The 57671-nt window shown below is 43.9% G+C and carries 53 protein-coding genes (2 of these 53 cut by a window edge); 26 read left to right on the top strand and 27 right to left on the bottom strand.

The window, feature by feature from the left end:
* Both FFF34_008785 and FFF34_008780 read left to right on the top strand, forming a co-directional pair.
* Window positions 1–993: the 3' portion of a PAS domain S-box protein gene (locus tag FFF34_008785; protein TSD67470.1), read on the top strand. 672 nt of this gene lie to the left of the window's left edge; 993 of the gene's 1665 nt are visible here — the last part of the coding sequence; its start codon lies beyond the left edge, outside the window; the stop codon is at window positions 991–993.
* A 176-nt stretch (window positions 994–1169) separates the two neighbouring features.
* The gene (locus FFF34_008780; protein TSD67469.1) at window positions 1170–1943 is read left to right on the top strand and encodes an enoyl-CoA hydratase/isomerase family protein; all 774 of its coding nucleotides are present in this window, start codon (window positions 1170–1172) and stop codon (window positions 1941–1943) included.
* A gap of 12 nt (window positions 1944–1955) precedes the next feature.
* On the opposite strand, the gene FFF34_008775 is transcribed toward FFF34_008780, so the two are convergent.
* From FFF34_008775 to FFF34_008760, 4 genes are all read right to left on the bottom strand, one after another.
* Window positions 1956–2345 (bottom strand): hypothetical protein, encoded by a 390-nt coding sequence (locus FFF34_008775; GenBank protein TSD67468.1) that lies wholly within the window; start codon window positions 2343–2345, stop codon window positions 1956–1958.
* 33 nt (window positions 2346–2378) lie between these two features.
* Complete coding sequence (locus tag FFF34_008770; protein TSD67467.1) at window positions 2379–3011, bottom strand: HAD family hydrolase; 633 nt, start codon at window positions 3009–3011, stop codon at window positions 2379–2381.
* 88 nt (window positions 3012–3099) lie between these two features.
* Window positions 3100–3612 carry a GNAT family N-acetyltransferase gene (locus FFF34_008765; GenBank protein TSD67466.1) on the bottom strand — a complete coding sequence of 171 codons (513 nt, stop codon included), beginning with the start codon at window positions 3610–3612 and terminating at the stop codon, window positions 3100–3102.
* A 53-nt stretch (window positions 3613–3665) separates the two neighbouring features.
* Complete coding sequence (locus tag FFF34_008760) at window positions 3666–4001, bottom strand: cupin domain-containing protein (protein ID TSD67465.1); 336 nt, start codon at window positions 3999–4001, stop codon at window positions 3666–3668.
* Window positions 4002–4114: 113 nt separating this feature from the next.
* Between FFF34_008760 and FFF34_008755 the strand changes: the two genes are divergently transcribed.
* The 3 genes from FFF34_008755 (at window position 4115) to FFF34_008745 (ending at window position 5731) form a co-directional block, all read left to right on the top strand.
* Window positions 4115–5017, top strand: a complete 903-nt coding sequence (locus tag FFF34_008755; protein TSD67464.1) for a J domain-containing protein — start codon at window positions 4115–4117, stop codon at window positions 5015–5017.
* A gap of 16 nt (window positions 5018–5033) precedes the next feature.
* Entirely contained in the window at window positions 5034–5327 is a 294-nt protein-coding gene (locus tag FFF34_008750) for a MerR family transcriptional regulator (GenBank protein TSD67463.1), read from the top strand.
* 95 nt (window positions 5328–5422) lie between these two features.
* Entirely contained in the window at window positions 5423–5731 is a 309-nt protein-coding gene (locus FFF34_008745; protein TSD67462.1) for a hypothetical protein, read from the top strand.
* Window positions 5732–5822: 91 nt separating this feature from the next.
* On the opposite strand, the gene FFF34_008740 is transcribed toward FFF34_008745, so the two are convergent.
* The 4 genes from FFF34_008740 to FFF34_008725 form a co-directional block, all read right to left on the bottom strand.
* On the bottom strand, window positions 5823–6158 hold the full coding sequence (locus tag FFF34_008740) for a hypothetical protein (GenBank protein TSD67461.1): 336 nt from the start codon (window positions 6156–6158) through the stop codon (window positions 5823–5825).
* On the bottom strand, window positions 6151–6633 hold the full coding sequence (locus FFF34_008735; protein ID TSD67460.1) for a PA2169 family four-helix-bundle protein: 483 nt from the start codon (window positions 6631–6633) through the stop codon (window positions 6151–6153). Before FFF34_008735 ends, FFF34_008740 begins: the two co-directional genes overlap by 8 nt.
* Window positions 6634–6715: 82 nt before the next feature.
* A complete protein-coding gene (locus FFF34_008730; protein TSD67459.1) occupies window positions 6716–7174 on the bottom strand; it encodes a GNAT family N-acetyltransferase in 459 nt (152 codons plus the stop codon).
* A gap of 6 nt (window positions 7175–7180) precedes the next feature.
* Window positions 7181–7957 (bottom strand): Fpg/Nei family DNA glycosylase, encoded by a 777-nt coding sequence (locus FFF34_008725; protein TSD67458.1) that lies wholly within the window; start codon window positions 7955–7957, stop codon window positions 7181–7183.
* Window positions 7958–8081: 124 nt separating this feature from the next.
* On the opposite strand from FFF34_008725, the gene FFF34_008720 reads away from it, so the two are divergent.
* From FFF34_008720 to FFF34_008710, 3 genes are read left to right on the top strand one after another with little or no spacing between them, the layout of a single operon-like run.
* Complete coding sequence (locus FFF34_008720) at window positions 8082–9140, top strand: type III polyketide synthase (GenBank protein TSD67457.1); 1059 nt, start codon at window positions 8082–8084, stop codon at window positions 9138–9140.
* Window positions 9141–9144: 4 nt separating this feature from the next.
* Window positions 9145–9636, top strand: a complete 492-nt coding sequence (locus FFF34_008715; GenBank protein ID TSD67456.1) for a hypothetical protein — start codon at window positions 9145–9147, stop codon at window positions 9634–9636.
* A 30-nt stretch (window positions 9637–9666) separates the two neighbouring features.
* Window positions 9667–10128, top strand: coding sequence for a DinB family protein (locus tag FFF34_008710; protein ID TSD67455.1), 462 nt, complete (start codon window positions 9667–9669; stop codon window positions 10126–10128).
* A 95-nt stretch (window positions 10129–10223) separates the two neighbouring features.
* On the opposite strand, the gene FFF34_008705 is transcribed toward FFF34_008710, so the two are convergent.
* The gene (locus tag FFF34_008705; protein TSD67454.1) at window positions 10224–13238 is read right to left on the bottom strand and encodes a DUF2723 domain-containing protein; all 3015 of its coding nucleotides are present in this window, start codon (window positions 13236–13238) and stop codon (window positions 10224–10226) included.
* Window positions 13239–13410: 172 nt separating this feature from the next.
* Here FFF34_008705 and FFF34_008700 point away from each other — a divergent pair, with 172 nt between their 5' ends.
* From FFF34_008700 to FFF34_008670, 7 genes are all read left to right on the top strand, one after another.
* Window positions 13411–15069, top strand: a complete 1659-nt coding sequence (locus FFF34_008700; GenBank protein ID TSD67453.1) for a capsule assembly Wzi family protein — start codon at window positions 13411–13413, stop codon at window positions 15067–15069.
* Window positions 15070–15234: 165 nt separating this feature from the next.
* Window positions 15235–16431, top strand: a complete 1197-nt coding sequence (locus tag FFF34_008695) for a DUF2130 domain-containing protein (protein ID TSD67999.1) — start codon at window positions 15235–15237, stop codon at window positions 16429–16431.
* Between the two features lie 107 nt (window positions 16432–16538).
* Window positions 16539–17603 (top strand): M20/M25/M40 family metallo-hydrolase, encoded by a 1065-nt coding sequence (locus tag FFF34_008690; GenBank protein TSD67452.1) that lies wholly within the window; start codon window positions 16539–16541, stop codon window positions 17601–17603.
* Window positions 17604–17673: 70 nt separating this feature from the next.
* Window positions 17674–18009, top strand: coding sequence for a four helix bundle protein (locus FFF34_008685; GenBank protein TSD67998.1), 336 nt, complete (start codon window positions 17674–17676; stop codon window positions 18007–18009).
* A gap of 60 nt (window positions 18010–18069) precedes the next feature.
* Window positions 18070–19404, top strand: a complete 1335-nt coding sequence (argH, locus tag FFF34_008680; GenBank protein ID TSD67451.1) for an argininosuccinate lyase — start codon at window positions 18070–18072, stop codon at window positions 19402–19404.
* Window positions 19405–19441: 37 nt separating this feature from the next.
* Window positions 19442–19642 carry a YwbE family protein gene (locus FFF34_008675; GenBank protein ID TSD67450.1) on the top strand — a complete coding sequence of 67 codons (201 nt, stop codon included), beginning with the start codon at window positions 19442–19444 and terminating at the stop codon, window positions 19640–19642.
* 88 nt (window positions 19643–19730) lie between these two features.
* A complete protein-coding gene (locus FFF34_008670) occupies window positions 19731–20417 on the top strand; it encodes a DUF1345 domain-containing protein (GenBank protein TSD67449.1) in 687 nt (228 codons plus the stop codon).
* A 41-nt stretch (window positions 20418–20458) separates the two neighbouring features.
* On the opposite strand, the gene FFF34_008665 is transcribed toward FFF34_008670, so the two are convergent.
* Entirely contained in the window at window positions 20459–21808 is a 1350-nt protein-coding gene (locus FFF34_008665) for an MFS transporter (protein TSD67448.1), read from the bottom strand.
* A 171-nt stretch (window positions 21809–21979) separates the two neighbouring features.
* On the opposite strand from FFF34_008665, the gene FFF34_008660 reads away from it, so the two are divergent.
* A complete protein-coding gene (locus FFF34_008660) occupies window positions 21980–23266 on the top strand; it encodes a DUF2851 family protein (protein TSD67447.1) in 1287 nt (428 codons plus the stop codon).
* Window position 23267: 1 nt separating this feature from the next.
* Window positions 23268–23489, top strand: a complete 222-nt coding sequence (locus FFF34_008655) for a PspC family transcriptional regulator (GenBank protein ID TSD67446.1) — start codon at window positions 23268–23270, stop codon at window positions 23487–23489.
* A 133-nt stretch (window positions 23490–23622) separates the two neighbouring features.
* Here FFF34_008655 and FFF34_008650 read toward each other — a convergent pair whose 3' ends face one another.
* The 6 genes from FFF34_008650 to FFF34_008625 all read right to left on the bottom strand — a co-directional run bounded on the left by FFF34_008650 (window position 23623) and on the right by FFF34_008625 (window position 29903).
* Window positions 23623–24540, bottom strand: coding sequence for a DUF72 domain-containing protein (locus FFF34_008650; GenBank protein TSD67445.1), 918 nt, complete (start codon window positions 24538–24540; stop codon window positions 23623–23625).
* Between the two features lie 91 nt (window positions 24541–24631).
* Window positions 24632–25396: an SDR family oxidoreductase gene (locus FFF34_008645; GenBank protein ID TSD67444.1), complete on the bottom strand. Its 765-nt coding sequence runs from the start codon at window positions 25394–25396 to the stop codon at window positions 24632–24634.
* 127 nt (window positions 25397–25523) lie between these two features.
* On the bottom strand, window positions 25524–25913 hold the full coding sequence (locus tag FFF34_008640) for a helix-turn-helix transcriptional regulator (protein ID TSD67443.1): 390 nt from the start codon (window positions 25911–25913) through the stop codon (window positions 25524–25526).
* Between the two features lie 141 nt (window positions 25914–26054).
* On the bottom strand, window positions 26055–27671 hold the full coding sequence (locus FFF34_008635) for an amidase (protein TSD67442.1): 1617 nt from the start codon (window positions 27669–27671) through the stop codon (window positions 26055–26057).
* Window positions 27672–27729: 58 nt separating this feature from the next.
* Window positions 27730–28239, bottom strand: coding sequence for a hypothetical protein (locus FFF34_008630; protein TSD67441.1), 510 nt, complete (start codon window positions 28237–28239; stop codon window positions 27730–27732).
* A 395-nt stretch (window positions 28240–28634) separates the two neighbouring features.
* Entirely contained in the window at window positions 28635–29903 is a 1269-nt protein-coding gene (locus tag FFF34_008625) for an alkaline phosphatase family protein (GenBank protein ID TSD67440.1), read from the bottom strand.
* A gap of 423 nt (window positions 29904–30326) precedes the next feature.
* On the opposite strand from FFF34_008625, the gene FFF34_008620 reads away from it, so the two are divergent.
* Window positions 30327–31307 carry a glycoside hydrolase family 5 protein gene (locus FFF34_008620; protein ID TSD67439.1) on the top strand — a complete coding sequence of 327 codons (981 nt, stop codon included), beginning with the start codon at window positions 30327–30329 and terminating at the stop codon, window positions 31305–31307.
* 56 nt (window positions 31308–31363) lie between these two features.
* Entirely contained in the window at window positions 31364–31825 is a 462-nt protein-coding gene (locus FFF34_008615; protein TSD67438.1) for a hypothetical protein, read from the top strand.
* On the opposite strand, the gene FFF34_008610 is transcribed toward FFF34_008615, so the two are convergent.
* The 3 genes from FFF34_008610 to FFF34_008600 all read right to left on the bottom strand — a co-directional run bounded on the left by FFF34_008610 (window position 31822) and on the right by FFF34_008600 (window position 33357).
* On the bottom strand, window positions 31822–32244 hold the full coding sequence (locus tag FFF34_008610) for a BLUF domain-containing protein (GenBank protein TSD67437.1): 423 nt from the start codon (window positions 32242–32244) through the stop codon (window positions 31822–31824). The two genes, FFF34_008615 and FFF34_008610, sit on opposite strands and share 4 nt — an antisense overlap.
* A gap of 82 nt (window positions 32245–32326) precedes the next feature.
* A complete protein-coding gene (locus tag FFF34_008605) occupies window positions 32327–33088 on the bottom strand; it encodes an MBL fold metallo-hydrolase (GenBank protein TSD67436.1) in 762 nt (253 codons plus the stop codon).
* Window positions 33085–33357: a hypothetical protein gene (locus tag FFF34_008600; GenBank protein ID TSD67435.1), complete on the bottom strand. Its 273-nt coding sequence runs from the start codon at window positions 33355–33357 to the stop codon at window positions 33085–33087. Before FFF34_008600 ends, FFF34_008605 begins: the two co-directional genes overlap by 4 nt.
* Window positions 33358–34080: 723 nt before the next feature.
* Between FFF34_008600 and FFF34_008595 the strand changes: the two genes are divergently transcribed.
* Both FFF34_008595 and FFF34_008590 read left to right on the top strand, forming a co-directional pair.
* Window positions 34081–35214, top strand: a complete 1134-nt coding sequence (locus FFF34_008595) for a DUF5009 domain-containing protein (GenBank protein ID TSD67434.1) — start codon at window positions 34081–34083, stop codon at window positions 35212–35214.
* 130 nt (window positions 35215–35344) lie between these two features.
* On the top strand, window positions 35345–36403 hold the full coding sequence (locus FFF34_008590) for a ChbG/HpnK family deacetylase (protein TSD67433.1): 1059 nt from the start codon (window positions 35345–35347) through the stop codon (window positions 36401–36403).
* Between the two features lie 4 nt (window positions 36404–36407).
* Here the strand turns inward: FFF34_008590 and FFF34_008585 are convergent, their stop codons facing one another.
* From FFF34_008585 to FFF34_008570, 4 genes are all read right to left on the bottom strand, one after another.
* The gene (locus tag FFF34_008585; protein TSD67432.1) at window positions 36408–37286 is read right to left on the bottom strand and encodes a diiron oxygenase; all 879 of its coding nucleotides are present in this window, start codon (window positions 37284–37286) and stop codon (window positions 36408–36410) included.
* Window positions 37287–37459: 173 nt separating this feature from the next.
* Window positions 37460–38131 carry an outer membrane lipoprotein carrier protein LolA gene (locus FFF34_008580; GenBank protein ID TSD67431.1) on the bottom strand — a complete coding sequence of 224 codons (672 nt, stop codon included), beginning with the start codon at window positions 38129–38131 and terminating at the stop codon, window positions 37460–37462.
* Window positions 38132–38215: 84 nt separating this feature from the next.
* A complete protein-coding gene (locus FFF34_008575) occupies window positions 38216–40768 on the bottom strand; it encodes a DNA translocase FtsK (GenBank protein TSD67430.1) in 2553 nt (850 codons plus the stop codon).
* 591 nt (window positions 40769–41359) lie between these two features.
* The gene (locus FFF34_008570; protein ID TSD67429.1) at window positions 41360–42145 is read right to left on the bottom strand and encodes a hypothetical protein; all 786 of its coding nucleotides are present in this window, start codon (window positions 42143–42145) and stop codon (window positions 41360–41362) included.
* Between the two features lie 627 nt (window positions 42146–42772).
* On the opposite strand from FFF34_008570, the gene FFF34_008565 reads away from it, so the two are divergent.
* On the top strand, window positions 42773–44104 hold the full coding sequence (locus FFF34_008565; protein TSD67428.1) for a beta-lactamase family protein: 1332 nt from the start codon (window positions 42773–42775) through the stop codon (window positions 44102–44104).
* A gap of 21 nt (window positions 44105–44125) precedes the next feature.
* On the opposite strand, the gene FFF34_008560 is transcribed toward FFF34_008565, so the two are convergent.
* The 4 genes from FFF34_008560 to FFF34_008545 form a co-directional block, all read right to left on the bottom strand.
* Window positions 44126–44311 (bottom strand): hypothetical protein, encoded by a 186-nt coding sequence (locus tag FFF34_008560; GenBank protein TSD67427.1) that lies wholly within the window; start codon window positions 44309–44311, stop codon window positions 44126–44128.
* A gap of 185 nt (window positions 44312–44496) precedes the next feature.
* Window positions 44497–45231 carry an endonuclease gene (locus FFF34_008555; GenBank protein ID TSD67426.1) on the bottom strand — a complete coding sequence of 245 codons (735 nt, stop codon included), beginning with the start codon at window positions 45229–45231 and terminating at the stop codon, window positions 44497–44499.
* Between the two features lie 42 nt (window positions 45232–45273).
* Window positions 45274–46134, bottom strand: a complete 861-nt coding sequence (locus FFF34_008550; protein ID TSD67425.1) for a YitT family protein — start codon at window positions 46132–46134, stop codon at window positions 45274–45276.
* 41 nt (window positions 46135–46175) lie between these two features.
* A complete protein-coding gene (locus FFF34_008545; protein ID TSD67424.1) occupies window positions 46176–46937 on the bottom strand; it encodes an NUDIX domain-containing protein in 762 nt (253 codons plus the stop codon).
* Between the two features lie 179 nt (window positions 46938–47116).
* Between FFF34_008545 and bglX the strand changes: the two genes are divergently transcribed.
* The 4 genes from bglX to FFF34_008525 all read left to right on the top strand — a co-directional run.
* On the top strand, window positions 47117–49423 hold the full coding sequence (gene bglX / locus FFF34_008540) for a beta-glucosidase BglX (GenBank protein TSD67423.1): 2307 nt from the start codon (window positions 47117–47119) through the stop codon (window positions 49421–49423).
* A gap of 889 nt (window positions 49424–50312) precedes the next feature.
* Window positions 50313–53456: a TonB-dependent receptor gene (locus FFF34_008535; protein TSD67422.1), complete on the top strand. Its 3144-nt coding sequence runs from the start codon at window positions 50313–50315 to the stop codon at window positions 53454–53456.
* A gap of 26 nt (window positions 53457–53482) precedes the next feature.
* A complete protein-coding gene (locus FFF34_008530; protein TSD67421.1) occupies window positions 53483–55297 on the top strand; it encodes a RagB/SusD family nutrient uptake outer membrane protein in 1815 nt (604 codons plus the stop codon).
* Window positions 55298–55379: 82 nt separating this feature from the next.
* Window positions 55380–57671 carry the 5' portion of an RNA-binding protein gene (locus FFF34_008525; GenBank protein TSD67420.1) on the top strand. It continues 1281 nt past the right edge of the window, so only the first 2292 of its 3573 coding nucleotides appear in the window; the start codon lies at window positions 55380–55382; its stop codon lies off the right edge, out of view.

The following is a 57671-nucleotide window of genomic DNA, read 5'->3' as shown; positions in this document are numbered from 1 at the left end:
ACAAACCTGCCCGATGGTAACTTTAACTCGTTTAACCAACGCTGGTATGATTATACCGGCCGTGATTTTGAAAGCACCGGTGGTTTTAAATGGCAGGAGCTGGTACACCCCGATGACCTGAAGGAAACCCTCGAAAAGTATAACGACGCGTTAAAAACGGGCGATCTTTTTGAAGTGGAGAACCGCTACCGCAGGCACGATGGTGTTTACCGATGGCATTTAAACCGCTCTAAACCGCTGCGTAACGAAGCGGGCGAGATCATATTTTGGGTAGGCACCGCAACCGATATTGAAGACCAAAAGCTTGAAATGGAGCGCAAGGACGAATTTATTGGTATTGCCAGCCACGAGCTTAAAACCCCACTTACCAGTTTAAAAGGCTACCTGCAATTAATTGCAGGCTACAAAAAAGAAGACTTACCAACTGTTGTTAAGCAATATGTTGCCAAAGCGGCCATATCTATAAACAAGCTGCAATCGCTTATTAACGATTTGTTGGATGTGAGCAAAATTAAGGCAGGTAGACTGGAATATGCCCTTGGCGAAGTTGAAGTGGCTAACCTGGTAAACCAATGTTTAGAAAATGCCATACACATGAACCCAGGCTATAAATTTGAGAACCTGAGCAATGGTACTTACACCATACACGGTAACCAGGAACGCCTTGAACAGGTATTGATGAACCTGATAAATAACGCGGTAAAATACTCGCATGGTAATAAAAACATAACTATCAGCACCACTAAGCACGACGATAACGTAAGGGTATCGGTAATTGATAATGGTATAGGCTTGTCGCACGATCAAAAGAGCAAAATATTTGAGCGCTTTTACCGTGTAGAGGATAAAAAGAACATGACCAGCGGGCTGGGAATGGGGCTGTACATTTCGCACGAGATCATCAGCAATCACCATGGTAAAATAGGTGTTGATAGCGAGCCGGGCAAAGGGTCAACCTTTTACTTCGAGCTGCCGCTGATAGATGAGGCTTAAGGTTGATAGACAGGCTCAGACTGCTAAAGAAACAAATGTCGTCAGTCTGAGCCCGTCAAAGGCCTCCCTTTAAGTAACAAATATCTGTAGTCTGAGCCCGTCGAAGACCTCACCCTATGCCTCCGCTTTGCCCGTTAAATTAAAATTGCTGATATTGCCGCAACATCCCATTAATTATGAGCTTAACGGATAACGGGCACGTAACACTTAATAACAGTACTGATGGTATTGCTACCATTAGCTTTTATCATCCTGCGCAAAACTCGTTGCCGGCCCATTTGCTACAGCAACTCACCAATGCCATTAAAACTGCCGGTGCCGATGCAAACACACGTGTAATAATATTAAAAAGTGATGGCGACCGCACATTTTGCGCCGGTGCCAGCTTTGACGAGCTATTGCAGATAAAAGATAAAGCAGCCGGTGCGGTGTTCTTCTTGGGTTTTGCCAACGTTATTAATGCCTGCCGCAAGTCGCCAAAAATAATTATAGCCCGTGTGCAGGGCAAAGCTGTTGGCGGCGGTGTTGGCCTTGCTGCTGCTGCCGATTACTGCCTGGCTACCGAAGCAGCATCTGTTAAACTAAGCGAACTGGCCATAGGCATAGGGCCATTTGTAATATCACCAGCGGTGATACGTAAAGTTGGCTTGCCCGCTTTCTCGCAGCTAACCATACGGGCGGTTGATTTTCAGACAGCGCAATGGGCCCGCGAAAAAGGGCTTTATAACGAGGTTTATAGCGACGTTAGTCAATTAGATGAGGCATTGGTCGCCCTAACCCAAAAACTCGCCTCGTACCACCCTCAAGCGCTTGTAGGCCTTAAGCAAATACTATGGGAGGGCACCCAAAACTGGGACGAACTGCTTGCCGAACGTGCCGCCATAAGTGGCGAACTGGTACTGTCGGAATTTACCCAGCAGGCTTTAAAGGGTTTTTTAACAAAAAAGTAACAGTAAACTTATTTATGGGGCGGTTGGCGATACTGGCGTAACCGACATAACGCTATCTACCACAAAATTGCTTACCCCGCGCCATGGCAGCGTGTGTAAATACTCTTTATAATGCAATTCCAGCATGGCACCTGCGCTGTGGTTAAGCTTATCGGCCACCTTAGGGTCGGTTACCGAAAACATAAACTCGTTTGATGATATATTGCCCTGGGTTTGCGACCGGATGCCGCTTTGTATTAAACGGCCCTCGTAGGTTTTAAACATATAGCCCTTTTTTACAAAATAGTTCATGCTGCCGGCTTTGGTACCTTCGCCAAAAACAAAATAGTAGCGGTAATAAACAACACCAATTATAACTACTGTTAAAACCAGTATAATAATGGTTAATACGCGTCTTTTCATGTGCTAAGCTTTTCAACCTAACACCAATAAGGCTTATAAGTTTAAAAAATAATTAGTTAGCGACGGAAAATCGTCAAACTTAAGGTCGTGATCGTCTGTTTCGCCAAAACCATAGCTTACAAAAACAAAGGGGATGCCTGCTAAACGGCTCTGCTCGCCATCACCGGCGGTATCGCCTACATATACAGGGTTTTTTAAATGATGCTTATCCATCAGCAATTTAATGTTGTGGCTTTTAGGCATAAAGTTTACACCGTAGGCAAATTCGTCGGTTATGTAATCGTCAATGCCGGCCCAATCAATAAACTGGCGTATAATGCCTGCCGCGCAGTTGCTTAATATCAGTAACGGGTATTTTTCGGATAGTTGCTTTAAGCCGTCTTTAACGCCATCGTATAATATGCCGCCCTTTTCGCGTATCAGGTTATGCCGCCTGCTATTTACTTCTGCATAGATCTCAAAGCGTTTTTCGGGCTCAAATTCGGGCATTAGCTCAGCTATCACTTTTTTGCCTTCCCAGCCCACCATGCCCGCTAAAACATCGCGGTGAATGGTTTTATCAATGCCTAAGTCGGCAAAGACAACGTTCCAGGAGTGTGCATAGGTATCAACAGCATCCCAAAGGGTGCCATCCATGTCAAAAATAAGGCTATCGGGCTTTTGCATATCAGGTATATACTAATTGGTGAAATTAATTATTTATGCCAACATACCGCCCAATGTTGCATTTATTATATTATAATGCAGTTCAATTTTATACCGCCTTGTGCAGCTTAAACATCTCAACAGGTTGTTTTAAAATGCCGTTTCGCTCGGTAATGATGAGAGGGATGGTTTCGCCGGTTTTAGTGTAGCCGCGTCGCTCATACCAATTCAGCAGTTCGGTGCGGGTGGTTATCACTGTCATAGCTACGGTATGGTGGTTGATGCTGCGGGCATAGTCTTCGGCAGCGGCTAAAAGTTGCCTGCCAATGCCGTGTGCCTGCAGCGTGGGCGATACCGTAAGCATACCCAGGTATAAAACGTTGCCCGGCTTTTTAAGCAGGTACACACAGGCGGTTATATTGCCATCCGCATCAGTGTTTTTAAGTATAGTTGCATTTGGGTCGCTCATTTGCTCAATAAGGCCTTCCTCATCAATACGTTGCCCGTCAATTAAATTAGCCTCGGTGGTCCAGCCTTTTTTAGAGCTTTCGCCCCGGTAGGCCGAATTTACCAGCGTAACAAGTTCGGGTACATCAGTAAGGGTAGCAACAGAGATAGCCATAGCAATAGTATTTGCGGCAAATGTATTAAATAAGGCTAAAATTTAATGCTTGTTTATAGCTGTTTGTAATCCTGGCGCACGGGGCTAAAAACATCAATCAGCTTACAATTGGTTATGGCCAGGCCGTTGTGCACCGCGTTTGATGGAATCACCGCAAACATGCCCGAATCAAGTATTTGCGGTATGCCGCCTACGGTTAATTGAAACTGCCCCTCTATCACAAACGATAATTGCTCGTGCACGTGGCTATGGTCGGGCACGGTACAGCCAGCTGCCACTTCAATAAAGTTGATGGTGTTGGTATCGGTATGTATCAGTTTACTAAAAAAGCCGGGAGCTATCTCTTTAGTATCGATGTTTGAAAAATGGCGGAAGATGCTGGTATCCATATTTGATGTAATTAGCCCTGTTATAATTGAGAGACCGATACCAAATTTATATAATACTACCGTAATTTAAAACTTAGCTTTGTATTAACCGTTTTAGGTATACATAATTAATTATGGCATTTATAGATTATTATAAGATTTTAGGCGTAGATAAAAACGCGACCGATAAGGATATAAAAAATGCTTACCGCAAACTTGCGCGCAAACACCACCCCGACCTTAACCCCAACAACCCCGAGGCCGAAAAGCAATTTAAGCTGGCCAACGAGGCCAACGAGGTGTTAAGCGACCCCGAGAAACGCAAAAAGTACGATAAATACGGCGAAAACTGGCAACACAGCGATGCCTACGAACAGCAGGCACGCCAGCAGCAGCAATACCAGCGCAGTAATGGTGGCGGTTTCGGCGGGTTTGATTTTGGCGGTGGCGGCGGTGGGGATTTTTCTGATTTCTTTAACTCGATGTTTGGCGGCGGGCCGGTGGGTGACAGCGGCAGGCAATCGCAGCGCTACCGCGGGCAGGACCTTAACGCCGAGCTGCAGCTGGATTTGCGGGATATTATGGAATCGAAAAAGCAAACCATTACAGTTAACGGTAAAAACATACGCTTAACCATTCCCGCGGGTATCGAAAATGGGCAAACTATAAAAATAGCTGGCCACGGTGCGCCGGGCAGCAATGGGGCACCCGCCGGCGACCTGTACATTACCTTTAATATACCCGAAGATCCTGAATTTAAACGCGTGGGTAGCGATTTGTACCGAACAATTGATATTGACCTTTACACAGCCGTGTTAGGCGGCGAAATTACTGCAAGCACGCTAAGCGGCAAAGTAAAGCTAAAGGTAGCCCCAGGCACACAAATTGGTACTAAAGTTAAGCTAAAAGGCAAAGGTGTACCGGTTTACAAAAAGGAAGGACAGTTTGGCGACCTGTATTTAACCTATAACGTACAATTACCAACTAAGTTAACAGACAAACAACGCGAGTTATTTGAACAATTAGCTAAATCGTGATTTAAACTTAAGCGCTATGAAAACCGAAAATTTAATATCCGTAAGCGATTTTTGTGTTTACCACCAGGTAGATGGCACCTTTGTTAGCTACCTGCAGGATGCCGGTCTGGTTGAGGTGATTGTTGTGGATAAGCAAAACTGTATCCCGGTTGATGAGATACAAAAGCTGGAGCGTTTAGTGCGCCTGCATAACCATTTAGAAATTAACGAACCGGGTGTGGCAACCATAAATAGTTTGCTGCAAAAAATAGAAGATATGCAACAGGAAATGAGTTATTTAAAGAGCCGTTTAAAGCTCTACGAAGACTGATATTCCAAAAAAGTGTAAGTTTTTATTAAACCATGGCATAGTATTAGTGTCTGATGCTATATAGAAACATTAATAGTAACTAAAACTTACAGACAATGAAACTGATAAAATTTTCGATAATAGCACTGATACTTACTGTGTCATCTCAACTTGTAAAAGCACAGGTTAGCGTAGGCATAGGTGTAAATTTAGGTACACCCGTTAGAAGGGTATATGTTGAAAGGCCTTATCCCGTTTATGAAACTTATCCGCGTACCGTATATTATGAACAACCGGTAGTTTACAGAAGCTATCGCCCGGTATACCGCACCCGTTACTACGAACGCCCGGTTTATCGCCGCCAGGTTGTTTACCGCGAACACTTTTATCGTGGTCATGGCCGCGGACATGGCAGAAGATGGTAATCATATAAAATTAAAAAGCCCCGATATACGGGGCTTTTTTTTATGCTTTATAATAATTGTGGCCAATATGTTCAATCGCGGCAATATCTGCTTAATATAACTCATCTGCCTTGCCCGAGTTTGGGCTTAATATTTTGCTTAAGTTATACTCGCGGTTATCTTCAATGTCGTCACCCTTTATAAGGCCTTTATTAAAAAGGCGCGTTAGTACTTCTTGGGCGTTTTTTTGGTGGATTGCTATATCCGTTTCGGGAGCCAGCTTGGCTAGCTTTTTTGCAACACGTACAGCAGTAGCATACTCTAATTCGGCCAGCGCATAAACCACGTTATCCTGCACCGAAGCTGCAGCATCGTATTTTTGCGGTACATGCAGGGGGCTGTATTCTTTTAAAAATTCTTGATCCGGGCTGTCCATAACTTTAAGCATGTTGTTTAACTTTAGTAGAATCGCGAAGGGCCTTAATAGCATCATGCGCCATTTTTAAGCCATTCATTTGGTTGTTAAGCAAGCTTAGTATCTTTTCGTCTTCCCATATCAGTTCCTTATCATCCAAAGCTCTACGGTAGGCGCTTTTGGCTATATCTTCGCCATATTCGCAGTCGGATAATATAGAATGTTCATCCGCTTTGGAGAAAGCCGATTTAACATCTATCCAGGTATGGTAAAACTTGCCCGATAGGGTGGTGCCATCGGTTGGCGAACCGCCAAGCAGGTGTATAAAGTCGTTAAGTTCGTTTACGTAGCCCCTGCTTTGATCGGCATAGCCTTCAAAAACCATCTTCAGGGCCGGGTCCTGTGTGTTTTCAATACCTTTTTGGTACCCCATTATCCTGTCGTTATTTGTTTTTATCAGATCGTTTAAAGCTGATATTTGGTGTTGTATATGTTGTAATGTTCCCATTGTTGTCGTAGTTTACTACTAAACAGAACATTTTGGTTAATTGTTTTAACTGTATTGAAAGTAATTTTCGCTAAATATTGTATTAAATATTAACCTGGTACACAAAGTGTTGGTCGTCGGGTTGCTGTTTAACAAAGCCTATATTTTCGTACAGGCTTTGCGCGGTGGTGTTGTTTACCTCGGTCTCTAACTGAAGGTACTTTGCACCCTTGTCTTTAGCAAATACCATGGCTGTTTTTATAAGGGCTTCGCCAATGCCCTGTTGCCTAAACGCGGCATCTACATATAGATCGTTCAACAGCCAGTTTTTAGTAGCCCTTACCGATGACAGCAAGGGGTATAACTGTGTAAAACCGGCGGGGATATCGTCGTTATGCCCGGCTATCGCAACAAATATTACCGACTCGTTATTGTGCAGCCGCTCATGTATAAACCGCTCAGCCAGGGCTATATCATCTTTTTGGCGATAGAACATGCGGTATTGGTTAAATAATGCGGTAACCGTTTGGTATTCATCAGCGTTTATCCTTTTGATCCTCATAACTGCTTAGTTAAATAGTTCCTGCTCGTTGGTGTAATAGGTTTTGCGCCCGGTATCTTTCATTAAAATTTCGGCACCGGTTGGGCTGTGCTTTTTTTTGGAATTATGGATATTCAAAAAATCGCGTATCTCGCCGGCAATAATATCGGGTTTGGCTTTTATGATCTGCTCTTCAGCGTGCTTTAATACCGATCTTATCGACCCGGCCAGATCATCCACCTTATCCTTAGGTATTTTGTTACTTACCGAAAAGGGTGATATCCGCGCGTCCCAAAGTATTTCGTCGGCATAAGCGTTGCCAATGCCGCGTATTATCTTTTGATCGAGTAACACGGCCTTTACATTGGTTTTGGTTTTTGCCAGTCTTTGTTTCAAATAGTCTGGTCCGGCTTCAGGTGCTATGGCATCAGGCGCTTCCTTTTCTTCGGGGTTAAGAGTAGGGTTGGCTATCCCCTGATAATCGGTTAGGGCTAAACCGCTATCGTCGGTAAACAACAGTTCTATTATGGGGTACTTGTTATCATTTTTACCTTCAAACAAAAATAATTTACCGTTCAGCATCAGGTGTAAGGCTAAAATATCGCCCTTGCTAAATTTAAAATACAACTCTTTACCGTCGCGGTACACCCTGTCAAGCTTTTGGCCTTGCAAGGTATCGGCTAATTGCTGATGGGTCACATTTAATTTGGGTGCTTTATGCACGGTAATTTGTTTAACAGTTTTGCCGGCTAACCTTTTATTAAGGTTGTGGCTAAATACTTGCAAGTCGGGTAATTCGGGCATTGGATTTGTGTTATTTGATGTAATTTACAAAGCTTGGCTAAAATTGAAACAATAGCTATTAATAAAAGTTATCAACCATCACGTACTTTATTACGTACTTTAATTATATAACCACTGATACACAATGCCATTTATAACAGCAGTTAGTAAAATAGATCTACCGGATAAAACCATCCAGCAAGAGGTAAGAGAGCAGGCGCGCGATATGTTTGCCACAGATTTTCCGCAGGTAGACAGGCTGATACAAGCCTTTGACAACACCGGCATAATTACCCGCAATTTTGTAAAGCCCTTAAGCTACTATGCCCAAACTACTACCTTTAAGCAGCGTAACGACGAATATATAAAACTGGCACTGCAATACTCGGTTGAATCAGTGCAGGCGGCTATTACAAAGGCAGGTATTGATAAAAGCGATATTACCGATATAATATTTGTATCTACCACTGGCCTGGCCACACCCAGTATGGATGCGCTTATTATTAACCAGCTGCAATTAAACCCGCATATTACACGCACGCCCGTTTGGGGCCTGGGTTGCGCGGGTGGGGTAGCGGGTATGGCAAAAGCTAATACTTTGGCAAAAGCCAATCCCGACGCGGTGGTATTACTGGTTGCTGTGGAGCTGTGCAGCTTAACACTTATAAAAAGCGACTACAGCAAAAGTAACTTCATAGGTTCGAGCTTGTTTTCTGACGGTATTGCGGCGGTTATTGTTAAAGGAGATAACCATGCCAGCCCCAATAAAACAGTAAGCATACAGGCAGCAAGCAGTAAGCTCTATTACGATTCGCTGGAGGTAATGGGCTGGGATTTTAGGGATGATGGATTTAAGGTGGTTTTTTCTAAAGACATACCTACATTTATACACCAAAACATTGCTGCCGATATTGAAGCCTTTTTGGCAAAGCAAGGGTTAAAGCTAAGCGATATTAAGAACTTTGTTTTTCATCCCGGTGGTAAAAAGGTGCTGGAGGCTTATGAAGACGCGCTTAAAGCCGATGGCGATTTTTTAAAAAACACCCGCGAGGTGATGAACGATAATGGCAATATGTCCAGCGTGACGGTTTTATACGTACTTGAAAAATTCATGACCGAAGGGTTTACTGATGGCTATGGTTTAATGCTGGCCATGGGCCCCGGCTTTAGCAGCGAAATGGTGTTATTAAATATGAAAAACTAAGCCAATGATATTCATCCTGTTTCTTGTTTTCCTTATTGTACAACGCCTTACCGAACTATTTGTATCGGCTCGTAACGAAAAATGGCTGCTTGCCAACGGTGCGGTGGAGTATGGTAAAGCGCACTACCCCTATATGGTAGCCATGCATACGCTGTTTATTATATCGCTTATAGCCGAGTATATATGGCGGGGCACCAATGCGGTAAATTACGCGCTGCTTATAGTATTTTTTGTACTGATCATGCTAAAGTTCGTGGTTATATCTACGCTGGGCTTTTATTGGAATACCAAAATATACCGTGTGCCGGGTACAGCGCCGGTAGCAAGCGGCATTTATAAATACGTAAAACACCCCAATTATATAATTGTTATTTTAGAGATAGCAATTATACCTTTAACGTTTAACCTATATTACACAGCCATTGCATTCAGCATACTAAATGCTGTTATGTTAACAGTGAGGATAAAAAAGGAAAACGAAGCATTGGCCATATAATGCTATGTAAATAGTGCTAAACTCCTGTTAATGCAAAATCAATATCAAAACCTGTTTGAGGGGGCTTTTGATACATTTAAGGTATTTGATAACCTTACTGTAGCCGAGGCTGCAAATGTACCGGCAAATGCCCCGAAATCTATCTGGCAAATACTAAACCACCTGGTGGTTTGGCAGCGCTACCATATTGCCTGCATTAAAAACATTGAGCAATGCTTTGAACTGGATGAGTATGAAAGCTGGATAGAAACGCAGGTAGACAACCAACAGGCGCTTGACGGCCTGGTAGCCACCTTTTACCGGCAGCAACAGCAGGTAATTGATGCTATAGCCACATTCGGCGCTAAAGAACCTTACCTGCAAAAAAAGTTAAAATACGTTCAGGAACTATCTGTACACCTCTCTTTTCATGTTGGCGAAGTTGTTTTAATGCGCCGGATGTATGGCAATTACCCATTGCCGCACCAAATGAAAGAGTTTTTAGGTTTGTAATTACACAATCTGCAGAGGTCTTTTCGGCTAATACAAAGCAACAAAAAAGGAATTGTATCATACAATTCCCTTTTTTTATACAGATGGCTAATGAGTTACTGCCCCATTATACTTGAGAATTGACTTAAGTAATTTTTCAACTCCGCATCAATTTTATTGCTAAGCGCTGTTTGATGGTAGGTTTTGGTGTACTCCATTAACCCGTTCATTACCTGCAGGCCTATCTGCACATCGCGCATGTTTACATTTTCGCGGTTGTTTTTAAGCAGGTAAGCATTGTAGTTTAACTGATCTACCAGGTACGCGTTAACAGCGGTTGCTATTTTGTTACCCAGGGCTATATCACCTAATTTATAGGCAGATTGCGCCAAAAACAGTTTACGGCCGGCTACATCAATGTAGGGGTTAATTTCGGGCATTTCCTTGTCGTATTTATGCAGCAGTTTTAGGGCAAGGTCGTTATGGCCTTCCTGCATCAGGTTTTGTGTAAGGTCTAAAAAGGTGGTTAACATAACCGGGTAAAACATACCGGTAGATTCATGATCTAAATACTTAGCCGTTTTAAAGTTGCCATACTTAAACTTGTTCATCATGTTATCATACATCACCAGGCTGTTGGTTTTGCTTAGCTGGTCGTGGTTGGCGGTATCGGCTTTTAAAGGCAGCAGGTGATAGGTAAAACCTTCTTTATACAAGTAAGGCTGTAAACCTATCAGGTTATCATTGCCAATGGTGGTAGTAAAGCAAATGGGCCTTTTCCAGTTGTTATGCGCCAATATGTCAAATATGGCCAGGTTTTCCTTAGTTACATAGTTTGATGTAAAAGTAAAATCTACACTTGTAGCAAGGCGGGCTTTTTGGTCGGGAGTAATTACGCCGTATTTAAGCACCTCATCGGCATTAACCGGGATGGACAGCTTTTTGGTTGGCAAATAATTAACGCTTTCACCATCATTGGTTTGGCCCTGCAGTGTTTTATCGTCGGTGGTGATAAAATTAAATATCTCTTTAATATCAACGTAGCCCGGCAGGTTTTTATCGCTGTAATAGATCACATCCCTAACGCCTTCCTTATATTTATCATAAGGCATGGTAATAGGCAAAGGATCGCTTTGGTTCATCTTTTTCTGCATCTGGCGTATATACCAGTCGCCGGTGAACAAGCTTAAGTTAACAATCCGCACATCGGGGCGTATACCTTCTACTTCCTGGTCGTACCATAACGAGTAGGTGTCATTATCGCCGTAGGTGAACAAAATGGCATTTGGCGGGCACGATATCAGGTAATTATAAGCCATATCGTGCGGCGTCATCTTGGTCGATCTATCGTGCGATTGCCATTCTTTTGATGCCAGCAATACAGGCGCTATTAGCAAACCAATACCAATAGATATATAGGCCGATGTGCGGATGTTCACCTTTTTGCTCAGCATATCGGCTATGCCGATAACGCCCAAGCCTATCCATATCGCAAAGGCGTAAAACGAGCCTACGTACGAGTAATCGCGCTCTCGGGGCTGTACATTGGCCTGGTTAACATATAATACAACCGCTATACCGGTAAAAAACCACAGCATAGCCACAATAAGCGCGTCGCGTTTTTTACGCTCCGAATGATATATCAGGCCTATCATGCCCAATAAAAACGGCAGTGCGTATAATGGGGTATAGGTATGGCTTTCGGTAACTGTTTTTGGCAGGTGGCTGGCTCCGTTAAACAGGCCGGCTGTCCAGTTGCCATCAATAGCGGTGGTGCTGGTTTGCCCGTCCTGGTCGTTGTAACGGCCAACAAAATTCCATAAAAAGTACCTGAAATACATTTGGTATACCTGCCAGCTCATCAGGTACCTAAAGTTGTCCCAGGCGGTTGGTTCCTGGTTTTCGCCCAGTTGCAGCCATTGGCGGTAAAACTGTATATCCTGTGGGCTCGAGCTGTAAAAACGGGGGAACAAATGCGTTTTATCGTACACGTAATCGCTGCGTTTACCGGCAACTTCGTATTTGGTATCACCCTTGCGGTAAATGGTGCTGCCTTCTTTCTGATCGATAGGTTTCGAATCAAAATATGGCCCGGTCAGTAGAGGGTTTTCGCCGTATTGAATACGGTTTAAGTAACCGTAAAGGGTAAAAGCGTTATCGGGGTGCGAGTTGTTTAAATTGGTATTAGCCGTTGCACGTATAGGGATGTAGGCAAATGAGCCGTAGCCAAAGTAAATAAAGGCCAGACACAAAAATGCCAGGTTTAGGGTTGGTTTGTTGGTGCGGATACTGTAGATGATACCGCCAACTAATACTGCGACTATCAGCAATAAGAAAAACAGCGCACCTGTGCCAAAGCCAAGCCCAAGCGAGTTAACAAAAAACAGATCGAAATAAGCGGCGAACTTAACAGTGTAGCCCCTTACGCCATACTGCACCAAGCCCAGTATAAGCACGCTTATTAAAAAAGCTATTATCGCGCTTTTGGTAGTGATATTTTTATACCTGCGGAAGTAATAAACCAGCGCAATGGCAGGTATAGTAAGCAGGTTAAGCAGGTGTATGCCTATTGACAGGCCTATTACATAAGCAATAAAAACTATCCAGCGGTCGGCACCGGGTTCGCCGGCATGGTTTTCCCATTTTAATATGGCCCAAAATATAAGCGCTATACATAACGATGATAGGGCGAAAACAATAGTTTCAACAGCCGAAAACCAGAAGGTATCGGTATAGGCAAATGCCAGGGCACCAACCAGGCCGGCACCCATAATTAAGATAGTTTGTGCCCCGCCAAAATCTTTTTCGCGGCCGGCAACCAGCTTTTTGGCAATAGCGGTAATGGTCCAAAACAAAAACATAACCGTAGCGGCGCTGGCAATAGCCGATAGCATATTGGTGTAGTAAGGTACTTTAGCATTATTGCCAAACGACAGCAGCGAAAATACCTTGCCCAGCATGGCAAACAAAGGGTAACCCGGCTGGTGCGATACCTGCAACCTGTATGCGCACGAAATAAACTCGCCACAATCCCAAAAACTAACGGATGGTTCCAGTGTTAAGGTGTAGGTTACTGCGGCTATAACAAAGCAAAGCCAGCCTAAAAGGTTATTAATTTTATTGTATTGCATGTGTAACAGGTGTTATTAAGCGCGGCAAATATCAGTATTTTTTGTAGCTTGTTTTTTATAAACAGGTGCAGTTTAATAAATTTAACACAATTTAACGCCGTAAACAGGCGGGTAATTTTAATTAATGCTGTAAATTTTAATGTTACAATAAATAACGCTTATTTTGCTGTATATGCTAAAAAATCGCGTTCAACTGCCAGGTAAACTTATTTTATTGTTGTGCTTAATAGTATCGTCATCAAAAATAAGCAAGGCGCAATCGGTTTATTTGCCTCAATCATACCAGTTCAATCAAAAATTTAATGCCGACCTGTATTCAAAAGGTACGGCACTGCATACATCGCTTCGCCCGTTTTTAATAGACAGCACCCTGCAAACCCGGTACAACCAGTTAATGCTTTTAGGCGTAGATAGCAGCCACAAAAGCTGGTTGATGCGTAAATTGTTTAACGAGCATTTAATAGATGTTAAAACAAAAGAGTACACCTTTTACGGCGATTTCCTGACCGAAAATATAGTTGGTAAGGATTTTGAAGATAAAAATGCCATAGCCAGTGTGAGGCCTGTGGGTTTTTTATTTAAATCGGCTTTGGGGCTAAATACACGCGGTTTTCAGTTTGGTGGTACGGTAGGCACTAAATTTTCCTTTTACACCAGCGGTTACGAAAACCAGGGTGCTTTTGCCGATTATTACACCGATTATGCCCGCAAGATACGTTTTGTGCCCGGCCAGGCCTATGACCGTACGCTTACTAAAAGCTACCGCGATTTTTCGTACGTAACGGCCCTGCTATCGTACACGCCTGTAAAACAGCTTAATATTACTTTGGGGCAGGATAAAACCTTTATAGGCGATGGTTACCGGTCGTTGTTATTGTCAGACAATGCGGCTAATTATCCCCTGCTGCGGGCAACAGCGCATGTAGGTAAGTTTCAATATATGATGATGTGGGCCTACATGCAGGACCTGCTTATTAAAAAGTTTGACACCTTTGGCAGCAACCGTCGCAAATGGGCGCTGTTCCATTACCTCGATTATAATGTAAACAATAACCTGTCGTTCGGCTTTTTTAACGCCTATATAGCACCTGAGGCCGATGATCAGGGCAATACCAGGCCTTTTGATGTAAACTTTATTAACCCGTTGTTATTTTCAAGCAAATTTGGGCCATCAGGGCAGCCGGGCAATGCCTTAATAGGTTTTACAGGCAAGTATAAAGTGTTTGACAAAAGCGCTGTTTACGCCCAGTTCATCATAGATAGGTTTGAAGGTAGTACCTTTTTATCGGGCAATAGCACCAATAATACCAATAACACAAACGGCTTGCAGGTAGGTATACGCGGCGCGGACATCTTCGCGGTTAAAAACCTTAACTACCTGTTTGAATTTAATACCGTAAAGCCTTATACCTATATGAATGGCCGCACGCTAAGCAATTACACCTTTTACAGCCAGCCATTAGGAGACCCGCTGGGAGCTAATTTTAGGGAGCTGATTGGTATAATGAACTACTCGGTTGGTAAATTTGATTTTCAGGGGCAGTTGATGTACGCTAAATACGGCCTTGATGCCAGCGGCGATAACAACGGTAAAGACCTTACCCGGCCTTTATCGCCAACCCTTACAACCAGTACTGTAGGGCAGGGTATAGGTACTAACCTTTATTACACCGAGGGTACTGCATCGTACCTGATAAATGCTAAATACAACCTGCGGTTTGAATTGGGTGCCATTTACAGGCAGGAGAAAAACGACCTGGGCGATAAAAAAGCCGCCATACTAACCTTTGGCCTGCGCAGTACCTTCAGAAGTTTATATCACGATTTTTAGGATATAAAATATACGCCGCCGGATAATTTACCGTTCGTATACTTTTAAAAAATGCTTTCCTATCTTTGATAGGCATTGCATTATCAATGCAAAATTTCTATAAATATTATGGCTACAGAAGTTAAGTGCCCCAGCTGCGGACATGGTTTCCCGATTGAGGAAGTAATGGCCGAGGAATATAAGCAGCAGCTTAGGGCCCAGATGGCAGATTATAAAAAGCAGAAAGAAGATGAGCTTCGTAAAAAAGAAGACGAATATACCCTGCGCGAGAAGCAGCAACAACAGCTTTTTGAACAAAAACTTAGCGATGAAAAGAAGCAACTGCAATTAACGCTGGAAGAAAACCTGCGCAAGGCCATTGCCACCGATTTTGAAAATCAGTTAACCATGCTGCAAAAATCGGTAAACGACAGTGCCGAAAAGTTAAAGGAATCGCGCCAGAAGGAACTGGAGTTTTTACAGCGCGAGCAATCTCTTAAGCAAAAAGAAGAAGAGATGGAAGTTGCCCTGCAACGCAAGTTACAGGAGCAGCGTGCCGAAATTGCCGAACAGATACGCAAGCAGGAAATAGAAAAATATTCCATTAAGGATACCGAGCACCAGCTAAAGGTAAAGGAGATGGAGAAACAGCTGGAAGACCAGAAAAAACTGGTTGACGAGATGAAACGCCGCGCCGAGCAGGGGTCGATGCAGTTGCAGGGCGAGGTGCAGGAGCTAATACTGGAAGAACAATTACGCAGCTACTTCCCCTTTGATGTGATAAACGAGGTGGGAAAAGGCGTGCGTGGTGCCGACTGTGTGCAAACTGTACGCAATCAGTTTGGGCAGGAGTGCGGCAAAATTATTTACGAAAGTAAACGCACCACCGCTTTTGCCGCCGACTGGATAGATAAGCTTAAAAAAGATATGCGCGCCATGGGCGTTGATGTGGCCGTTATAGTTACCCAATGCTACCCAAAAGGTATGGATTGCTTTGGCGAAAAGGACGGCGTATGGATATGCAGCTTTGATGAGGTAAAAGCCGTATCGTACATACTGCGCGATGGGGTGGTAAAACTCGCCAATTTGGCCAAAGCACAGGATAATAAAGGCGATAAAATGCACCTGTTGTATGATTACCTTACCAGCAGCGAATTTTCGGAACAGTGGAAGGCCATACGTGAGGGGTATATGAGCATGCGCCTGTCTATCCAAAAAGAGCGCGACGCAATGGAAAAGATGTGGAAATCGCGCGAGAAACAACTGGATAAGGTTTTACTGAATGCCGCCCATATCAAAGGATCGGTAGAGGGTATAGCAGGCAGCGATATGATACAGCTAAGCCTTAGCGATGATGACGATGAACCTTTACTGCTTGATTAACCACCGCGCAGTAAGGGAGTAACCATTTGCAGGCCCTGCGTTGCAGCCTTACACGAAAAACCTTACTTTTACCGTTTTTAGCACCGGGAACATATTCCTGACAATTTATGGCGGATATAACAGCATTATCGCAACAAGCCTTACAGCTATTACAGCAATTAATTTCGATACCATCTTTTAGCAAAGAGGAAGACCGCACGGCCGACCTTATAGAGCAAACCTTACAGCAGCATGGGGTAATTACACACCGTAAGCTAAATAACATTTGGGCCTGGAACAAGCATTTTGATGCCGCAAAACCCACCATTTTACTCAATTCTCACCACGATACGGTTAAACCTAACTCGGGCTATACGCGCGAGCCTTATGATGCCAAAATAGAGGAGGGAAAACTGTTTGGCCTGGGCAGCAATGATGCAGGAGGTTGTTTGGTATCGCTGATATCGGTTTTTTTATACTATCACGATAAAGAAAACCTGAACTATAACTTTTGCCTGGCTACCACTGCCGAAGAGGAAATATCGGGTGTGAATGGCTTGGAATTGATCATACCCGAATTAGGTAAGCTTGATTTTGGCATAGTAGGCGAACCTACCCTGATGGACCTGGCCATTGCCGAACGCGGCCTGATGGTGCTGGATTGCACCGCCTACGGCAAAGCAGGCCATGCCGCCCGCGAAGAGGGCGAGAATGCCATTTATAAGGCATTGGCAGATATTGAGTGGTTCCGCACGTTTAAATTTCCTAAAGAGTCGGAAGTTTTTGGCCCCATAAAAATGTCGGTTACCATTATTAACGCCGGTTCGCAGCATAATGTGGTGCCTGCCACCTGTGTATTTACAGTTGATGTAAGGGTGACCGATGCCTACCGTAACGAGGAAGTGTTGGATATCATTCGCCAGCATGTAAGCTGCGATGTAAAGCCGCGCTCTATCCGTTTAAAACCATCCTCGATTGATAAGAACCACCCATTTGTACAAGCAGGAGTAAGTTTAGGTAAATCCACTTACGGCTCGCCAACCACATCAGACCAATCGCTGCTGGATATCCCATCCATAAAAGTTGGCCCCGGCGATTCGGCACGCTCGCACATGGCCGATGAATATATTTATGTGGATGAAATTGCGGATGGGATAGATACTTATATAGCGATGTTAGATAAGATCGTGTGATTTTAGATGTTAGATTTACGATTTTAGATGTTTTGAATAGTAAACTAAATTGATTGTGGATAGACAAGTAATGCTTTCAAGGACTAAGCAGTATGCCATAGCAAATGCAAAATTGGTGTTGAGCATTCCTGTTAATATGGTTAACCGCAATTATTGCGACCAGTTAGCCAGAAGTGCCAGTTCTACCGGAGCCAATTACCGGGCGGCCTGCAGGGCCAAATCAAAAGCTGATTTTATTAATAAACTTAAAATAGTTGAAGAAGAATTGGATGAGACCATGTTTTTTCTGGAACTTCTTGTTGAACTCAATCCTGACCTGAAAGAAAAAATAACTCCTATCTACAAGGAAGGGAACGAACTTCTTTCTATAATTGTATCATCAATAAACACTTTACGCGCAAAGTGAATTGATTTTCGGGTTTTAGACAGTAAATCTAAAATCGTACATCTAAAATCGTAAATAGCAATGAGTAAATTATGGCAAAAAACCACAAACGTTAATCAACTGGTAGAAAACTTTACGGTAGGCCGCGACCGCGAGCTTGACCGCGAAATGGCTGCCTTTGATGTTTTAGGTTCGCTTGCTCATACGCAAATGCTGCAATCTATCGGTTTGATGGATGAAGGCGACCTGGCAGTAGTTCAAAAAGAACTGAAAGCCATTTATGCTGATATTGCCAATAACAGCTTTATTATAGAGGATGGTGTAGAGGATGTACACTCACAGGTAGAGATGCTGCTTACTCAACGTATTGGCGAGGCTGGTAAAAAAATACACAGCGGCCGTTCGCGTAACGACCAGGTGCTGGTTGACCTGAAATTATTCTTTCGCCATAAATTAAAAGAGGTTGTAGAAGAAACCCAAAACCTGTTTGGCCAGCTGATACAACTGAGCGAAGAACATAAAGACGTATTGTTGCCGGGGTATACCCATTTACAGGTAGCCATGCCTTCATCGTTCGGCTTGTGGTTTGGGGCTTATGCCGAGGGCTTGGTTGATGACCTTGAAATGGTTTTAGCCGCCTGGAAGATCACGAACAAAAACCCATTAGGTTCGGCAGCGGGATATGGCTCCTCGTTCCCCTTAAACCGTACGCTTACCACCCAATTATTGGGTTTTGAAAGCCTGAACCATAACGTAGTATACGCGCAAATGGGCAGGGGTAAAACCGAGCGCGTTATAGCGCAGGCCTTATCATCGGTAGCGGCAACTTTGGCTAAAATGGCTATGGACCAATGCCTGTACCTGAGCCAGAATTTCGCCTTTGTAAGTTACCCCGAAAACCTGACCACCGGCAGCAGTATAATGCCGCATAAAAAAAACCCTGATGTTTGGGAAATAATACGCGGCAAATGCAACCGCCTGCAGGCCTTGCCAAACGATGTGGCCATGATGACTACCAACCTGCCATCGGGCTACCACCGCGAGTTGCAACTATTAAAAGAATTGTTGTTTCCGGCTTTTACAGATTTGATAGACTGCCTGCAAATGGCCAAATTTATGCTGGAGAATATCAGCGTAAATAAAAATATATTGGATGACTCCAAATACGCCTACCTGTTTAGCGTAGAGGTGGTGAACAAAGCTGTGCTAAACGGCACACCTTTCCGCGATGCGTATAAGCAAGTGGGTTTAGCTATTGAGCAGGGTAATTTTGATCCTGATAAAACCGTTAACCACACTCATGAGGGTAGTATAGGTAATTTGCAAACCAAAGAAATAAGCGCGGCAATGGTCAAAGTTGTAAGCAGTTTTGATTTTGCAAAGGTGGATGAAGCGATAAAGGCGCTTGTTAAATAATCTGTGTAATCATAAAATAATCGGTGTAACTATAATTATGAACGGCCAAAACAGAAGCGACATATACCCCGGACTGGAAGTAGATATCATCCTTAAAAAAGATCAGCGCAGCGGCAAACTAACGCGTGGCATTGTTAAAGATTTGCTTACAAGTTCGTCTTTCCATTCCCGCGGAATTAAGGTACGTTTGGAAGATGGCCAGGTAGGCCGCGTCGCCGAAATTGTAGAGGAAGATTGATGCTTCGCAGTTCATGGATCATAGCTTATGGTTCATAGAAGTTGCTGCAGCTACCATGAGCTATAAACTATTAACCATGAACTAACCGATGCCCTTAGTAAAACCCAAAAAGTACCTTATCCTTCGTTTAGATGCCAATTACAGGCTTTTAGTATCATTCCTCGTAGGCGTAGCTGCATTTTTTATGGTTAGGCACATACCATCGGTACCCGAGGTTACATTAATAGTATGGATAGCGGTTGCTTTGAGTATTATTATACTGGACTGGATAACTATTATTTGGGCGCACCCCAAAGAGATACGCGAAGTAGCCAGCCTGGAAGATAGCAGCCGCTATATGATATTTTTATTTGTGATGGTAGCATCGCTGGTAAGCTTGCTGGCTATTGTATTGCTGCTAAAATCAAGTAAAGGTCAGGATGACGCTACCGTAGGTACCTATGTTATTTTAGCTATGTCGGCAGTAGTGGTATCGTGGTGGTTGGTGCATACGGTATTTACCATGCGCTATGCCCACTTATTTTATACCATGGATAAAGGTAAAAAAACACCACTGGGCGGCCTGGAGTTTCCGGGTAATGAAAAGGAACCCGATTATATGGATTTCGTCTACTTTTCTTTCGTGGTAGGGATGACCTTCCAGGTATCAGATGTGGAGATATCCTCTAAACATATCCGCCGCCTGGCATGGGCCCATGGGCTTATCGCTTTCGCCTTTAATACAGCAATTGTAGCGTTAAGCATCAATGTGATATCGGGGCTGGTATCTAAGTAAGGGACTCACCTAAATCCTCTTCAGGAGAGGACTTAAAAAGGCTATTTTTCTTTTATCTCCCTCTCCTTTGGAGAGGGCTGGGGTGAGGCTTCCTCTATCTTCGAGTGCTTTTGCGTATCGTTCATGGTCATGTAAATAATAAGCGATACAGCTATACAGGCGGTAACATACCAGTAAAACCATTCTTCGTGCCCGTGCTGTTTAAAGGATAGGGCAATATACTCTGCCGAGCCGCCAAATATAGATACCGCAATGGCATAAGGGAAACCCACACCCAATGCACGCACATGCGCCGGGAAAAGTTCGGCTTTTACCACCGCGTTAATGGCGGTGTAATTACTTACCACCAGCAGTGCCAGCATAATAAGCCCAAAAGCTGTCCAAAAGTTGTTGGTATGGCTTAAAAACAGTAAAATAGGTAGGGTGGTAATAGTGCCCAATATACCAAATGCTTTTAGCATAGGCTTGCGGCCTATCTTGTCGGATACCCACCCATACAGTGGTTGCACCAGCATAAATACAATAAGGGTAAGGCTTGATATCAGCGTAGCCGTATTTTTGCTGAAACCGTTGGTGTTCACCAAAAACTTTTGCATATAGGTGGTAAAGGTATAAAAGGCTACCGTGCCGCCTAAAGTGAGCCCAATAACCGTTAATACAGCCCTGGGGTGTTGTGACAGGGCCCTTAAAGTGCCGCGCTTATGCTTGTGTGTATCATCCTGCTTGTGCAGCACTACCGATTCCTGTAAACTGCGGCGCAAATAGGTAACAATAATGGCCAGCATGGCACCAACGGCAAACGGTATGCGCCAACCCCATGCGTGTAACTGTGCTTCTGTTAAAAAAACGCGCTGCAATAATATCAGCACACCCAAAGCTATCAGTTGCCCCATAATCAGGGTGACATATTGGAAACTGGAATAAAAACCCCTGTTTTTTTTGGTCGCCATTTCGCTAAGGTAAGTGGCACTTGTACCATATTCGCCGCCTACGCTTAGTCCTTGTACAATACGGGCAAACACCAATAAAATAGGTGCAGCTATACCAATATGTTTATAGTCGGGCGTTATGGCTATCATGAGCGAACCCGCGCTCATTAACAATACCGAAAATGTTAACGCGGCTTTACGGCCGCGCTTGTCGGCAAAGGTGCCCATCAGCCAGCCGCCTACGGGTCGCATTAAAAAGCCAATGGCAAATATGCCGGCGGTGTTAAGCAATTGCGCCGTTTGGTTGTCGCTGGGGAAAAACGCCCCGGCAAAATACAGCGAAAAGGCCGAGTATACATACCAATCGTACCACTCCACCAGGTTACCCAGCGAGCCGCCAATGATAGACATTACCCGGCTTTGGGCGGTTGCGGGATGATTTAAAGGTGATGTTACAGGCATTTGGGCAAGATAAAAATAATTGTTTAAATCTTTATTCGTCATTGCGAGGTACGAAGCAATCTCTATATAAGCAGGGCTGCTCTTTATGTGTAGAGATTGCTTTGTCGCTATGGCTCCGCGCAATGACGTTTGGGGATTTGTTAGTATGCCGCAACTTGCTTAACTTGCTGTATGCTTTTCACCGAAGATTTTTTGCACTATGTATGGAAGTTTCGCCTGTTTGACAGGCTGAACCTGCAAACTACCCAGGGCGAGGAATTGGAAGTGTTTTCGGCAGGCTTACACAACACCCATGCCGGTCCCGATTTTCATAACGCGCGCATCCGTATAGGCAATACCGTTTGGGCAGGTAATGCCGAGCTGCACCTGTCATCGTCGGATTGGCAGCGCCACGGGCATACTACCGATAACGCTTATGACAATGTGATACTGCATGTGGTTTACCGCGATGATGTACCCCTGCTGCGCCCTGATGGCAAACGCGTGCCCACACTCGAGTTAAAAGACCGTATAGCAGCCGATCTGTATGGGCGTTACCACAACTTAATTTTTGGCAATCAAACCATTATCCCTTGCGAGGCAGGTATTGCCAGGGTAGATGGGCTGACCATGCAAAACTGGCTTACCCGTATTTTGGTTGAGCGCCTGGAGAAGCGGTCGCAAACAGTAATTGCCGCTTTAACGCAAAATAAAGGCGATTGGGAAGAAACCTTTTACCAGTTTTTGGCGGCCAACTTTGGCTTTAAAGTAAACGCGCTGCCTTTTGAATTGCTGGCAAAATCGTTACCGCAGCAAATATTGGCAAAAAACAAAAATAACCCCATGCAAATTGAGGCGCTGCTATTTGGGCAGGCAGGTTTTTTAAAAGACACCCACACCGACGAATATCCTGTTGCCCTAAAAAAGGAGTACGATTATTTAAGAAAGAAATACAGTTTAACCCCGATAGAAAACCATTTGTGGAAATTCCTGCGGATGCGGCCTCAAAACTTTCCTACCATCAGGCTGGCGCAGTTTGCGGGGCTGGTGGTACAGAGTAATCACTTATTTTCGAAGATACTGGACATAAAGGAGGTGAAGACACTGCGCGAGCTTTTTAACAATACCCCTATTAACCCTTACTGGGAAACCCATTACCGCTTTGATAAACCATCTAAGCCAATGGGCAAAAGTTTGGGACAGGCATCGGTAGACACCTTGTTACTTAATACTGTGGTATTATTTTTGTTTAGCTATGGTAAGCACCTGGGCCTGCAGCATTTTGTAAGCAGGGCTTTAAAGCTGTTGGAAAATATTCCCGCCGAGCAAAATAATATTACAATTGATTTTGCTAACTTAGGTGTGAAAATTAATACGGCTTTTGAGTCGCAGGCGCTGCTGGAGTTGAAAAATAATTATTGCGATTATAAGAAATGCCTTGCTTGCGGCGTTGGTAATAAAATATTAAAACCTGCCTGATATGCTACAACAGATCATCACCTTTTTTGAGCGGTACTCCTTTGGGGTATGTACCTATCTTGGCGAGCGTTTTAACGTGTCTATCTCCAAGATCAGGTTATTTTTTATCTATTCATCATTCCTGGCAGTGGGTTTCCCGCTGGTGTTTTACTTCTTTGCCGGTATCGTGCTTGATTTTAGGAACTACATTAAACGCAGCCGTACCAGGGCAGTAGATATGTAGTAAATAAAATGCATTGTCATTTCGAACGAGGTACGAGGAGAAATCCTGTTCGAATGACCGGTTGACTACTTAGCAAAATGAACAAGATTTCTCCTCACTGTCGCTCGTTCGAAATGACAATTGTGCAATTTCATCAACCAAACAATCCTTTTTGCTCGCTAATAAACTGAGGCCTTGGTATGCTGGTGCCTAATTTTTGGTTTAGTTTATCTATTACATAATCACACAATTCGGGCGAGTACCGTTCATCGTGCTGGTGCATAAAAAACCAAACCGATTGCAGACCCAGGTCTTTCCATTGTACAATACGGTCAACCCATTCATCACAACGGGCATAATCTGTTGGGTGCAGGCTGTTGCCAACGAAGCGTATAAAGGCGTGCGGGGTGGGTAGCATCATGTGTAAACAATCTCTCCGGCCCGACGCGTCTGTTATTACCGCGCCAATATTTAGTCGCTTAAACAGGCTAAAAACGGCCTCTTTATTTTGTGGAACGGCAAACCAATCTTTATGCCTTAACTCTACAAATACAGGCACATCAGTAGGTAAATGCTCCAGGTAGGTAGTTAGTTCGGGTAGGCTTTTGGGCGTAAAGTTATCGCTCAGCTGCAAAAATAAAGGTCCCAGTTTATCGCCAAAGGCCATAATACCTTCATAATAAGTAGTGGTTATGTCTTCCGCGTTTTTTAGGCGGCGTATGTGGCTAATGCTTTGCGAAAATTTAGGGCAAAACCTAAACTCGGGGTTTACATCGGCCTTTGCCTTCCATTTTTCGATAGTTGCAGGGCCGTATACCTGGTAAAAGGTGGCATTCAGCTCGATGCAATTAAAATGCTTTACATACTCATCTAAAAAGTTGGCATCCTTGGTTTTTAACGGATATATCTGGCCTACCCATTCTTTACGGCCCCACTTGGCGCAACCTGCATGCACCTTTAATGGCGCTACTGCGTTGCTTTCCCTTAGGGTTTGCAGGGTAAACTCAGGGTCGGGGGGTAGGGTAAAATCTGTTAAAGCTAATTCGCTATCGGTAACTCGGCCAAATTCCATATTTAAAAAATTGTGTTGAAAGATAGGCAATCTTACCAATACCAAATAACAAAGGTGATGCTTTTTAGCCATCACCTTTGTTATTTATGGGTTATAAAAACATACCGCCCGAAGCCTCTATGCGCTGCGCGTTTATCCAGCGGGCATCTTCGGTGCATAAAAAGGCTATGACGCCACCAATATCATCCGGCTGCCCCGGGCGGCCTAATGCGGTTATCGACGAGATAAAATCGTGCATACCGGGGTGACTATCAAAAGCGCGTTTTGTAAAGTCGGTTTCTATAATGCCCGGTGCTACTAAATTGGCAGCAATACCGCGGCTGCCTAACTCTTTAGCCAGGTACTTGGTGAATACCTCTATAGCGCCTTTCATTGATGCGTATGCCGCATAGCCCGGTGTGGCAAAGCGTGTTAAACCTGTAGACAGGTTGATAATGCGGCCACCATTTGCAATGGTAGTTAGCAGCGTTTGAGTTAAAAAGTACACGCCTTTAAAATGCACATTAAACAGGTTGTCAAAATCCGCTTCGGTGGTTTGCGCAAATGGCGATGCGGCATCGATACCGGCATTATTTATCAAAAAATCGAAACTATCTCTTTCAAACTTTTCTTTTAGTACTGCGGTTAACTGCTCTTTAAAGGCATCGAAAGTGCTTACTTTGCCGGTATCTAAAGCTAAAGCGGCTGCTTTTAGTCCCTGTGCTTTAATTTGCTTTACTACTTCTTCGGCTTCTTGCTGTTTGCTACGATAAGTGATAATAACGTGGTTGCCATTTTGGGCCAGTTTTAACGCGGTGTTTTTACCAAGGCCCCTGCTGCCGCCTGTTATTAATGCAATTTTGTTTGTCGGTTCCATTTTGTTTTCTTGTTAAGATGATGGTACAAAGGTGCAGCAAAAACAATGCTTAAAAATGGTGACAGTTAAAGATAAAATGGTGATAGTTACAGTATTTGAAACCCCCTAACCCCCTGAAGGGGGAACTTTAGTTCAGTTCTTCTCCAAATACACGCTCTTTATACTCTTTAGGCGTTATTCCCCCAAAGCGCTTAAAAAACTTGGTAAAGTTAGATGGGTCGAAGGTAAGCTTGTAGGCAATTTGTTTAATGGGGATATTTTGCTGCAGCATATCTTTAGCAATAGCCATAAGCTTATCCTCAAAATACCAGCATGGTGGTTTGCCGGTAGTTAGTTTAATGGTATTGGTAAGGTGGGTAGGGTGTATGTGCAGTATTTCGGCAAAATCGCGTATTTCAAACATATCTGTCACGCGGTCGTGCATTACATCATCCAGGTGCTTATCCAGCTCCTTTATATAATCGGCCATTATCTCGTGGCGGCGTGCTAGTATCTTTTTCGGGATGGGCGTTGGCATGATTTTGTAAATTTAGTAAAAGAAGAATGTCATTTCGAACGATAGAGATAAATCCTGTTCAATTGACAGGTAGCTAACAAAATTTTCACTTTGTTCAATAGTCGATATGTCGCTGAACCCGCCCGAAATGACACTATATCCCTACGCAAATAAATTCTCCCTAAATTTAGGTGCAATGCGTTTTTTTGAGGCCTGCTCATAGGCATAGGCCAGTTTAAGTAATTCGCCCTCGCTCCAGGCCGTGCCGAAAAAGGATATGCCTATCGGCAATTCGTGCCATGCACCCATGGGTACGGTAATGTGGGGGTAGCCTGCCATTGCTGCCGGGCCCGAAAAAGAGAACCCGTTATCATAGTCGCCGTTAATAAGATCTATACAGCCGGCAAAGCCGTTTGTAGGGCCGCAAATGGCATCCAGTTTGTTTTCCTTTAATATATCGTCAATAGCTTTTCTGCTAATGCCTTGCGATTTTTTTAGCGCATCCAGATATTCTTTACTGTTAAGGTCGCCTTTTGTGTTGGCCAATTCAATGGTTTCCTGTTTAAAAAACGGCATCGCTTTATCCTCGTTTTGTTTGTTGTAAGCAGCTACATCAACCAGGCTTTTCATCTTGCTGTTGGCTTTGCTAAGGTAGCTGTTCACTCCATCTTTAAACTCGTACACCAATACCAAAAACTCGGCGTTTCCAATGTCTTTTAAGCGCTTGTTCAGTTCAACCTCCACCACTTCGGCGCCTTGCTTTTTCAAAACCTCAATGGCTTCTTTCATTATTTTATCCATTGCTGCGCCTGGGTTTTCAATCTTTTCGATACCTACACGCTTACCTTTTAAGCCGTTAATGTCTAAAAATTTGGTATAGTCCTTTTCAGCTTTGCTATGTAGTGTGTAGCTGTCGTTAGTATCTACACCGGCTAATGCGCCCAGCAAAATGGCTGCATCTTTAACGGTACGGGTCATTGGGCCGGCGGTGTCCTGTGTTTTTGATATAGGGATGATACCTGTGCGGCTCCATAAGCCTACAGTTGGTTTTATACCCACCAAACCGTTTACCGATGATGGTGAAACCACCGAACCATCCGTTTCGGTACCTATGGCTACGGCGCATAAATTGGCCGCTGCCGCAGCACCTGATCCGGCGCTTGAACCGCTTGGGTTTCTGTCCAGCACGTAGGGGCACTTGGTTTGCAGGCCACGGCTGCTCCAGGCGCTGGTAGAGTGCGACGAGCGGAAGTTTGCCCACTCGCTCAGGTTGGTTTTACCTAAAATTACGGCACCCGCTTCGCGCAGTTTATGGGCTATAAAGGCATCCTGTTTGGCAAAGTTATCGCCTAAGGCCAAGGCACCGGCAGTCGTGTGCATATTATCGCCGGTATCAATGTTATCTTTTATTAAAACGGGTATTCCGTGCAATGGGCCGCGTATTTTACCTTTTTTACGCTCTTTGTCCATTGCGTCGGCCATGTCCAGCGCGCTCTTATTAAGTTCGATAACCGAGTTAAGCTTTGGGCCGTTCTTATCAATGGCATCAATGCGTTTTAAGTACAATTCGGTAATGGAGCGGGAGGTATGCGAGCCGCTTTTCATCATTTGCTGCAGGCTATCAATAGTGGCCTCGTTCAGTTCAAAATCATCGGTAGGCTGGGTGGTATTATCAGCTGTTTTTTTATCTGTTGATGATGGCGAGCATGAGGCGCTTATGAGTGTAGAAAGCGTTAATCCGGCTAATGAGCCTGTTTTTAAGAAGTTTCTGCGTTGCATGATCAGGATAGTTTTAGTACCCCAATCTACAAAAAATACCACCGTTTATTGTAACAATTTAATTGGGTAAAAACTCAGGTTTGAGGGGGGGCGGTATCTTTAGGTCATCGTTAAAATTGGGCAGCAGGCGGTGTAAAACATCGGCGGGCATGCTGCCTACATCCATAAATGTCCAGCTTTTGCCATTGTTTTTGCTGATGCCCAGCATATACGAGCGGGCCAGGTAACGGCCGGCATTGGTGCGAAAGATAATCTCTTCGGGTAGCAGGCAGTGCAGCTCGTCGCCGGCTTTGTAGATGTGGCCGGGCGAACCTACCGAACCCTCAAAACTGATGATACCCTGCGATTTAAGGTCTTTTATGCGGTCGGTGATGAGTTTTTGCATCTGGTCGCGGCCACCCGATAGCTCGATAAGGGCAGGGTAGGTGTAGTCTATTACGGTTTTAAAATCGCCTTTAAAGGTGGCTGCTGCTATCATATTGGCCTGGCGTTTAATGATGATGGTATCCTGCGCGTGCAGGGTAAAAGGCAGTAGTAAAAGTATAATAAGCAAGCGTTGCATTTTCAAATCAGACTAAACGGGTTTTATTGGTTATTATTTAATAAAATATGCCCTGGCAGCGTTGAATGGCCGTTTCCTTTCCACTTTACACACAAAAATTTTGCAGATTTTTCGTTACCAGGCGCAAATTTTTCATTTTTTTTGTTCCGGGGTCAATCTCCAATATACAAAAATATTTTCATATAAAAAAACAACTGTTTTGGTGATGGGTACGGGGCGGTGAATTTTGCATAATGAACAAGATCCCTCCTCGCTATCGCTCGTTCGGGATGACGGGTTGGTGCTTCGACAAGCTCAGCATGACACGAGGGGATATAGCATAGCGGCTAACACACCCCTGCCCTTCTCGGGAGGGGAGGCGGGCGCGCAAGCCCACATGGTAATCACATACATTGCAGGTATCACTTTTTCAGCACCCGCTTTGCCAGCCATTCATCACCGTCAACTTTTTGGTGCTTTAGGGCCAGTATATCGGCTATCAAATTAAACACATCAACGTTTTTAAAGGTGGGTATTTGCCTGCCGTTTTTAAAGGCCGGTCCCCAGGCATAAAAGGTAGCATGCATATCTTTTACCACTGTAGGGTCGTAACCGTGCCAGCCGGGGTTTATTTTCTTGCCATACAGGTTAAATACCTTCGGCCATTCGGGTATCAGCAGTATATCGCCTATGCGGTTATGCCAGTCGTCGGTAGCGCCGTAGTGCAGTTTGGCGGGTATATTGGTTTTAAGGCAAACCTTATAGCCTTTAGCCCCATTAACCAACTGCTGGTAAGCGGCTGGTATATCGGCTTTGTTTTTGGCATAAAGCTCTACCAATATACCATCGCCAGATATTTTAAACTTCGCGGTATCAATAGCTGCGGGTATGCCAATGGGGTTATCCTTATCAACGGCTGTCATGCCGTGGTCTGATACAAACACAAAGTTTACCTTAAGCCCGGTGGCATTTACAGCCTTGTTCAACTCGTTGATGGCCGAATCTACAAACAGCACCTCTTTTTCTGTTTCGGGCGCGTCGGGGGTGTACAGGTGGCCGGCAAGGTCAACCTGGGGCAGGTAAAAGGTAATTAAATGCGGGCGCTGTGCCGGGGGTAGCTTTAGCCAGTTTACCACCGCTGCTATGCGGTTGTGCATAGCTATCTTTTCGTTGTACACATAATAATAGCTGGGGCGAACACCCTTTATGGCCGCCTCTGATGCTACCCAGTAAAAGCTCGCCGAAAGTAGTTTTTGCTGCTCGGCCAGCACCCAAAGCGGACTGCCGCCATACCAGCTGCTATCGGCCACTTTTGGCTTATTGCTCATGCTGTAGCTGTCTTTTTTATCCCTGTCGTAAAAGGTGTTGTTTACCAGGCCCGAGTGCGAGGGGTACAGGCCCGTTACCAGCGCGTAGTGGTTAGGGAAGGTTACCGATGGGTATGAGGGCAGCATTGATGCCGCGCTTACGCCCTGCCCGCTTAAACGCAGCAGGTTTTTGGCGTTGTATTTTTTTGCGTAATCCCAGCGGAAACCATCGGCAGATATAAGGATAACATAAGGCTTTTTTTGCTGCTTTAAGCTCTTTTTGCGGCTGGCTATGATGTGTTGGGTGGTATCGGGTATTTGTACCTGCCCAAAGGTATTCAGGCAAATGGCAAGCATTACCAATATAAAGCTGTATTTTTTCATAAACGTAGCGATAAGGCAAAAATAGCGCAAATAAGGTTAAGGCAGTACTATGGTAATGTTAATGTTGCAGTAGCATTGCGGTAAGGAATCAAACTGGCTTATTACATCAAATAGGGGTCATCCTGAGCTTGTCGAAGGACGCGCGCAAAGGAATGGCGGCGAGTGGTTCGACAGGCTCACCATGAAAAAGTGTGGGGAGTCATCCTGAGCTTGTCGAAGGATATGTGGGCAGGCCAGTTAGCGAGTGGTTCGGCAGGCTCTCCGCCCGGTAAAGCGTCTTCGCTTTACCGTAATTGGATTTGAAGCGTCCACGCTTCCGGATTAATGTAAGTGTGGACACTTGAACAGGCGAATTTTTAACATAAGTTGATTAATTTTTTGCAAAAAGCCGTATATGTGTTACCGAATGACTAAACTTGATTTATGATGAAGAAGATAGCTGTTGTATTATTTTTTTGCGCCGCCTTATGCCAGGCTATAGTTGCGCAAAGCCAAACACCTGTAGCCGTTAATGGGGCGCTAAAGGTAAAGGGCAATCAAATAGTAAATAAAAAAGGTGTACCGCCGCAATTAAGGGGCATCAGCCTGTCGTGGAGCTTGTGGGCAGGGCGTAAATACTATAATGCCGATGTAATAGATTGGCTGGCTAAGGATTTTAAGGCTTCCATTATCCGTGCATCAATGGGCGTGCAGCCGGCTGGCGGCTATTTGCAGCAACCCGATTCGCAAAAGCAACTGATCGTAAACGTGGTTGATCAGGCTATAAAAGATGGCGTGTATGTATTGATAGACTGGCACGACCATAACAGCCACCTGCATATACCGCAATCGAAAGCGTTTTTTGCCGAAATGGCCAAAAAATACGCAAGCGTGCCCAATGTTATTTACGAGATATGGAACGAACCTGAACGTGTTAACTGGGATACCATTAAAAACTACGCGTTACAGGTAATACCCGAGATACGGAAGTACGACAAAACGGGATTAATTATAGTAGGTAGCCCGCATTGGGATCAGGATGTGGATATTGCCGCCGCCAGCCCTATAACCGGGTTTAAAAATATCGCCTATTCGTTTCACTTTTATGCTTCGGACAATAACCACCAGGATGGTTTAAGGGCCAAGGCCAATAAGGCCATACAATTAGGCTTACCGCTAATGGTTACGGAGTGGGGTGTGGGCGAATCAAACGGTAATGGCGTGTTTGATTTGGCCATGAACAAAAAGTGGATTGACTGGATGGAAAGCAACCACCTAAGCTGGGCCAACTGGAACGTAACCGATAAGCAGGAAACTACCGCTCTGTTACAACCCGGCGCACCTGCCAATGGCGGCTGGACAGCCGAGCAGCTAACACCATCGGGCAGGTATGTAAAAGAAATGTTACTGCTGCTAAACAAATAGCGTAAAATAAATAGCTGCTAACCCTGTTTTAATGCTAAAAGCCTTATATTTAGCTTATGGCACACAACAGGTTAGCCCTTTTATTTATGCTGATGGCCGTAGTGCCGGCAGCCTGCAAAAGCCATAAAGCCAAAACCTATAGCAGCGAATGCGCGGCGGGTATTCAATACAAGCCGGTAAGCTTTGTGCACCTTATTGATAGCATTAAGTATTACGATAAACAATACGTACAGGTATCGGGCACTTACCAGGAGGGAAAGCATACATCGGCCCTGGTAAACGACAGCACTTTTACCGACCACAGCAACGCGCATGCCTTTTGGGTAAATTTTACACAAGATTGCCCTTTGTACGAAAACGACAACCACACCGGCCTTTTTGAAACCGAAGACGGCCAATACAACCAGTTAAATAATAAAGCCATTACTATACGCGGCCGTATAGATGTGCAAAAGAAGGGCCACCTAAAGGCTTACCGCGCTACCATAAATGAGGTGAGTTATTTGAAGCTGAATTAATAGCTAATAGCCAGCTTATTACTTTCTATAAAGGTTTTTAGGGTGCTTATGGCCGCGCTGGTGTTGGTATCGGCGGTAATTTTATCGGTTGAGGTAAGGAAGCCTACCAGTTGATTAACTTTTTCTTGTTGGGGCGATGAAAATCCCATTGACCAATCGCTAAAGCTTTTTTGGCTTATAGGCTCGTCAAGCAGGGTAATAAGGTTTTTGTGCCTTTTGTCTTTTTGTATGTTAGCATATATGGCGTTAACGTTTGCATCGTCACCCTCAAGCACCTGTAAAAAGGTACCCTCGCTGTAAAGCAATACGCCGCTGATACGGTTTTCGGCATTTTGTGCGCGCGCAACCCGCAATATATCAATCAAATCTGCATCACTCATTAATTTTACAGCGGTGCTCAGGTATACAATGTTCTTCATTGGAGATGTTTATTATCTGCAATGTATATATTTTTCGTTTTAAGAAAAAATAAATCCTGATAATAAACAAAATAAGAGTAGGCTAAATTTCCAGTTCAAGTCCGTCGTAAGCCAGATACATACCGGCGGGCAACTCCGGGTTTATTCGGCTATGCAGGCCCATGCGGTGGCTAATGTGGGTAAAGTAGGTTTGTTCGGCACCAATTTCCTGCGCAAAGGCAATTGCTTCGGCAAGGGTAAAGTGCGATATGTGCTTCTCTTTTTGCAGGGCGTTTATCACCAGTATTTTGGTGCCCCGCATTTTCTCTTTTTCGGCCTCCGATACGGTTTTGGCATCGGTAATATAAGTAAAGTCCTTTATCCGGAAACCCAGCACCGGCAGCTTATAGTGCATCACCTCGATAGGGGTAAAGTGCACCGATCCAATATCAAATGGCTGCAGGCCAATGGTGTGCAGGTTTATTTGTGGTATGCCGGGGTAGCCCTTATCATCAAAAATATACGGAAATTCGCGCTTTAAGGCTTGTTGCACACGGTTGTCGGCATAAATATCTACCGGGCCGCTCTGCTTGTAGTTGTAGGCCCTTATATCGTCCATACCGGCTACATGGTCTTTATGCTCGTGTGTAAAAACAATGGCATCAAGGTGCATTACCCTTGCCCTTAGCATCTGGTACCTAAAATCGGGCCCCGAGTCTATCACAATGGTTTTATCTTCGCTCTCTATCAAAACAGAGGTGCGCAGGCGCCTATCCAGCGCATCGGCCGAGGTACAAACCTCGCATTGGCAGGCAATAACAGGTACACCCTGCGAAGTTCCGGTTCCTAAAAAAGTTATGGTCACAGCTGCAGTTGGGTTTGTTTTAACTGATGCAAAAATGCAGCCTGTTTTTCATCCAGCAGGTTATAATCTATATCTAATGTGCGCGCCAGGTCGGCAAGGGCGGCTATTTTACTCTCTAAATTGGCAAATTTATTTACTACCACTATGCGGCTGTTTAGCAGCAGGCAGGCCCCTGTTTTAAAATTACCTTTTTCGTACCGCACCCTGTAACCTGCTGTTTTTAATAGCATTTCAAGTTTTTCGAGGGTGTGGTTGGTAATGGTTAGCATCAATTCAAAAATAGTAAAATAGGGATATAAACACAGGGAAATAGTATTTAAAATATGAGCACGAAAGTGATACTACAACCGCCTGTCATGCTGAGCCCCGTCGAAGCATCGCCGCCATGGCTTCCCACCATGTCATTGCAGGGAGAGACAGCTACGCGGCAACCTCATCGCATTAGTCCCCCGCGCGTCATTGCGATCCGTTGGCTAACGGAGTGGCAATCTCCTGACCGGAGGGTAACGAATTTTGTACTTCAAACAAGTTTGGCCCGCTCATCGCCGCGGGAGGGCTACTTCTTTTGTCTTGAAACAAAAGAAGCAAAAATTCAAGTCAGCACAAAGGCTTCTTTGCCGCACAGGGCCTTTGCACTGCAAAACGGACAAAACCACGGGCTGGAATCTTTTGCCCCGCTTCGCTCGCACATTCCCCCGCTTCAGCAAAATTTCCTATGCCCTTGTCCCCCACAGGCCATCATTGTTTTGCCCGCTTTCGCCCGAAGCTGCTTTGCTGACAGCTGCTAAATCAAGTTCCCTTCTCGAGAGGAGTTAGGGATGTGTTAGTCGCCATGATTTAATCCGTTTAATTTTTATAACAGATAGGCTACATACAGAGCAATACTTTTTAAATAATTTTATTAAGTTTTGTGATGTTTTGCATTTCATTTTAATTTATTACTATATTGGTGCATTAATTCTCCTGTTTTAATTAAACCAATTAGCCCCATTATGACCCAAAAACCTGAAAGGTCCATCTCGCTTGATGTATTTCGCGGAATGACCATTTGCTTTATGATCATTGTAAATACACCCGGCAGCGGTGCTACGGCTTTTCCGCCGTTGGAGCATGCAGCCTGGTTTGGCTTTACCCCAACCGACCTGGTGTTCCCTTCGTTTTTATTTGCAGTAGGTAACGCCATGAGCTTTACCACTAAAAAATTGGAAGCCTTAAGCACCGGTGCTGCCGTTTTTAGGATTGTTAAACGCGGGTTGCTCATATTTTTGATTGGATACCTGATGTACTGGTTCCCGTTTTTTGATTTTGGTAAGGGAGGCGCAACCTTTCGCCCATTTGCTGATACAAGGGTAATGGGTGTATTACAGCGCATTGGCCTTTGCTATATGTTCGCATCGCTCATCATCTACTTTGTTAAATCGAAGGCGGCGGTAATATGGATAAGCCTTTCGCTTTTATTTGGCTATTGGGTATTGTTAATGGTTTACGGCGACCCGGCGGCACCATACGGCATGCTGACCAACGCGGGCACTTACTTAGATAAATTTGTATTAGGCGACAGCCACCTGTATCACGGTGAAGGCGTTGCCTTTGACCCCGAGGGTATATTAAGCACCCTGCCTGCCATTGTAAACGTTATATGCGGTTATTATGTAGGCAAGTTTTTGCAGGAAAAAGGCAAAGGGTACGAAACCATTGCCAAATTGGCCCTGCTGGGTGCGGTGTTCATCTTCGCGGCGCTCACCTGGAACATGAGTTTCCCGATAGGTAAAAAACTATGGTCGAGCCCCTTTACCCTGCTTACTGTGGGTATAGATATGATCATCCTGTCGGCATTGGTATATGCCATTGATATTCAAAAATGGAAACGCGGCAACTGGACCTCTTTCTTTATCACTGTAGGTAAAAACCCACTGCCGGTTTATATCCTGTCGGAAATATTGCCTATAGCGCTATACATGATCATGATAGGCGGCAAACCATTTTTCTTTTGGATAAATGAACATTTCTTCCAGGTGGTGGCACCGGGGCCAATAGGGTCGTTATTCTTCGCCATTTGCTATATGCTGGTATGCTGGAGCTTTGGTAAATTTTTGGAAAAAAGGAATATTCATATAAGGGTGTAAGCCTCACCCCAGCCCTCTCCAAGCCTCATCCCAACCCTTCTCCAAAGGAGAAGGGCTAAATAGTTTGCAATTAAAGTCCTCTCCTTTGGAGAGGATTTAGGTGAGGCTAAACGCCATTATACCTATCACAATGAAAAAACTATTCACATTAACCATAATTGCTGCCTTTGCCCTTACCGCAAGCGCGCAAACCCAAACCTATGCCGAAAAACTAGGCTGGCCAAAAGGCGCCAGGGTTATCATTTTGCATGTAGATGACGCGGGTATGTCGCACGAGTCGAATTTGGGGGTAGAGGAGGCCACATCTGTTGGCGTATCAACATCAACCAGTGTGATGATGCCATGCCCCTGGGTGCCCGAGTTTAAGGCTTATCTGGATAAACACCCCGCGCTGGATGCCGGCTTGCATTTAACCCTTACCTCCGAGTGGGATAATTACCGCTGGGGACCGTTGGCGGGTAAACCTGCTGTACCTGGTTTGGTAGATAAGCAAGGTGCCATGTGGCCATCGGTAGAGGCAGTTTATTTTAGGGCCACCGGCGACGAGGTGGATAAAGAGATACGTGCGCAGTACGACCGCGCCCTGGCCATGGGCTTTAAGCCTACGCACCTCGATTCGCATATGGGTACTTTGTTTGCCAAGGATGCCTTTATGGAAAAATACCTGCAATTGGGTATCGAAAAGCAGGTGCCGGTGATGTTCCCCGGCGGCGAAGACCTTTTCTTTCGTGCCGAGGCAAGGGCAGCTACCATAGCCGCATTAAAGAAACAAGGTAAATACACCGAAGGTATGAACATACCCGAGCCGGCTGCCCTTAGCAAAGCAAAGGCAATAGGCGAAATGCTTTGGAAGAACGGCCTGCCCGTACTGGACGACCTGCATAACAGCAGTTACGACTGGAATATGCCCGATATTCAGCATAAAACAGATAAGCAGATCCAGAAATGGTATACCGACCATTATATAGAAAGCATCGGTCGCCTGTCGCCGGGGCTGACGATGGTAATTATGCATTGCACCGACCCATCGCCAAATTTCGATCGCATCAGCGATACCGGTAAAAAACGCAAGGGCGACCTGCTGGCCATGACCGACCCGCGCCTGCGCGAATTTTTAAAACAACAAGGCTTTATCCTCACCACCTGGCGCGAAGTAATGGAGCGCAGGGTAAAGGCAGGGAAAGAGTAGGAACTTACACCTCGGCCTTTAACACCCGGCGCCAGGCCCAGCGGGTGGCCATGTTAAAGCCGCCCCAGCTGTTCACAAACTCAATAATGTGGCCCAGGCAGTTTTGGGTAAATTTGCGGCGGTAGTTAATGGTGGCTTGTTTGTATACCTCATTTGCGTTTGGCAGGCCTATGCGCTCGTAAATCTCGCGGCGTATATACATGGTGCGCACAAAGTAAATATTCATAAGCACAACCAGGCTGTACAGGGTTTTTTTGATAGGCCCGGCCTTGGCGGTATAACGTTCTAACAGTCCTTTGGTGAAAACTATATGCCTGCCCTCCTCAATATTATGCAGCTCGAAAACTTTGCGCAAAACGGCGTATATCTCGGGTGCGCGGCGGCTGTAGTTGCCATACATATCGGTTATCAACTCTACCGACAGGCTGCCCATAAATAGGTAATCGGCGGGCAGGTATTTGGTGGTTACCCTGCCTACAAACCTGTGCAGGGGCGTTTGCTTAAGCGGCAGGCCATTTAGCGTGGTAATGGCCCGGGCAAACATTTCCTGGTGGCGGTATTCTTCAATTATTTCGCGTATCAAAAAGCGGTGTTCGGGGCTGTCGGGTGGCAGGCCAAGTATAAATTTAGACATGAAAACGCAAAACAATGCCTCGCCCCAGCCATAAGAGTACAGCACTTGCACCACTTCGTGCCGGCCAAGGTCCTGCTTTTGCTGCGGGGTTAAGGTATCGTAAACAGGCAGGCCTTCTAAGGTGGTGAGTTGCTCGGGCAGGTACAAGTCGCCATCAAGCGGCTCCTGCTGCCAGGGAACATAAGTATCCGGAATCAGCGGTTTTTCCTTACTGATCTTTATAAGTCGTTCTATCTCTGCTGCCTGCATGGTATTAAATTACCAAGTACTAACGTTTGTTACAGAAGATGGTTTTTATATAACGTTTGGCTGGTGATAGTGTTGCTTGTGTGATTTAACTAAAAATAGCGATTAGGTGTAAACCCATCGCTATAAATATAATTTTCTCTAACCTCTAACCTCTAACCTCTAACCTCTAACCTCTACCTCAAATCCACCAGCTCTACACCCGGGTAAGCCTTTTTATCAAAGGCGAAGGTGGCATCTGTTACTTTAACATTGGGGGTAAAGGTGCGCAGGGTGTATTTGTATTTGCTGCCGTTTTTATCAAATATAAGCGCGCTGGATAGTTGGTTTTTTACCTTATCTATCATTAGCCTTACCTTAAAAAAGGTTTTCTTTTCGTCGGTAGGGGTAAGGTCTATTACCTGGTAGGTTTTACCGGCAACCTTTTGCAGGCCGGTGTAAATGTATTTATAACCGCTCTCGTATATGGTGAAAATTTTAGCAGGGTTAAAGCCCTCGTCGCTGTTATCGGCATCGCCAATTTGCACCTCGTTGGCATCCTTTAAAAAGGTCCATTGGGTTTTACCATCGCTGATGATCTCTTGCGCTACGCCGGCTTTTTTACCCGCGCCATATATGGTTACCTTATATTTATTGGCTTTTGAACGCGAAATAAGCGTGCCTGTTTGCGTTTCGTTAATATTTGCCTGCGCGTTATCAACGGTAAGCGTAAAATCGGTTTTAACGGCGTCGTAGGTTTTGTATTGCTTGCTTAGTTTGTTTAGTATCAGTTTTGCATCGGCATCTTTTTGCGCGAAGGCATTAACCGTAACAACCGACAATACAAGGTATAAAAATAACTTTTTCATGTTCATGATCTGTAAACTCAACCTAATAACCACCAGGCCTTGTAATGGTTTAGAGCGATTTTACGATTATAGGTTTAACGCGTATTAATCTTTAAGGGTATCCAGGTATTGCATCAGCGAATATTCATCCGGGTAAAGCACATCGCGGGCCTTGCTACCTTCAAACGGGCCAACAATACCGGCGGCTTCCAACTGGTCGATGATACGGCCCGCACGGTTGTAACCAAGTTTCATCTTTCGCTGAATAAGCGAGGTAGAACCCTGCTGGTGCATCACAATCAGGCGGGCTGCTTCCTCAAACATGGGGTCGCGGTCGTCGGGGTCAAAATCCTTAGGGCTGCTGCTTTCGCCATCGCCAACATACTCGGGCAGTAACATGGCGGTAGCATAGCCGCGCTGATTACCTATAAAGTCGGATATTTTTTCTACCTCGGGTGTGTCTACAAAGGCACATTGCAGGCGTATCAGGTCGCTGCCGGTTGATAACAGCATATCCCCGCGGCCTATCAGCTGGTCGGCACCGCCCGCATCCAATATGGTACGCGAATCTATCTTAGACAATACCCTAAAGGCAAGCCTTGCCGGGAAGTTGGCCTTAATAGTACCCGTAATAACGTTTACCGACGGCCTTTGCGTAGCAATAACCAAATGTATACCCACCGCACGGGCCAGCTGCGCTATACGCGCTATAGGCTGCTCCACTTCTTTACCGGCGGTCATCATCAGGTCGGCAAATTCATCAATCACCAATACAATAAATGGCAGGTAACGGTGTTTTTCGGGGTCGCTTATTTTACGGTTAACAAACTTGGTGTTGTACTCCTTTAGGTTACGCACCTGCGCATCTTTCAGCAAATCGTAACGCTGGTCCATCTCAATACAAAGCGAGTTAAGGGTATTTACCACTTTTTTGGTATCAGTGATGATCGCGTCCGCCTCGTCGGGCAGTTTGGCTAAGAAGTGGCGTTCTATCTTACGGAAAAGCGTTAGCTCCACCTTTTTAGGGTCTACCAATACAAACTTTAACTCGGCGGGGTGTTTTTTATACAGCAGCGATACCAATATGGCATTTATACCTACCGATTTACCCTGGCCGGTAGCACCCGCCACCAATAAGTGCGGCATTTTAGCCAGATCGGCAATAAATACTTCGTTAGAAATGGTTTTGCCTAAAGCGATGGGCAGGTCCATGGTATTGTCGCGCCATTTTTCGGTAGACAGGATAGACCGCATCGATACCATTTCGGGGTTTTGATTAGGCACCTCGATACCGATAGTACCTTTACCCGGCATAGGGGCAATGATACGTATACCCAGGGCGGCTAAACTCAAGGCGATATCATCTTCCAGGTTCTTGATCTTGGATATGCGCACACCCGGGGCCGGTATAATTTCGTAAAGGGTTACGGTTGGGCCTATGGTTGCCTTTATCTTATCAATCTCGATGTTGTAATGGTTAAGCGTTTCAACAATTTTGTTTTTGTTGGCCTCCAACTCGTCCGAGTTTACGGCTATTTTACCTGTACCATACTCCTCTAACAAGCTAATCGGTGGTATTTTGTAGCCGGATAGTTCCAGCTTATGGTCGTATGTGCCAAACTGGTCAACCAACGATTTTGCCTTGTCATCGTCCGTTTTCTCGATGTTAAGGATAGGGGTTGGCCTTGCTATGTCTATAGTTAGGGGTATTTCGTCGTCGGCTTCCGGCTCGTGGGCGTAGGTATCAGGTTTTAATACCACAGGCTCATGAAAAACCGGGGTTGGTGCCAACGGCTGCTGTGTAAGCGGCTCGGTGGTGAGGGTACGGGCCACATTCTCGTCGCGCGGCCTGTTGCCATTGCGCGGCCACTCTACCGGTAACGATATTTCTTCCTCTTCTAACTCAACCGGCTCGGGTGCTACTTCATCAACGGCAACCTCGTTTATTTTGGGTTGGCGCTGCGGTAGTTTAAAATCGATGTTGTACGCAATAATTAAAACGGTAAGGCCTGCAAAGGCTAAAATACCGCCGGTACCGGCCTGGCCAACCTGCGCGCTTAATAGGCGATTGCTCCAGTAACCAAATTCGCCCTCCATAAAGTGGGGGTAGTCTATTACAAAAGCATGTACAAAGCCAATGGCTATCGATATAAATACGACACCGAAAAGGCTGTATGCCAAAACTTTGCTTAACGAGAATAAACGTATTTTAAACAACAAGCGGTAGCCGATTATAAAAAATACAAATATGAAAATGAACGACGCCACGCCAAACCACTCGAAAATAAATTGGTTAGACAGCAGCGCGCCAAATTTGCCCAGCCAGTTATCAACCATGGGGTTGTTTACCCCGTTATCCATTAGCTCTTTACTGGTTTTAAACAGGTTGCCCCAGCCACCGTTGGCCTTTGATACATAGCTTTGATCCTGCTGCCAGGTAAACAGGTACGAGGTAAAGGCGATAAGGAAAAAAATAGACAACACCAGGAAGAAAAGCCCGACAATTTTGATGAGCCGGCCGTCGCGCAGGTCAAACAAGGGCAGCCGCTCTACTTGCTGTTTAGCTGGCCTTTCCTTTACAGTTTTTTCGCCCGGTTTGCGGGGTTCATTCTCGTTCTTAAAGCTATTTGATCTAAACTGGTTTCCTTTAATGGGCATCCTTAAATTGGGCGTTTAATTGCAAATATAAAGGTATTAATTAAACAGATATTTTTTTATTTTTGTAAGGTGATTTTACTGCACTAAACTAGCATGTCAACTTTGATTTATTAACTCGTATTTCTATCTATCAATTGAGGGAAAAAGATGGCTTATTGCATCTGATATTTTCGCTTTTTTGATATAGCATTTCCATGTTTTGAAATAACGAAAATAGCGAAAAGTATGAGGCGATAAATTAGCTTTTTCAAACATAGTTAAGATCAAAACAAATAGCCAAGTGTTGAAGCTTTCATACAAGACAATATTGGCGTTTATTAGTGTAAGAAGATGACAAGCCAAATTATATTTTTGCTTATTTATATATGTCCAAAATATCCCTTTACAATCTCTTAAACACTAGTGATTTTGCAACTAGTTAAATGCTTTTAAAATCATGATTAATGGCATAAGAAAGGAAGCAATTCAATTTGTATTTTTGAACTTTTTTTCAGTGTTCTGTGGGAACTTTTAATAAATGTTTGGTGCCTTTTTATTGACATTCAACAAGGGTAGAAAAGGTAGCCGATTAAGAAAGTTTTAAAGTCGTAGTTAATCTGACCCTAACACCATTTCTGTTATTAAATTGGACGGATAGACTGTTACTAAATCGGTTTTTTCATTATAGTAGAAAACGCTACTTCTGGTTTTGCCGATATAATAATAACTGTTACTTGACTTGATAATATTGCTACCAATTTTAATATAGTAATTGCTGTGTGTATGTAGTGAATGAACCTGATTATATTCAAAATTACCCTCGAAAAACCCGGAAGTAATTAACGCTAAGGAAATTGGTATCGATACCATAAAAAACTTGACTCGTAGATTCAATTGATATAAGGATATCATCGATACTATGGTGATGAGTACTATAACCAAAATGTGAAAATAGGCCTTATTTATGAAGCCTAACGGTTTAGATATTTTATATAATATATCACTATAATAATACGAACCCATTGTTAATAAGGTTAAAGCTAAAACCACGATAATTATTTTCCAAAACACTTTTGAAATTTGGGCTTTTAATTCCCCTATTCTCTCTGGACGTTCAGGTGGTAAAATTATTGGGTATTTCACTGTTTCTGCATAAAAAATTTGGTTAAAAAAGGCGGTAATTAATATCGAAACCAACCAATAAAACAGTAGTTGAAAAAAGGAGAAAAGTGTTTGTGGTAATAGCTCTGTTAATTCTAAGTATGAAAAAATATTTAAATTAAAATAAGTGTAATAACTAAACTGTTTGGTTGCGCCAAAAATCAAAAGGATGATTGTAAGTAGCGGAATCAAGGACGTTGCTTTATTTATATAATTTTCACTGTCGCTATCTGTCATTAAGTCAAGTTTAGGTTATTCAAATATAAGGATTGCTTTACTATTAATTAAAAACAGATTTAGTGATTAAGATAGTAAGTCTACTCGCAGCGTATACACCGGTTTTGCCCCGGTATTATTTCAGTTATCGGCTTAAACTTCCAGTATAATTAACTTCGTGTTCAAGGTTTAGATACTAATGATGTTATACCAACGCAAAAATACCAGACCTTGCCAAATTTATTATAAGTACAGCCTCTAAATCGCGCCGTTGTTGGTGTTGTCACCAACAACAATTACGACAGGTAATAAAGATGCAAACGCAAATGCATGGCAACTTGCTGGTGACAACACCATAGTGTTGAGAGGATTAAATAGCGCTGGCAATGTGTGATTCCTTCCCTGGGGAAGGAGGAGGTAGGGGTTAAATCAGGCGTCAAGCTACTTTTTCACCCATTGCTCATATAAACCCCCTCCCCGCCTTTACGCTCATTTCTCACCGCACCCCTCCCCGAGGAGGGAATTAAAAGTTTTCCGAACACCTATAGTGACCACACCAAAATCATACTCCTTAGCACATCATTTGTAACGTGTAACATTATGTAAGGCGATGTTGTCAAACACCAACACCACTTAATTATTCCTGCCATGATGAAACGCTTGCTTGCCCTTTTGCTGCTTGGCGCAGCTTTGCATAATACTGTATACGCGCAAAGTATTAATAAGCCCAGGTTAGATAGTTTGCTTAACATATTAAGCTCCAATAACAAAACCATGGGTAGCCTGTCCATCTCGCAAAACGGTAAAACGATTTATCAAAAGGCGGTAGGCTATAGCTTTATTGATAGCTTAAGCAGTCAACCGGCTACTGTGCAAACCAAATACCGCATAGGCTCTATCAGCAAAATGTTTACAGGTGTAATAACCTTTCAGCTGATTGAGGAAGGTAAACTAACGCTTGAAACTACGCTGGACAAGTTTTACCCGCAAATGCCCAATGCTGCTAATATTACCATTGGCCAGCTGCTTAGTCACCACAGCGGTTTGTTTAACATAACCAACGACCCCGCCTTTGCTACTTACATGACCAAGCCGCAAACCCGCGAGCAGATGCTGACCAAGATGGCCGCCTTTGCCCCAAGGTTTGAGCCCGGCGCTAAGTTTGAATACAGCAACACCAACTTTATTGTACTGGCCTATATCGTAGAAAAAATAACCAACCAGCCCTTTGCCGATGTGGTAAAGCAGCGGGTAATAAATAAAGCGGGGTTAAAGGACACCTATTATGGGGGCAAAATAAACACGGCGAATAATGAGGCCCTATCTTACAATTTTGCGGATAAGTGGAAAATAATACCCGAAACAGACATGAGCATACCATCTGGTGCCGGGGCAATGGTATCTACCCCTGCCGACCTGACCAAATTTGCCGAGGCCTTGTTTAACGGCAAGCTTATCAGCGATGCCAGCCTGGCTAAAATGAAACCCTTAAGCGATTATTATGGCATGGCTATGCGCAAAATAGATTTTGATGGAAAGGTAAGCTATGGGCATAATGGTGCAATTGATGGTTTTAGGGCCGAACTGGCTTATTTTCCGCAGCAAAAATTGGCGATAGCCTACACATCAAACGGTGGTATATACTCAACCGAGAAAATTTTAAAGGCAACGGTTAGCATTGTTTTTAATGAACCGTTTACAATGCCGCTTTACAAAAAACCGGACCTGAAAACCGAAGAGCTGGACAAATACCTGGGTGTATACAGCAGCCCCGATTTCCCGTTGAAAATAACGATGAGCAAAGATAATACAACTTTGTACGGCCAGGCAGCCGGGCAGGGGCTAATAAGGCTGGAGGCTACGGGCAAAGACAGGTTTGAATTTGAGCCTAATGATATTGTAGTAGAATTTGATACAGCTAAAGGCCAGTTTATATTAAAGCAAAATGGCGGCATAAAGGTGTTCACCCGCGAGAAATAAAGCCTTTAGCTGTACAACAGCTTATTCAAACTGTAATTCCCAATGGTCTTCGCCGCCGTCTACTATCCTGAAGATGGTTTTTTCGACAGTGTGGTTATGGTCTGCCGATTCCAGCCTGATGGTTTCATGGTCATGATAATCGGTTGATTTTGGAACCATAATAGCAGTCATCGATTCGGGGTTGCCGTTAACACTTATTGTTTTCATGGTGGTATGGGTTAATTGCTAAACACAACAACCAAAATGGGAATAAGTTTAGGGTAGCTAAGTCTAACTTATCGAAGACCTGAACGACAGCTAATGGTTCGACAAGCTCACCATGACATCGGGTGTCAGTCTGAGCCTGTCGAAGACCTGAACGACGGCTAACGGTTCGCCGCATCGGGCAATACTTACTGATACTTCACCTGGCATAATTCACAATAAAAACTTGCCCTGTGCGATTTGCCCGTATCTTTTTCGATAAAGGGCACATGGTTGCGCGGGCATTGCTTTTTATGATAGGCCTGCCAGTGTTTGCTGAGGGTGCCGGCCTTGCGTTGTTCAAAAAACTCAAAACTGTAGGTAATGGCTTCGGTTATCATTTCCTTTACCTTTTTAGGCGGCATAGCCGCTACCAGGCTTTCGGGATGTATGCGGGCACGAAACAGGGCCTCGTTTTTGATGATATTGCCCACCCCCGAAAACAATTGCTGGTCCATTAAGGCATCGCAGGCTAAAAGTTTGGGTATCGCTTTCATTTTTTTAATGGCTTTGCGTGTATCCCATTTATCGCTCATAACATCTGCCGACCAATCGTACACCTCATCCAGCGGTTCATCAATCAGTTGCAGTAAGCAGGCGTAAAAGTTAAGTTCGCCATCTGCAAATTGCAAATGCAGGCGCGGCGATTTAGCGGTATGCTGGTTAATGCGATACGTGCCAAACATCATCATATGTATACGCACGGTAAAGTGTGGCAGGCATATTAAAAAGTGCTTTCCCCAGCTTTTAAAATCAGTAATGGTTTGGTTAATTAATAAGCCGGCATCAAAGGTATTGTTGTTGCACGTGGCGGCTATTATCTTTTTGCCTTTAAACTGCTGTACCTTCTCTTTTAATATGAGTATGCTTGGCCCTTCAGGCATAAAATTGGTTTATGCCTGCGTTGCAAATATTGAGCCAGTAGCTTAATGCGCTTTTTTACGTTTGAGCAATCCACCCGTGGTATCGTCAACGCTTTGCTGTACAATAAATGCCGATGGGTCTATTTTTAAAACTTCGCGTTTAATAAGCGGCACTTCAAGGCGGGTAGCTACGGTAAAAATAATTTCGCGCGGGTCGTTAATATGGCCGTCTTTACCATAACCGCTTTTGCCCTGGTAAACCGTAACCCCACGACCGAGCGATTGGGTAATGGCTATGCGTATGGCCTCGCCTTTTGATGATATAATGGTAATGCCGGTATATTGCTCTAAACCGTTTAATACAAGGTCCATCATTTTTGCCGCCGACAGGTAGGTGAGGATGGAATACAGGCTTTCTTCTACACCTATAATAAATATGGCCACACCAAATATGATCACGTTAAGTATTAGTATCACATCGCTTACACGCACTATCTGCGTTTTTTTACTCACCAGCAGGGCGGCTATTTCGGTGCCGTCTAAAACAGCGCCGCCGCGTATGGCCAAACCAATGCCTGCGCCTATAAATACGCCGCCAAACACAGCCGTAAGCAGCTTATCGGGCGTAACATCCGGGAAATGTACAAAAGCCAAACATAACGACAGCCCGCCTATAGCCAGCGCGCTTTTTATAGCAAATGCAGCACCCAGTTTGCGGTACCCTAAATACAAAAACGGCAGGTTGATAACGAAAATTAAAACTGATATGGGTAAGTGGGTGGTATCGGCAACCAATAGCGATATGCCTGTTACACCGCCATCAATAAAATGGCTGGGCAGCAAAAAACCCTTTAACCCCATCCCTGCAGATAGTATCCCTAAAATAACTAATACTAAGTCAATCAGGTTGTTCTTGTTTTTCATACGTGATAATGTAGACAGGGCTTAAGATAAGAAAAGATTTATCACCAGCCGCTTTTTAAACCCTCTTTTAACGCGGCCTGGTATTGCTCCAGGTTAAACGAGTAAAGGTAGGGGGCTTTATGTGCGCCGCCTTTGCGGGTTTGCGCCAGTTTGTTTAATATCCCAAAGCCCAGCATGCGGCGCTGAAAATTGCGCCTGTCCAGCTTTTGGTCCAATATGGTTTCGTAAAGCTTTTGCAGTTCGGGCATGGTAAACTCTTTGGGCATTAAATTATAACCAATGGGTTGGTAGCTAAGTTGCAGGCGCAGGGTATCCAGGGCGGCTTTAAATATAAGGCCGTGGTCCAGCTGAAAATTGGGCAGGTCGTTCACATCCCGCCAGGTGCATATTTCCGAGAAAGCATCGGGCGTGGGTATGGCACCTGTAAAATCAACAAGGGCATAATAACCAATGGATATAAAGCGCTGTGCAAAAAAGTTATGTTTTGGGTGCGTGGCATCCTTATACATTTCATGATGCTCTTTGGTACGGTCGGGGTCGCCAAAAACACGGAATTGTTGTAAAAAAACCTCGTCAATTCCCGTACGTATTTTTAATATGCGGTTGGCCGCGGTATCAATAGGTTCTTCCTTTAGTACAAAGCCGCCGGGCAGGTACCATGCTTCTTCATTTCTGCTTTTTAGCATCAGCACTTTCATTTGCCCTTCATGAAAGCCAAACACCACACAATCTATCGATATGTGGTCGAGATACAGATCTCTGGCTTCTACCCAAAACTTGTCCAGTTCCTCTTTAGTCAACATTGGTTATTAATAAAAATACTTTGAATGTTTAAATTAAATATCTACAATTGTGTACCAATTACACCATCGCGTGTGCTTTTTAAACAATCAATTATAACTAATAAGTTTAACAGTAATTTAATAAAGCAAAAATTAACATTGTTTGATGGTATCACCTGCGCACTATAAATTTAATTTTGATGAGCATAAAATTCACCCATAGGCATTTTATTCAATTATCGGCAGCGGTACTGCTTGCTATACCTTTTAATAAGGTAGCGGCACAAACATCGCCCGATGCCAAAATGAACACCTTTGTAACTGGCCTGATGAAAAAGATGACGGTTGACGAAAAGATAGGGCAGCTTAACCTGGTAACGGGTGGTATGGCTATTACCGGTTCTGTTACCAACAATGGTATAGATAATGGTATAAGCAAAGGGCAAATAGGCGGCATATTTGGTTTATATGGCACGGCCAGCGTACGCAAGGCGCAAGAGGCCGCGGTAAAAAACACCCGCCTGCACATTCCGTTAATATTTGGCTTAGATGTGATACACGGCCACCGCACCATATTTCCGATACCGTTGGGTATGTCTACCACATGGGATCTGGGGTTGATACAACAATCGGCGCACATAGCAGCCAAAGAGGCAACTGCCGAAGGCTTAAACTGGGTGTTTTCGCCAATGGTTGATATTGCACGTGATGCACGCTGGGGCCGTATATCCGAAGGATCGGGCGAAGACCCATGGTTGGGCGGGCAAATTGCCGCGGCTATGGTTAGGGGCTACCAGGGCAGCAGCCTAAAAAATGCCGATGCGGTAATGGCCTGCGTAAAGCACTTTGCCCTATATGGTGCTGCTGAGGCCGGCCGCGAATATAATACTGCCGATATGAGCCGTATTAGAATGTACAACGAATACCTGCCGCCTTACAAAGCAGCTATAGATGCAGGCGCAGGTAGTATCATGAGCTCGTTTAACGTAGTGGATGAAGTACCCGCTACCGTAAATAAATGGTTGTTAACAGACTTGCTTCGCTCGCAGTGGGGTTTTAAGGGTTTTGTAGTATCAGATTATACCGCCCTTAACGAGGTTACCAACCATGGCCTTGGCGATTTGCCAACCGTATCTGCACTGGCTATTAAGGCCGGCCTGGATATGGATATGGTAGGAGAGGGGTATTTATCTACGCTAAAGAAATCGCTGCAGCAGGGTAAAATAACTATGGTTGATATTGATATGGCTTGCCGCCGCATTTTAGAGGCTAAGTATAAACTGGGCTTATTTGATAACCCCTATAAATCTTTAGATCCAAAAAGAGAAACTTCGGATATTATGACCGAGGAAAACCGCAAAGCAGCACGCACCGTTGCTGAGCACTCGTTTGTATTGCTTAAAAATGCTAACCAGGTGCTGCCGCTAAAAAAATCGGGTGGTAGTATTGCATTGGTTGGCCCGTTGGCCGATAACAAGCGCGATATGCTGGGCACCTGGGTAATAGGTGGCGAGTGGGAAAAATCGGTTAGTATATTAGAAGGTATAAAACATGTGGTAGGCGAAAATGTAAAGATCAACTATGCAAAAGGATCAAACATTACCGAAGACCAGGAGTTTATGAAACGCCTGAATTTTGGCCCCGGCATGGTTAGCTTAGATAAGCGCACAAGCCAGGAGATGATAGACGAGGCGATGAGCGCGGCTAAAAAATCGGATATTATAGTAGCCGTTGTAGGCGAATCGCAAAGCATGAGCGGCGAATCGTCGAGCCGGTCAGACATCAGCATCCCCGAAAGCCAGCAACATATGTTAAAAGAACTGGCCACACTGGGCAAACCCATAGTTATTGTATTGTTTAACGGCAGGCCGCTTACCCTAACCTGGGAAAACGAAAATGCCGCTGCTATATTAGACGTATGGGCACCGGGCACCGAAGCGGGTAATGCCGTTGCCGAAGTACTATTTGGTAATTATAACCCTGCCGGTAAATTAACTACTACCTTTCCGCGCAGCGTAGGGCAGATACCTTTATATTATAACCACCTAAATACAGGTCGCCCTTATACCGATGGTCCAACCAAGTTTAAATCAAACTATCTGGATATATCTAATGATCCGCTATACCCATTTGGTTATGGTTTAAGCTACAGCAAGTTTAGCTATAGCGATATCACCCTAAGCAAAACGCAGCTTAAAGGCTACACTGCTTTAACCGCAACGGTAACTGTAACCAATAACGGCCCCTATGCAGGCGAAGAAGTGGTACAATTATATATAAGCGACCCTGTTGCCAGTATTAGCCGCCCTGTAAAGGAGTTAAAAGGCTTTAAAAAGATAAACCTGCAAAATGGCGAGAAGAAAGAGGTTAGTTTTACCATTACCCCGCAGCAATTAAAGTTTTATAATAGCCAGTTAAAGTATGATTGGGAGCCAGGCGAGTTTATAATACAAATTGGTACCAACTCGGCCGATACACATGCTGCTAAAGTTAATTGGGTTAAATAAGTGGTGTTAAAATAGTATTGTTTTTTGTTAAATTCTATTTATACAAATTTCCACAAAAAATGCCTTAGTGTTTAGCTAAGGCATTTTTTGTATATATAAACTTTTAAATGCTTTAAAAAAAACCATGATCGGCACATCAACTGTAATGGCACGTTGCTTTTACGTGGTTATAAATCAAGGTAATACAATATTAACATTTAGCTAATGTTGCAATAATTTAAAGTGGGTTTAAAAAGTTTATTACGGACGCTACTTTTTAAAAAAATTATGAAAGAATTGGAAATGGGACTATTTAATAAAACTAAGGGGGTTTTTTTATTGAAAAAGTGTTATATAACAAGAATATTACATTTCGATTTTTTTAGTATTTATGCCAAAATGTTAACAGGTATTTAATAATGTATTAATAAATTAGAATTTCATAAGCATTTGAGCCCTAAATAATAAATAATTTATAATTCTGTAAATTTTGCTTGTGTAACCTATACACTCTATTTATATTAGAGCATTACCAATTATAATTTTCTGTAACCGGAAATAAAGTAAAATTTAAAAACAAATAATACATTGATATGCCACCCGGTGGTAAATTTATGTGTGATGTAAAGCGAAATAATTTTTAAAGCAGAAGGTGTTTTATATATGATTAAACTTTTACAATTTTTTCTTCCCAATTGCTTCATGTTAAAAGGGCTTAGCCCCGTACTCCAAAGAAAAAATTCTTTAGGTTCATCATTGCCTGTTATCTCACGCAGGTACAATAATCACGTCTTGTTATTATGAAAATGAATTAAAATCTTAAATCAAATATATTAATCAACTAAATCTCAATCTCATGTTTAAAAGTCTACTCCTTAAAGGAAGAGCGCTATGCCTGCTATTATGCTGCATGGTATCTTCGTTAGTAGTTACAGCCCAAACAAAGCACACAGGAAAGGTTATTGGCAGCGACGACAAGCTGCCGGTAGTTGGAGCCACTGTGCGCGTTAAGGGTACTACTATCGGCACACAAACAGACGTTAACGGACAGTACAGCCTAAATGTAAGTCCGGGTAACGTATTAGTAGTTTCTTACCTGGGCTACACCACCCAGGAAGTAACCGTTGGCCAAAGCGAAACAGTAAACGTTACGCTGCAAGCTGCCAACAATTCACTAAACGAAGTTGTAGTAACGGGCTACACCTCGCAACGTAAAAAAGACATCTCCGGTGCGGTTGCAACGGTTGATGTATCAAGCGCAATTAAAGTACCCGCAAGTAGCTCAGATCAATTATTACAAGGTCAGGCTTCGGGTGTTACTGTAGTAACCCAGGGTTCTCCGGGTGCAGGCGCGCAAATCACTATCCGTGGTACCTCAAACTTTGGTAACTCAGGTCCATTAGTGATAGTAGATGGTGTACAAGGCGGTAACCTGCAAAACATCAACCCTAACGATATCGAGTCTATCAGCGTATTAAAAGATGCTGGTGCGGCTGCTATTTATGGTGTTGCGGGTGGTAACGGTGTTGTTTTAGTAACTACTAAAAAAGGTAAAGCAGGTAAATCAACATTTACTTATGATGGTTATTACGGTACACAACGCCCAATGGGTGGCAATCCGTTTAATACATTAAACGCTAAAGATTACTTAACCTTAGTAAAACAAGTTGAGCCTACAAGCAGCTTATTTTTAGCTGGTGGTGGCATTGCAGACTACGGTGCACAAGGCCCTGGTGTAAAAGGTGTATTTGCATCTGGCGCACCTGAGGTTGACCCTTCACGTTACAAATTTGACGAGTTTAACCAGGCAAATGATTACCTGATCCAAAAATTTGATAATAACCAAGGTACTGATTGGTTTCATGCTATTTTTAAAGCAGCTCCTATTCAGTCGCATACTATATCGGCAAGCGGTGCTAACGATAAAAATGCTTACTATACCTCATTTGGTTACTTAAACCAGCAAGGTACTTTGATAGATACTTACTTTAAAAGGGTACAGGCTCGTATCAACACTACCTTTAATATAAAAGATCACTTCCGTGTTGGTGAAAACGCAAGTATGTTTTATACTTTAAACCCTAACGGACAAGGTGGTATACCAGGTGGTAACCAAAGCGAGGGTAACTCAATATCGCAAGTATATCGTGCAGAGCCACAAATACCTATCTATGACATATCAGGCAAACAGTTTGGTGGTACATGGGCAGGCCCTACTGCATTGGGTAACGCGGTTAACCCGGTTGCTACACAAGACAGACAAAAAAATAACGAAAACCGTGTTTGGAACATTGAAGGTACTGTATTTGCAGAGGCCGATTTCCTTAAACACTTTACTGTTCGTTCGGCATTTAGCGGCCATATTGATAACTTCTACAACTTTACTATCGGCTATCGCCCTTACGATAGCGGTGAAGGCCACGCTAACAAAAATGGTTACAGCGAAAACTCTGGTTACAATAACTATTACAACTGGAGTAACACCATTAACTACAACCAATTATTTGGAAAACACAGTGTTAAATTCTTAGCAGGTTACGAGCAGAAACAATACTCGGGCCGTGGCTTAGGAACTTCAGTATCTGATCTTCCTTCGTTAGATCCAAACTTTGTGAACATTGGTTCTGGTAACTCTGTTAACAATCGTTACAGCTATTTTGCACAACCAACCTCTGGCCAATCATTCTTCGGCCGTTTAGATTATATCTATAACGACAGGTACATTTTAGGTGCTACCATCCGTCGTGATGCTTCTTCGGTATTTGCACCGGGCCAGCAAGTGGGTTATTTCCCATCTGTGTCTTTAGGTTGGAGAGTATCTCAGGAAGACTTTATGAAAGGTGTTACCTGGGTTAATGATCTAAAACTACGTGGTAGCTACGGTTCGGCCGGTTTCCAGGGTAACGTACCGGGAGCAAACGCTGCTACATTGTTTAGCTTAGACAGAGCTTCATCTTTCTACGCTATTGATGGTTCAAACAACAACATCACCCAAGGTTTCTTTAACAATGCAATTGGTAACAAAGCAACCACTTGGGAAACTGATAAAATACTTAACATTGGTGTTGATGTAACTTTATTTAACAAATTAGATTTCACTGCTGAGTATTACAAAAAGACTTCATCAGATCTATTGTTCCCTGTAACCTTACCAGCAACAACAGGTGGTGCTAACGCTCCATATGTTAACGTTGGTGAAGTACAAAACAAAGGTTTAGATATGTCATTAAACTACCGCGATCGCATCACTTCAGATCTTTCGTTTAACGTTGGTGTAAACTTTACTTCTGTTAATAACAAGATCACTTACCTGAAAAACGATTACACCGACTTATTCTTACGTTTCGGTGCCGTTGTTAAACAACAAGTTGGCATGCCTATAGGCTCGTTCTATGGCTATAAAGTAGTAGGTTACTTTAAAGATGCCGCTGATGTAAGCGCATCTCCAACACAAGCTGATGCAGCACCGGGTAGGTTTAAATACGCCGATATTGATGGCGACAAAAAGATCACCGATGCCGACCGTACTTTCTACGGTAAAGGTACCCCTGATTTCACTTACGGTGTAAACTTAGGTTTAAACTACAAAAACTTTGATTTCAGCGCGGTATTCTATGGCTCGCAAGGTAGCGATGTGTTTAACTATGTTAAATACTGGACCAACTTCTACAGCTCATTAACCGGTAATAAAGGTAACGACCTGTTGTTTAACTCATGGACCCCAAGCAACCTTAACCCTAAAGCACCTAAACTTGAAGCAGCTAACAACTTTAGCACAAGCGGTGTAGCTAACTCGTACTATGTTGAGAATGGTTCATTCTTAAAAATGCGTGTTGCACAATTAGGTTACACTTTTGGCCCTGCAGCTTTAAAAGCAGTTGGTGTTGATAAACTGAATGTGTATGTACAAGGAACAAACTTGTTCACCATAACCGGTTATAGCGGTATGGATCCTGAGTTGCAGTCAAATGGCGCAAGTGCTCCGGGTGTTGATCAAGGTAACTATCCTAACAACGAGCGTAAGTTCATTTTAGGTGTTCGTTTAACATTTTAATTAACGAAAAAGTAAAAAATTACAAAATGAAAAAGTTTAATCATAAATTGATCATAGTAGGGTCAGTTGCTACACTTGCCTTCTCTATGTCGTGTAAGAAGTTTCTGGACAAAACCCCCACAAACCAGCTAAACAGCACAGTTTTAGCAAATAAGACCGGTGTAGACGGCTTATTGATCGGAGCTTATGCTTTGGTTGATGGTAGTTACAACGGACAGCCGGGTGCTACCTGGTCTACAGGTACCGATAACTGGATATATGGTAGTGTTGCTGCGGATGATGCCCATAAAGGCTCAACCCCTGGTGACCAGCCGGATGCAGCGGCTATCGAGTCGAGAACACCAACCGGTAACAACGGTTACCTTGACCCGAAATGGCGCGTAATGTTTAACGGTATACAACGCGCAAACGATGTTATCCGCGAGATACCTTTGGTAAAAGATGGTTCGTTAACTGCAGCTAATATTGCACAGGTAACTGCCGAGGCGCGTTTCTTACGTGGTTTTTATCACTTTGAATTAGCTAAGATATGGAGAAATGTACCTTATGCTGATGAAACCATTACCTACGATAACGGTAACTACAATATTGGTAACCCTGGCCCTATATGGGACAAAATTGCTGCCGATTTTGCAGCAGCAGCAGCAGTATTGCCCGAAACACAGCCACAAGTTGGCCGTGCAAACAAATGGGCAGCATTAGCTTTCCAGGCTAAGGCATTAATGTACGATCACAAATACGCTGCAGCACTTACTATATTAAACAATGTAATTGCTAATGGTAAAACTGCTGGTGGTGCAGCTTATGCTTTAGGTAAATATGCAAACAACTTTAACCCGTCTACCAAAAACGGACCGGAAGGTGTGTTTGTAGCACAAACATCGGTAAACGATGGTGCAAACGGTTTAAATGGTAATGCTGGTCAAACATTAAACTTCCCATCAGGTGGCCCTGCTACCTGCTGCGGTTTCTTCCAGCCGTCATTTAGCTTTGTAAACGCGTTTAAAACAGATGCGGTTACAGGTTTACCATTGTTAGATACTTACAATGACAGTGATGTTAAAAATGACCAGGGTGTTGATGCAAGTGCTCCGTTCACTACCTACGCCGGTACTTTAGATTCACGTTTAGATTGGTCAGTAGGTCGTAGAGGTATCCCTTATCTTGACTGGGGAATTCACCCGGGAAAAGCCTGGGCTCGTGACCAGGATGACGGTGGCCCATACAGCCCTATCAAAAACGTTTACTACAAAGCAGCACAAGCCAGCACATCTGATACTTACGGTGGTTGGGCAGCTAACCAGTCAACAGCAAACAGTTACAACGTTATCCGTTTTGCCGATGTATTATTATGGGCAGCAGAATGCGAAGTTGAAGTTGGAAGTTTAGATAACGCACGTGCATTAGTAAACAGGGTTAGAGCCCGCGCTGCTGATGCTACAGGTTGGGTACATACTTATGTAGATGCTTCAAACCCTACAGGTGGTTTTACCAGCACACCGGCTGCTAACTACAAAGTAGGTTTATACTTAACACCTTGGACTGATAAGGCTTTAGCACGTAAAGCAGTACAGTTTGAGCGCAGGATTGAGTTAGGTATGGAAGGTCACCGTTTCTTCGACTTACAGCGTTGGGATGGTATTACAGGCGGCCCAATGGGTGCAGGTTTTATGGCTAAGCAAATCAACGATTACTTATTCCACGAAAACCACGTTCCTGCTTTCCCAATATTGTTAATCAAAGCAGCAGTGTTTACGGCAGGTAAAAACGAGTTGTTCCCTATCCCTCAAGGACAGATAGATGTTACGCAAGGAAACATCAAGCAAAACCCTGGTTATTAATCATTAACCAGTTTATAAAAAAAGAGCCCTGATAATTATCAGGGCTCTTTTTTTATTTTATATTTGCTACTGACCTATTGTAATGAAAGCCCTAAAATTCCCCATATTAATTGCAGTTACGCTTTTTATATTCTCGTGTAAAAAGGCAACGCTTTTCCAAAAAATACCCTCTTCGCAATCCGGTATCGATTTTAATAACAAAATAGTAGAGAACGATTCTATCAACCCGCTTGATAAGCTTAACATTTATAATGGCGGCGGCGTAGGCATTGGCGATTTTAATAACGACGGCTTGCCCGATATTTATTTTGTTGGTAACGCGGTATCTAACCGCCTGTACATCAACAAAGGCGATATGAAATTTGATGATGTAACCAAAAAGGCCGGTGTTGGCGGTAAAGGCGGCTGGGGCAGGGGAGTAGCCGTTGTTGATATTAACAACGATGATTTACCCGATATTTATGTGTGCAATACCTTGCTTAACGATTCGGTTAAGCGTATGAACCTATTATATATTAACCAGGGCGCCGGCAAAGACGGGGTGCCAATATTTAAAGAAGAAGCCAGGGAGTACGGTTTAAATATAAATGTACACTCTACTATGGCATCGTTTTTTGATTACGACAACGATGGCGACCTCGATATGTACTTAACTGTAAATGAGGCACAATCAAACGATAATACCAGCGCCTTTAGGCCTATAGTAGTTGATGGCACGGCACGGAGTACTGGCCGTTTATACCGTAACGATTATAATGCGGCGTTAAAGCACCCTGTCTATACCAATGTATCAAAACAGGCGGGTATACTAATTGAAGGCTATGGCCACGCTGCCAGTATAGCCGATATTAACCGCGACGGCTGGAAAGACATTTACGTAACAAACGACTTTTTACCCAATAACATACTGTACATTAACAACCACGACGGCACCTTTACCGATCGTACTAAAGAATACTTTAGGCATACCGCTACAAGCGCTATGGGCCAGGATATACAGGATATTAATAACGACGGCCTTGCCGACGTTTTTGAACTGGATATGGACCCCGAGGATAACTACCGCAAAAAAATGTTTATGCCCGGTACATCCTACCAGCTATACCAAAATTTTGACTTTTACGGATACCAATATCAATATAACCACAATACATTACAACTTAACCAGGGGCCGCGTTTAGGGCAGCAAGATACGGTTGGCGCACCAATATTTAGCGAAGTAGCCTTTTTTAGCGGCGTGGCACAAACCGACTGGAGCTGGGCGCCAATGATAACCGATTTTGATAACGATGGCTACCGCGATATTGTGGTAACCAATGGCTACCCGCGCGATGTAACCGACCATGATTTCATCACCTTCCGTAATGAATCGTATGCTGTTGCTACCAAAAAGCAGGTACTGGAGCAAATACCCATTGTAAAAATATCTAACTATGCTTTTCGTAATAACAACAAGCTACAATTTGAGGATGTTACTAAAAACTGGGGGCTTGACGAGCCTTCGTTCTCAAACGGCGCGGTGTACGCGGACTTGAATAACGATGGGGCTATGGATATGATCGTCAACAATATTGATGGTGAGGCATTTATTTATAAAAACACCTTACGCGAAAAAGATAAAGCTGATAATCACTACCTGCAAATACAATTTAAGGGTGCCGCGCAAAATAAGGATGGCATAGGTGCCTGGGCTGATATTTATTATAACCATGGCAAGCACCAGGTATATGAAAACACACCTTTCAGGGGGTATTTATCAACCATACAAAACATCGCGCATTTTGGTTTGGGCAATGTTAGTACGGTAGATTCGGTTGTTATAAAATGGCAAAACGGTAAGCAACAAACGCTTAAAAACGTAAAAGCCGACCAGGTTTTAAAGGTAGATATTGCTAATGCCGGCAGCAACTATAATTTTAATATCCCTACTGTAAATAAAGCCTCGCTGTTTACCGAGGTAACTAAGGCGGTAGGCATAAATTACATGCACAAAAGCGACGATTTTATTGATTTTAATATTCAAAAGCTTCTGCCGCATAAACTGTCCGAATACTCGCCGGCTATAGCGGTTGGCGATGTAGATGGTAATGGTTTTGATGATATGGTTGTGGGTGGCACCTCGAAGTACCCGGCGCAGGTATTGTTACAGCAAGCCAGCGGCAAGTTTATACAGCGAGACCTGGTGCCTGCAAAAGCTATAACAGGGAAGTACAAGGATGAAGGCTTGTTGCTTTTTGATGCCGACGGCGATGGCGACCTCGACCTTTATGTAGCCAGCGGCGGTTACGAGGATGAACCAAATTCAAAATCGTACCAGGATAGGATATACATGAATGACGGTAAAGGTAACTATACCTTGCAGCCAAACGCGTTA

It is taken from the genome of Inquilinus sp. KBS0705 (assembly GCA_005938025.2).
Classification (GTDB): domain Bacteria; phylum Bacteroidota; class Bacteroidia; order Sphingobacteriales; family Sphingobacteriaceae; genus Mucilaginibacter.
The sequence above is the reverse complement of the archived record's forward strand: the minus strand, read 5'-3'. Positions and strand labels throughout refer to the sequence as shown.

Excerpts from the sequence above, each read along its gene's own strand:
- FFF34_008735 (TSD67460.1), bottom strand. The coding sequence starts at position 6,633 with ATGGGAACATTACAACATATACAACACCAAATATCAGCTTTAAACGAT.
- FFF34_008765 (TSD67466.1), bottom strand. The coding sequence starts at position 3,612 with ATGGCTATCTCTGTTGCTACCCTTACTGATGTACCCGAACTTGTTACG.
- FFF34_008585 (TSD67432.1), bottom strand. The coding sequence starts at position 37,286 with ATGCAGGCAGCAGAGATAGAACGACTTATAAAGATCAGTAAGGAAAAA.
- FFF34_008670 (TSD67449.1), top strand. The coding sequence starts at position 19,731 with ATGCCCTTAGTAAAACCCAAAAAGTACCTTATCCTTCGTTTAGATGCC.
- FFF34_008695 (TSD67999.1), top strand. The coding sequence starts at position 15,235 with ATGGCCGAGGAATATAAGCAGCAGCTTAGGGCCCAGATGGCAGATTAT.
- FFF34_008600 (TSD67435.1), bottom strand. The coding sequence starts at position 33,357 with ATGCTAACCATTACCAACCACACCCTCGAAAAACTTGAAATGCTATTA.
- FFF34_008595 (TSD67434.1), top strand. The coding sequence starts at position 34,081 with ATGACCCAAAAACCTGAAAGGTCCATCTCGCTTGATGTATTTCGCGGA.
- FFF34_008555 (TSD67426.1), bottom strand. The coding sequence starts at position 45,231 with ATGCCTGAAGGGCCAAGCATACTCATATTAAAAGAGAAGGTACAGCAG.
- FFF34_008755 (TSD67464.1), top strand. The coding sequence starts at position 4,115 with ATGGCATTTATAGATTATTATAAGATTTTAGGCGTAGATAAAAACGCG.
- FFF34_008775 (TSD67468.1), bottom strand. The coding sequence starts at position 2,345 with ATGAAAAGACGCGTATTAACCATTATTATACTGGTTTTAACAGTAGTT.
- FFF34_008550 (TSD67425.1), bottom strand. The coding sequence starts at position 46,134 with ATGAAAAACAAGAACAACCTGATTGACTTAGTATTAGTTATTTTAGGG.
- FFF34_008720 (TSD67457.1), top strand. The coding sequence starts at position 8,082 with ATGCCATTTATAACAGCAGTTAGTAAAATAGATCTACCGGATAAAACC.
- FFF34_008760 (TSD67465.1), bottom strand. The coding sequence starts at position 4,001 with ATGGATACCAGCATCTTCCGCCATTTTTCAAACATCGATACTAAAGAG.
- FFF34_008610 (TSD67437.1), bottom strand. The coding sequence starts at position 32,244 with ATGAAGAACATTGTATACCTGAGCACCGCTGTAAAATTAATGAGTGAT.
- FFF34_008770 (TSD67467.1), bottom strand. The coding sequence starts at position 3,011 with ATGCAAAAGCCCGATAGCCTTATTTTTGACATGGATGGCACCCTTTGG.
- FFF34_008560 (TSD67427.1), bottom strand. The coding sequence starts at position 44,311 with ATGAAAACAATAAGTGTTAACGGCAACCCCGAATCGATGACTGCTATT.
- FFF34_008685 (TSD67998.1), top strand. The coding sequence starts at position 17,674 with ATGCTTTCAAGGACTAAGCAGTATGCCATAGCAAATGCAAAATTGGTG.
- FFF34_008640 (TSD67443.1), bottom strand. The coding sequence starts at position 25,913 with ATGCCAACGCCCATCCCGAAAAAGATACTAGCACGCCGCCACGAGATA.
- FFF34_008710 (TSD67455.1), top strand. The coding sequence starts at position 9,667 with ATGCAAAATCAATATCAAAACCTGTTTGAGGGGGCTTTTGATACATTT.
- FFF34_008575 (TSD67430.1), bottom strand. The coding sequence starts at position 40,768 with ATGCCCATTAAAGGAAACCAGTTTAGATCAAATAGCTTTAAGAACGAG.
- FFF34_008750 (TSD67463.1), top strand. The coding sequence starts at position 5,034 with ATGAAAACCGAAAATTTAATATCCGTAAGCGATTTTTGTGTTTACCAC.
- FFF34_008615 (TSD67438.1), top strand. The coding sequence starts at position 31,364 with ATGGCACACAACAGGTTAGCCCTTTTATTTATGCTGATGGCCGTAGTG.
- FFF34_008725 (TSD67458.1), bottom strand. The coding sequence starts at position 7,957 with ATGCCCGAATTACCCGACTTGCAAGTATTTAGCCACAACCTTAATAAA.
- FFF34_008650 (TSD67445.1), bottom strand. The coding sequence starts at position 24,540 with ATGGAATTTGGCCGAGTTACCGATAGCGAATTAGCTTTAACAGATTTT.
- FFF34_008655 (TSD67446.1), top strand. The coding sequence starts at position 23,268 with ATGCTACAACAGATCATCACCTTTTTTGAGCGGTACTCCTTTGGGGTA.
- FFF34_008565 (TSD67428.1), top strand. The coding sequence starts at position 42,773 with ATGATGAAACGCTTGCTTGCCCTTTTGCTGCTTGGCGCAGCTTTGCAT.
- FFF34_008780 (TSD67469.1), top strand. The coding sequence starts at position 1,170 with ATGAGCTTAACGGATAACGGGCACGTAACACTTAATAACAGTACTGAT.
- FFF34_008745 (TSD67462.1), top strand. The coding sequence starts at position 5,423 with ATGAAACTGATAAAATTTTCGATAATAGCACTGATACTTACTGTGTCA.
- argH (TSD67451.1), top strand. The coding sequence starts at position 18,070 with ATGAGTAAATTATGGCAAAAAACCACAAACGTTAATCAACTGGTAGAA.
- FFF34_008545 (TSD67424.1), bottom strand. The coding sequence starts at position 46,937 with ATGTTGACTAAAGAGGAACTGGACAAGTTTTGGGTAGAAGCCAGAGAT.
- FFF34_008590 (TSD67433.1), top strand. The coding sequence starts at position 35,345 with ATGAAAAAACTATTCACATTAACCATAATTGCTGCCTTTGCCCTTACC.
- FFF34_008530 (TSD67421.1), top strand. The coding sequence starts at position 53,483 with ATGAAAAAGTTTAATCATAAATTGATCATAGTAGGGTCAGTTGCTACA.
- FFF34_008740 (TSD67461.1), bottom strand. The coding sequence starts at position 6,158 with ATGCTTAAAGTTATGGACAGCCCGGATCAAGAATTTTTAAAAGAATAC.
- FFF34_008645 (TSD67444.1), bottom strand. The coding sequence starts at position 25,396 with ATGGAACCGACAAACAAAATTGCATTAATAACAGGCGGCAGCAGGGGC.
- bglX (TSD67423.1), top strand. The coding sequence starts at position 47,117 with ATGAGCATAAAATTCACCCATAGGCATTTTATTCAATTATCGGCAGCG.
- FFF34_008690 (TSD67452.1), top strand. The coding sequence starts at position 16,539 with ATGGCGGATATAACAGCATTATCGCAACAAGCCTTACAGCTATTACAG.
- FFF34_008660 (TSD67447.1), top strand. The coding sequence starts at position 21,980 with ATGCTTTTCACCGAAGATTTTTTGCACTATGTATGGAAGTTTCGCCTG.
- FFF34_008700 (TSD67453.1), top strand. The coding sequence starts at position 13,411 with ATGCTAAAAAATCGCGTTCAACTGCCAGGTAAACTTATTTTATTGTTG.
- FFF34_008635 (TSD67442.1), bottom strand. The coding sequence starts at position 27,671 with ATGCAACGCAGAAACTTCTTAAAAACAGGCTCATTAGCCGGATTAACG.
- FFF34_008625 (TSD67440.1), bottom strand. The coding sequence starts at position 29,903 with ATGAAAAAATACAGCTTTATATTGGTAATGCTTGCCATTTGCCTGAAT.
- FFF34_008730 (TSD67459.1), bottom strand. The coding sequence starts at position 7,174 with ATGAGGATCAAAAGGATAAACGCTGATGAATACCAAACGGTTACCGCA.
- FFF34_008665 (TSD67448.1), bottom strand. The coding sequence starts at position 21,808 with ATGCCTGTAACATCACCTTTAAATCATCCCGCAACCGCCCAAAGCCGG.
- FFF34_008675 (TSD67450.1), top strand. The coding sequence starts at position 19,442 with ATGAACGGCCAAAACAGAAGCGACATATACCCCGGACTGGAAGTAGAT.
- FFF34_008580 (TSD67431.1), bottom strand. The coding sequence starts at position 38,131 with ATGAAAAAGTTATTTTTATACCTTGTATTGTCGGTTGTTACGGTTAAT.
- FFF34_008705 (TSD67454.1), bottom strand. The coding sequence starts at position 13,238 with ATGCAATACAATAAAATTAATAACCTTTTAGGCTGGCTTTGCTTTGTT.
- FFF34_008715 (TSD67456.1), top strand. The coding sequence starts at position 9,145 with ATGATATTCATCCTGTTTCTTGTTTTCCTTATTGTACAACGCCTTACC.
- FFF34_008620 (TSD67439.1), top strand. The coding sequence starts at position 30,327 with ATGATGAAGAAGATAGCTGTTGTATTATTTTTTTGCGCCGCCTTATGC.
- FFF34_008570 (TSD67429.1), bottom strand. The coding sequence starts at position 42,145 with ATGACAGATAGCGACAGTGAAAATTATATAAATAAAGCAACGTCCTTG.
- FFF34_008535 (TSD67422.1), top strand. The coding sequence starts at position 50,313 with ATGGTATCTTCGTTAGTAGTTACAGCCCAAACAAAGCACACAGGAAAG.